Below are 56,990 nucleotides of genomic sequence, written 5' to 3'. Positions count from 1 at the left end.
CACCGCGAAATCACGGCTCAGCCGAGCGAAATCGGCGTTTCGGAAGGCGTGGGACTCATGACCGGAACCCCGGCCGGCTGGCCGGTCGCCGACCTGGACCCGGTGCGCCGGATGCGGGTCCTGGCCTCGGCGCTGCCCGGCGGCGGGTTCGCGCAGGCCCGGATCGCCGCGCCCTTCGACCGGGTCTGGGGCTACCTGGCCGACCTGGACCGCAGCGTCCCCGAGCTGATCGGCTTCATCCGCCGCTTCGAGCTCCGCGCCGACGGCACCGCGCTGGCCACCGGCCTGGTCGGCAACCGCGGCCGCTTCGACGTCGACCTGCGCGACGGCTGGTGCGTCATGCAGGACCGCTTCGTGGTCGGCGGTTTCGCTGCGGTCTCGGACGGCGAGGCGACGCTGCTCGCCGCCTGCGGGGCCGTGCGCACGCGCGGCGTGCGCCGGATCGCGCCGCTGGTGTTCGGGGACCGGACCGTTCGCAGCACACTGGCGAAGGTCCGGCACCGGGTCGAGCTATCGTGATCCGATGGGCCTGACATCGCTGCGCCTGACAGGCGGCCGCTCCATAGACCTCATCTCGATCGAGGCGTCCCGCACCTACGGCGGCTTCCTCGAAGGCTTTCCCACGGCGGAGATCAACGACCACAGCCTGAAGCGCCTGCGCGAGCACCTCGCACACCGCTACTCCCACATGGGCGTCCACATCATCGATCCGCCGCGCAAGATCGTGTCCCCGGCGCGCGGTCCCCGCGACGAGCCCGAGGAGCTGCTCCCGCCGATCAAGTGCATCGGCGTGTTCCACAGCTCCCCGATCGATCCCGCCCGCGACGACGGCTTCGGCATCTCGATGCTGGTCATCGCCTGGTTCCAGTTCGAGCTCGACCTGCCGTTCGCGGCCGCCGCCCGCGCCGACCTCGCCGCCGTCGCGTGGGACGAACTGGCGCGCGACGGCGACCTGTGACTGACGGACACAGGCACGGCGGACGCCGGCTATAGCGCTCGCCACCGATATCAGGCGATATCAGGACACGAACCTCAGCACCTCCTCGGCGACCGCCTCCGGCCGCTCCTGGGGCAGCAGGTGCCCGGCCCCCGGGACCACCACCACGCGCAGGTCGTCCGCGTGCCGCTCGCCGCCCTCCAGCACCGGCGGCGGGATCACCACGTCGCGCTCGCCGCCGATGATCAGCGTCGGCACCGTCAGACGCGCCTTGCGGTAGCGGCCGCGCGGGTGGCCGAAGATCTCCTGCCACACATAGGCCGCGTTCACCTGCTCCCCGGCGCGCGCGTGCCCGGGATCGCGCATCAGGTCCGTGTAGACGCGGAGGTCCTCGCGTTCCCACAGATCGGGATCGCCGGACCAGTGGCGGAGCAGGAACCCCGCGAAGCCGGTGCGGCGCAGCACGAGCCGGCCCAGCGGCGGGTGCTCGACGAAGGCCGTGTGCCACATCCGCCACAGGTTCGGCAGTACGCGGCGGTGCGGTGGCCACATGTGGGTCATGTTCACCGACACCAGGGCACTTACTCGCTCCGGATGCCTGAGCGCGGCGGCGAACCCGACCCAGCCGCCCCAGTCGTGGCCGACGATCGCGGCCCGCCCGATGCCGAGCTCGTCGAGGACCGCGATCACGTCGTCGGCCAGACTCCCGGTGCCGTAGCCGTGCCGGGCGGCCTCGGTCCAGCCGAAGCCGCGCAGATCGACGGCCAGGACCCGGTGCCGGGCGGCCAGCAGCGGCATCACGTGCCGCCAGGCGTACCAGTGCTGCGGGAAACCGTGGACGAGCACGATCGGCGTGGCGTCCTCGATACCAGCGGCGGTGCCGGTCTCGGCGACGTGGAATCGCACGCCCCGCGCGGTCACATAGCGGTGCCGGACGCCCGGGACCTGCGGCATCGGGTACGGCGACGGGGCCGGAGATGGAACAGACACGACAGACAAGGGTGACCCCTCCAGTTTTCGACTGCGGTGGATGCTGTCGAGTCGAAGAGGGGCCACCCTGTCTATTCGTTCCCGGTGAGGATCGGGAACAAGTATGTGAGCTGCGTCACGTACCGTCGTGGATCATCAGCGGACTGTCACTGCGCCAGGCCGAAGGCGTTCACCAGCTGCCCGTCGGCGGTGTCGCCCTCCAACGACCACGTCATGTCGCCGCGCAGACCCAGGGCCTTGATGAACAGGACCTTGTCACGGATGCTCTGCGGGTCGTCGAAGGTCCAGTACGTCTTGGTCGCCGGGTCGTACTTGTAGGCGGCGCGGGAGAAGGGGTCGTGGTGCACCGTCCCGGGCTGCGCCGCGATCTGGTTGTAGTTGACGTCCGCTGCCACGCCGGTCGCGCTCTGGAAGAGGCCGTCGTTGTGCGGGCCGGGCGCGACGCCGGTCCAGCCGTGCGCGTAGAACGGGATGGAGACGGCGATCTTGCGCGGGCTGGCGCCGTGCGCGAGGTAGTTGGCGACCACCTCGGCGACCGAGATCTCGCCGTTGTCCGGGTACGGGTTCGACCGGGTCGGGCGCGGCGCCGGGTCGAACGGCGACGGGAACAGGTTCGACTGCGACTCCGTCGGGCCGGTGGTCTCCCACGGGCCGTTGAAGTCGAAGGTCATCACGTTCATCCAGTCCACGATCTTGGAGATCGGGCCGACCTCGATCTTGGAGACCTTCTCCGCGCCGGACGGGGTGTCGGCGGTGAGCAGGTAGTGCTTGCCGCCGGCCGCCGCGCCCGCCGCGTCGAGCTGCTTGCGCAGCTCGGCGAGCAGCAGCGTGAAGTTGTGGGTGTCCTGCGGGCCGTGCGGGTTGCCGTTGCCGACCTCGTTCGGGTACTCCCAGTCGATCGCGATGCCGTCGAAGATCCCGGCGGCCGCGCCCGGGGCGACGCCCGGCAGGTTGCCGTTGATGTACATGTCGATGCAGGACTGCGCGAACTTGGCGCGGGACTCCGGCGTCGCGGCGGCGGCCGAGAAGTTCGTCGACTCCGACCAGCCGCCGACCGACATCACGATCTTGAGATCGGGGTATGCCTTCTTGAGCTCCTGCAACTGGTGGAAGTTGCCGGCGACCGGCTGCGTCCAGGTGTCGGACGTGCCGTCGACCGAGTTCGCGCCGTCGATCGGCTTCTGCCAGTCCGCCCACGCGTCGGCGCTGGCGCACGTGCCGTCCGGGGCGATGTTGGAGAAGGCGTAGTCGATCTCGGTGAGCTTGTGCACGGCACCGGAGGTGACCAGGTTCTTCGTGTAGTACCCGGAGTAGACGCCCCACTGGGTCATGTACCCCACGGAGACTTTGGAGGTGTCGGGGGCCGCGTGCGCGTTCGCGGGGCCGGCGGCGGCGATCGGGGCGATCGCGAGGCTCAGAACGGCCGCCGCGGCGAGGGCGGTCCGGCGGTGGTGGGAGGGGCGGCTCATGGGGCTCCTCGAAGATGACGAGAGGGGTCTAGACCAGCCTGGCGTGCGCAATGGTCCTCGTTGCGAACCTTGCGGTCAAGGGCTTCCCGCTAGGTTTTACGTTTCTCTGACCTGGGGCTCCATATTCATGGTCTAATCCAGTTGGTTTAGACCTTGGTCTAGACCTCACGCTTGACAGTCCTCGATGACAGCAGTACTTCTTCGCTGAGACACCCGATCCGTTTTTGGCGGCGCCGCCCAGCGGATCAGCTCCATGCGCCAACCCTTCACGTCCGAATCCTCCCGCCACAGGAGAGTGCGAAAGGCATGAGAGCGTCACGAAGATCAGCCCTGACCGCGGTGTTGGCCTCCGCGGTCATCGTCGCGGGTGCGACCGCCGCCATCGGCGTCGGTTCCACCCCGGCCGCCGCCGCCCACACCAACACCACCGGGGTGGCGGCCACTTCCGGAGGACTCAAGGTCGCCTACTTCGACCAGTGGTCCATCTACCAGAACGCGTACTACCTCAAGAACGTCGACACCTCCGGTGCGGCGTCCAACCTGGACTACCTGCTCTACGACTTCGAGAACATCGACCCCACCAACCTGACCTGCTTCGAGACCACCAAGGCGACCACCCCGGACCCCGGCGGGGAGGACGACCCGAACGCCGGTGACGGCGCCGGCGACTCCTTCGCCGACTACCAGAAGTCCTTCGACGGCTCGATCAGCGTCGACGGCACGGCCGACGCCTACGGCATGCCGATCGTCGGCAACTTCCACCAGCTGCAGGAGCTCAAGAAGAAGCACCCGAACCTGAAGGTGCTGCTGTCGCTGGGCGGCTGGACGTACTCCAAGTACTTCTCCGACGTGGCCAAGACCGACGCCTCGCGGAAGAAGTTCGTCTCCAGCTGCATCGACATGTTCATCAAGGGCAACATCCCGTCGCAGGGCGGCTACGGCGGTACGGGCACCGCCAAGGGCATCTTCGACGGGTTCGACATCGACTGGGAGTACCCGGGGTCGGCCGGCGGCCACACCGGGAACCACTACGCCGCCGCGGACAAGCAGAACTACACCGCTCTGCTTCAGGAATTCCGGACCGAGCTGAACGCTCAGGGGTCAGCTGACTCGAAGACCTACGCGCTGTCGGCGGCGCTGCCCTCCGGCCAGGACAAGATCTCGGCGGGCATCGAGACGCAGAACGTCGGCAACATCCTGACGTTCGGCGACGTCATGACCTACGACATGCACGGCGCGTGGGACAAGACCGGGCCGACGAACCACCAGGCGCCGATCTACAGCGCCCCGGGCGACCCCATGTCGAACGTGCCGCCGGGCAACGCCAAGTACAACCTCGACGAGGCGATCAAGGCGTTCACGGTCGGCGACTCGTCGTACGGCATACCAGGCGGGTTCCCAGCGAACAAGATCAACGTCGGGATCCCGTTCTACTATCGGGGCTGGACCGGGGTACCGGCCGGCAGCTCGCACGGCCTGTACCAGAGCGCGACGGGCCCCGCTGCGGGGGCGCCGTTGTCCGGGAACGTGCCGGGTGTGCACATGTACAAGGAACTGTCCGGGATCGTGGACAACCCGGCGGACACCTTCTACGACCCGGTGGCCATGGCCGCGTACTACTACAACGGGACCGACTTCTGGAGCGGCGAGTCCGTCCAGTCGATCCAGGCCAAGGCTGACTACGTGCACTGCAACGGCCTGGCCGGCGCGATGATGTTCTCGATGTACGACGGTGCGGACGTCTTGTTCAACAAGGCGGTCTCGGCGATCAACGGCTCGGCGGCCTCGTGCCCCACCGGCCCGCCGACCACGTCCTCCTCGTCGCCGTCGACGTCGCCCAGCACCTCGCCGAGCACGTCGCCGAGCACGTCGCCGTCGACCTCGCCGAGCACCTCGCCCAGCACGTCGCCGTCGACCTCCCCGTCGACGTCCCCGTCGTCGCCCGGCTGCACCGCGGCCCCATGGAGCTCCTCGACCGCCTACAGCGGTGGCGCGATCGTGTCCTACAACGGGCACACCTGGACCGCCAAGTGGTGGACCCAGGGCGACATCCCGGGCCAGAACTCGCAGAGCGTCTGGCAGGACAACGGCGCGTGCGGTCCCCCGACCACGCCGCCTCCGGGCACCTGCAGCCTGCCGCTGTGGCAGGCCGGCACCGCGTACAGCGGTGGCGCGGTCGTGCAGTACGGCACCCCGGCCCACAAGTGGACCGCCAAGTGGTGGACCCAGGGCGACACCCCCGGCAGCAACACCGCCGGTGTGTGGACCGACGGCGGTGTCTGCACCAGCTAGGCGTCCGCCGGCGCTAGGTGTCTCCACCAGCTAGGGCGCGCCTGCGTTGTGCCGGGGCGCCCTGGCTGACGGCGCGCAGCCCGGAACCGTGTGCCACCGCGGTTCCGGGCTTTTTCCGAACGTGCCGCCGTTCCGCCGGTCCTCCCTGGACGGGACGGCGGCGCCGGTGTTTTTTGGGATCAGCCGCGATCAGCCAGGATCAGCCGCGCAGGGCCTTGTACGCCTCGGGGTCGCTGTCGCCGAGGAACGTGGCGCACCGCTCGGCCTCCTCGGTCTCGCCGATCCGCGCGGCTGCCAGCCCGAGCGCGTTGAGCGCGCGCAGGAAGCCGCGGTTGGACTCGTGCGACCACGGCACCGGACCGTGGCCCTTCCAGCCGTTGCGGCGCAGCAGGTCCAACCCGCGGTGGTAGCCGGTCCGGGCATAGGCGTACGCCGCGACCGAGCCGTCGAGCGAGTCGTCACCGGCCAGCGCGGCCTCGGCCAACGCCGCCCAGCCGACCGGCGTGGCCGGGTTCGCGGCCGCCACCTCGGCCGGCGCGGTGCCGGCGGCGAGGGCCTCGCGGGCGGTGGAGTCGTCGGGCAGCAGGGTCGGCTGCGGGGCTTCGAGGAGGTCCTTGTGCATGGCTAGAGGCTACCGGGGGGTGGGGGCGGAGGGGGTCAGGCGGTGGCCTGGGTGTCCTGGGGGTCTTCGTTCTGGGGGGAGTGGCGGGTCTGGTGGCCGGGGTGGTCCGGTTGATCGTGCTTGCCCTGATGGTCCTGGTGGTCCTGGTGGTCGTCACGCCGGTGCGAATGCCGGTGCTTTCTGTGGTCGCAGGCCGGATCCCACTGCGCGTCGATGAGGAAGCCGAGGTCTTCGTGGTCGGGGTGGTGGGGCCACGTGCAGATCGGGTCGGGCTGCTTCGGGGGGTCGGGTTTGCGGTCCGGTTCCGAGGTCCGCGGGATGGGCGCGGGGGTGGGGACCGGTGGTGGGGGCGTCGGCGTCGGGGTGGGCTTTGGCGGCGTCGGCGTCGGCGTCGGCGTCGGCTTCGGGCGCGGGCGAGGCGGCGTCGGCTTCGCCACGGGCGAGCGGTGGGGTGGTGGCGGGGTCACGACCGGCGGGGGTGGTGTGGGGGTGGGCTTCGGCTTCGGGGGCAGGGCCACTGGTTTCGGCGCCGGCAGGGCCACGGCCGGGGGCGGCGCCGGCGCTACGGCCTCGTCCTGCGGAGCCGGTGTGCTGCCGCCGGACATCGCCCACGCCACGAGGGCGAGCGCGACCGCGGCCACCGTGCCGATGCTGATCGTCTGGGCCTGGCGGCTCTTGCGCAGCTGCATCAGCCAGCGGGCCATCAGGCCGCCGGCTTTCGCCGTGCCGTTGGCCGCCGCTCCTGCTGCGCCTGAGCCAGCCGTGGCGCCGGCAGCCCCGGCAGCCCCCGCCGCTCCGCCGGCAGCTCCGCCAACCGCCCCGCCAACCGCCCCACCGGCAGCGCCACCCGCCGCGCCCCCGACCACCGCCCCGGTCGTCGTCGCCGTCGTCGTGGCGACCACGCCAGTAGCCGCCGCCGCGCCCAGCGCCACCCCGGCGATGATCTTCGCCGCCGCGGCCGAGCCGAACACCAGCGGCGACAGCACCTCGGGCAGCGATTCGTTGAATCTCAGCAGTTCCAGATACAGCGCTGTGCAGTCCGCGCAGGTGTCCAGGTGCCGCTCCACCTTCGCGTGGTCGCGCGTCCCGAGCTTCCCGCGGACGAACGCCGCCAGCCGCTGTGCGTGCGGACGGCACTGCGGGACCACGGTCTCGGCCAGGTGGGCCTGCAGGAACGCCTGCCGCAGCCCCTCCCGGGCCCGGTAGGCCAGCGCCGACACCGCCGACGGCGACAGGTCGAGCAGCGGCGCCACCTGGGCCGGCGACTCGCCCTCCACCTCCAGGTGCCACAGCACGATCTGCCAGCGCTCCGGCAGGGTGTGGAAGGCCTGCGAAGTCAGCTGCCGGTCGAAGGCCTCGTCCAGCGGGTCGCGGTCCTCGCCGGTCACCGGTGCCGCGGTGACTTCGAGCTCTGCGATGTTCTCCACCAGCCGGATCCGCTTCTCCGACTCGGCCCAGTCGAACGCGGTGCGCCGCAGCGTGGTGTAGAGGTAGGCGCGGAAGGCCTCGTCCGGGCCGTTGCCGCGGTCCAGGGCGGCCAGCACCCGGGTGAAGGCCTCGGCCGCGAGGTCGTCGGCCGCCGCCTCGTCGCGCGCCAGGTGCCGCGCCACCCGCAGCGCCGCGCGCCGGTGCCGCTCGTACAGCGGACCGTAAGCCCGGCGGTCGCCGGCGCGGACCATGGCGATCAGGTCGGCGTCGGTGGGCGGACGGTCGCCGGGGACGGGCACGTGCGGGCTCCTTCGGTGGGTGGTGCGCGGTCGGGGGAAAGCCTGGACCGGCCGGCCGCGCACCGCAGCGGAATGCGGGTGGCATGTACACGTCCGGATGAACCCCGGGCCTGGGGAGGGGGAGGACCGCGCGAAATCCCCTGGCCGTTTCACACCCCGGTTCGCCAAGCTGACGCCATGGCACCGAGCACCACCCAGCGATCCGCGGACGGCGAGCAGCCTGCGAAACGGGTGGCCGAATCCCGCCGCGCGCCGCTCCGCCACGGCCAGTCGGCCCTGCTGGCCAGCCTGTTCCTGGTCGACCTCGGTGCCGCGATGGTCGCGATCGCCCTGCCGCTGCTGCTGGTCCGCGACTACGGGGTCTCCTTCGCCGTCGGGCTGACCTTCGCGATCGGGGTCCTGCCCCGCGTCGTCGCCGCGCCGTTCCTGGGCGGCCTGCTGATCCGGTACGACCCGCGCCGCATCGCGATCATCAGTGCTCTGGCCTCGGCGCCGCTGACCGCGCTGATCCCGCTGACCGACCGGATGTGGCAGTTCCAGGTGCTGAACCTGGCGGTCAACCTGTTCGGCGCGATCGCCGAGCCGTCGCGCCTGGCGCTGCGGGCCTCGACGATCGAGGCCGGCGAGGAGTTCCGCGGCAACGGCTTGTTCGTCGCCGCCGAACGCGTGCCGCGCGTGCTCGGGCCGGGGCTGGTGGGCGTGCTGGCCGGGCTCGGCCTGGGGCCGGACTGGTCGTTCCTGTTCCCGACCGCGTTCGCCGTGCTGGCCGCGCTGCTGGTGCTGCGGGTCCCGGCGGTGCCGCGCAAGCTCCCGGCCGAGCACCTCCGCCGGAACTTCCTGGCCCTGGTGGCGGCCAACACGCGGCTGCTCGTCACCACCACGTCCCGCGACCGGTTCGTCGCCGGGCTGACCGTGACCGCGGTGCCCTACGTGGTGGCGTCGAGCATCGCGCGCATCATGCTCCTGGCGATGGCGCAGACGCGCTTCGCCTCGCATCCCGGCCTGTACGGCTGGCTGCTCGGCGCGATCTCGCTCGGCGCCGTCCTCGGCGCGCTGATGAGCGGCCTGGCCGGCCGCGTCGACTACGGCACCCTCTACATAGCCGGGAACCTGATAGAAGCAGCGGTCTGGCTCGGAGTTCCCATGATCCACAATCCCTACGCGGCGTTGGTCGCCGTCTTCTGCACAGGGATCCTGGAGGCGGCGCCGACCGTGGTGTTCTTCGCCGAGGTCCAACGCCGCCTGAGCCCGGAGCTACTCGGCTACTTCTACGCCGCCACGATGCCGTTGATCGACGCCGCGGCCACCGCCGGCTACCTGCTCGGCGGCGTGCTGATCAAGCACGGGGTGACACCGTCGGGCTGGTGCGTGGCGCTGCTGATGGCCGTGCCGGTGCTGGCGACGATGCGCTGGTATCGCGTGCCGCCGCCGGAGACGGTCCTGGTGGCAGCCGCGTAGCGCTGGCTGCGCAAGCTGTTGCTGCGGTTCCGCAGACTGTTGCCCCGCTTTCGCAAGCTGTTGCCTCGGTTTCACAAGCTGCTCGCGCGCGGCGGTTCCGACAGCACCGACAGCAGCGCCCCGGACGGCGTCCACCGCCCCGCCGCCCCGCCCGGCGGGACCAGCCAGTGCAGCCACCCCCGCCACGGCACCAGCGGCGGCAGCGTCGCCGTCGACCCCTGCCCCCCGACCCGCACGCCGAGTTCGCTGCCCGACCGGCTGGCCCATTCGCACAGCGCCACGCTGTCCGGGTCCGCCGTCCGGGGCGTCGGCCCGGGCGTGCTGTGCGGCGACGGCGCCACCAGGAATCCCACCCGCATCACCGACCGGCGGGAGTCGGCGACGACGGGTCCGAGCCGCACTCTCCGGGCCCGCAGCGCCGCGATCGCCGCGTGCCCGACGGCCGCCGGCATACTCACCAGGTCGAAGGCCTGTCCCACCGCCACAGTCAGCGGTTGGGCGGGGTCGGTGTAGAGCCCCCGTAATTCGGCCCGGCCGTTCTCGGATCCCATCGTCGCCTCCCTCGTGCGGGACCGCGGTACGGCGGCCCCATACAGAAAGAGACGCCCCTCCCCGGGATCCATGACGCGAGTTTGTGCGGTGATCTGAAGATCAGGTCTCTGAGGGCGGCTCGGGCGGCTCGGGCGGCGGCGGCTCCGCGTGCTCGTGCTCGGCGATGCGCGCCAGGCAGGCGCCCCGGTAGCTGTTAGCGTCCGAAGCGGCGCAGACGACCGGTGCGAAAGGTGCGAAGGAGCACGTGGCATGGACGAGAACAAGCCCGCCGACCTCAAGGACCTGATCCACCGCCTCACGCTGGAGCAGAAAGCCGCCCTGCTGACCGGCGAGGACTTCTGGTCCCTGCCCGCCGTCCCGGAGATCGGCCTTCGCAAAGTACTGCTCTCCGACGGCCCGGCCGGCGTCCGCGGCACCTCCTGGGACGAGCGCGACCCCTCTCTGCTGTTCCCCAACCCGACCGCCCTGGCCGCCACCTGGGACCCGGGCCGGGCCCGCCAGGCCGGCGCGCTGATGGGCGCCCAGGCCAGGGACAAGGGCGTGGCCTGGCACCTGGCGCCGAACGCGAACCTGCACCGCAGCCCGCTCGGCGGCCGGCACTTCGAGTGCTGCTCCGAGGACCCGCTGCTGACCGCGGAGATCGTCGCCGGATTCGTCGAGGGCGTGCAGAGCGCCGGCGTCGCCGCCACCGTCAAGCACTACATCGGCAACGAGTCCGAGACCGACCGCATGACCTACGACGCCGAGATCGACGAGGCGACGCTGCACAAGGTCTGCCTGCCGCCGTTCGAGGCCGCCGTGCGCGCCGGCGCCTGGTCGGTGATGGCCGCCTACAACGCCGTCGGCGGCGTCACAATGACCGACAACGGACCGCTGCTGACCGGTCTGCTCAAAGACCGCCTCGGGTTCGACGGCGTGGTGGTCTCCGACTGGTTCGCCACCCGGTCCACCGCGGCCTCGGCGCTCGCCGGGCTGGACGTGGTCATGCCGGGGCCGCAAGGGCCGTGGGGTGCGGCGCTGGTCGACGCGGTGCGCGCCGGTGAGGTCCCCGAGGCGGTGCTCGATGACAAGGTACTGCGAATCCTGCGGCTCGCGTCGCGCACAGGATGTCTTGACGGCCTCGACAGCCCGACAGAGAAGACCGCCACCCCCGCCGCCACGCCGGACGATGCCGAAGCCCAGCTCCGCGACCTCGCCGCCCGGGCCATGGTGGTCCTGCGCAACGAGCCCGTCGGCGCGGCGCCGCTGCTGCCGCTGGATCCCGGCACGCTGTCCCGCGTCGCGGTCATCGGGCCCAACGCCTCGCACCTCACCGCTCAGGGCGGCGGCTCCGCGCACGTGAACCCCGCGCACGTCATCAGCCCTCTGACCGGCCTGAGCGCGGCCCTCGGCCCGAGCGTCACGATCGATCACGCCGAAGGCGTCCACACACAGCGGCTCCTCGCGCCGATCACCGCGCAGACCGCGACCGATCCGGAGACCGGCCATCCAGGACTGCGCGTGGACTTCCTGGACGCGGCCGGTGCCATCCTCGGCAGTGAACTGCGAAAGACCTCGCGCTTCGTGTTCATGGGCGGCCTGCCCGTGGGAACCAGCGGAATCCGCGTGCGGGCCGACCTCGCCGTCACCGAGACCGGGAAACATCAGTTCTCTGTCTCCGGCATCGGCAAGTTCCGCCTGACGGTCGGCGCCGAGCCCACCGCCGAACTGACGATGACGCCGAGCGAGGACGGCGACATCGTCGAAGGCCTGGTGAAACCGCCGGAGCACCGGATCGCCGTCGATCTGGAGGCGGGAACCGGCGTCCGCGCCGAGGTGGTCGCGCTGGTCGACCCCGGCCTGCCGATCGCGATGTTCGGACTCCACTCCGAGGCGCCCGGGTCCGGAGCCGACGAGTTGTTCGCGGCCGCCGTGGCGGCGGCGCGCGCGGCGGACCTGGCGATCGTCGTCGTCGGCACCACCGACGAGGTGGAGAGCGAGGGCTTCGACCGCGCCGATCTGAAGCTGCCCGGACGGCAGGACGACCTGGTCGCGGCGGTGGTCGCGGCCAACCCGCGCACCGTGGTCGTGGTGAACGCCGGGGCGCCGGTGGAGATGCCGTGGCGGGAGCGCGTGCCGGCGCTGCTGTGGGCGTGGTTCCCGGGACAGGAAGGCGGCCACGCGATCGCCGACGCGCTGACCGGCGCGGTGGAGCCCGCCGGTCGGCTGCCCACGACGTTCCCGAAGACCGCCGCCGACGCTCCCGTGCTGTCGACGCGGCCGGTCGACGGCACGATCAGCTATCGCGAGGGCTCGCTGGTCGGGTATCGCGGTTATGAGAAGGCTGACACCGTCCCGGCGTTCCCCTTCGGCCACGGGCTCGGCTACACCACCTGGTCCTATGAGGACATCACCGCCGCGGTCACCGATTCGGGGGACATCGAGGTCCTGGTGCGGGTCCGGAACACCGGCGCCCGGATCGGGCGCGAGGTGGTGCAGATCTACCTGACCGGCGAGGGCGTCGACAGGGCCGATCCCCAGCGTCTGGTCGGGTTCGGCGCGACGCTCGCGGCGCCGGGCGAGATCGCGACCGTCCCGATCACCGTCCCGGCCCGCGTACTGGCGCGCTGGGACGCCGACGCGCACGGCTGGCGGGTGCGCGGGGGTCCGCGAGCGCTGATCGCGTCCCGGTCGGCGGCCGATCCGCGGCTTCGCACGCGGGTGGAGGTGGCCGACGGCTGAGGGCGCCGTGATGAGATGCTGGAAGGCGTGATCGTCGACGAAGGGGCTGGCAGGCCCGAGGCCGAGATGGTGAAGGTGGTCTTCAAGCTGCACCAGGACGAGACGGGATGGCCGCCGGCCGGCTCCGAGCGGCTGTGGGCGGTCAGCCTCGGGGACGATCTGGCCCGGCTCGACAATGTCCCGTTCTTCGTGCGCGGATACGCGATGGGCGATGTCGTGCGGTTCGCCACCGACCGCGCCGGGGTGCATTGGGTGCAAGAGGCCGTGCGGTACTCCGACAACTGCACGATCCGCATCATGCCCGGGGAGGGCGGCGGCCGGGACGAGGTGCGGCAGGCGGTGCTGGACGCGTTCGCGCCCTACGGGGTCACCGGCGAGGGGATCGCGCGGTTCGGCATGGTGGCTTTGAACGTGCCCGGCGCGGTCGACGTGGCGTCGGTGAAGAAGCTGCTGGAAGAGGGCGAGGAAGACGGCCGGTGGGAGTTCGAGGAGGGGTGCGTGACCGAGGCGTGGCGGACGGCCGGACGCTGAGTCCGCTGAGTCCCGTGCTGAGGCTCGCGCTGAGTCCGGGTCCTGCTATTTCTTGCTGCGGACGGCCCGCGCCAGCGTCGTCACCAGCGCGAGGGTGACGACGACCGGGAGCAGCCACCACGAAGCCGTGGTGCGCGTACTGAGGACGGCGGTCCCGGCGAGACCGGCGACGACGAGGACGGCGACCAGCGGATCGTCGCCGACGACGAACTCGTACCAGAAGGCACCGAAGGCCTTGAGTTTGTTCATGCGGCGCGCCTCCTGCGCAGGAGCCAGGTCGCGGCGGTGGCGACGGCCAGCACGTAGGCGACGACGACCGGCAGCGCCGCGTCGCCGCCGGGCCAGTCGGCGCCCGCACCCTCGGCTCCCCAGAAGATGCCGAAGCCGGTGAGCATCACGCCGACCGCGAACTTCATGGTGTTCTCCGGGACGCGCGCCAGCGGTGCTTTCAGGACCGCGCCGGCCGCCGCCACCACCAGCACGGCGGCGACGGCCGCCAGCGCCGCGAGCGGGATGTCGTGCTGGTTGGCGCCGAACGTGAGGGCGATGAAGGCCACCTCCAGACCCTCCAGGGTCACGCCCTTGAAGGAGAGGGTGAAGGCGTACCAGTCGTCGACGAGCGGCTTCTTGGTCGCCGTGGCCTGCTCCGCCGCGGCGATCTGGCGGCGGTAGGCGGCGGCTTCGTCGCGCAGGTCCTTGTAGCCGGAGGCCCGCAGGATCGCCTTGCGGATCCACTGGAGGCCGAAGGTCAGCAGCAGGCCGCCGACCACGAGGCGCAGGGCTTTGAGGGGGAGGACGGTCAGCGCCGGGCCCAGGGCCGCCACCACGACGGCGAGCAGGAGCAGGCCCGCCGCGACGCCTTGCAGGGCGGGCCGCCAGCCTCGGGTGATACCGACGGCGAGCACGATGGTGAGGGCCTCCACGGCTTCGACCGCGCAGGCCAGGAAGACCGACAGCAGCAGGAAGGCTGTTCCCACGGGGTCAATGTAGCTTGTCGGGTCCGTTGACAACGTCAATCCGGTCGGGTCGATTCGGTCGGGTCGATCCGGTCACGGCGCGTCACGTCAATCCGGCGACGGCGCGCCGTAGGCAGCGCGGCGTCGCTAAGTTGTGCGCATGCGATCTTCTTCCCGTGCTGTGGGCCTGGCGCTCGGCTTCGCGGCCGACTGGTATTTCGCCGATCCGCGCCGGGGGCACCCGGTGGCGGGGTTCGGCCGGGCCGCGTCGGCGTTGCGAAAGACGATGTATGCCGATTCGCGCGGTGCGGGGGTCGGGTACGCGGGCGCGTTGGTGGCGGGCGCTGCTGCCGTGGGGGGCGTCGCGGAGCGGATGGGGCGCGGGCGGCCGGTGACACAGGCCGCGTTGACCGCGCTGGCGACGTGGACGGTGCTCGGGGGGACGTCGTTGCGGCGGGAGGCGACGGCGATCGGGTCGTTGCTCAGCGCGGGTGACGTGGAGGCGGCGCGCGAGCGGCTGCCTCATTTGTGCGGGCGGGATCCGAGCAAGCTGGACACCGACGAGATCGCGCGGGCGGTCGTCGAGTCCGTGGCGGAGAACACGTCCGACGCCGTGGTGGCGCCGTTGTTGTGGGGTGCGGTGGCGGGGATTCCCGGGCTGCTGGCGTATCGGGCGGCGAACACGCTCGACGCGATGGTCGGGTACCGGAACGAGAAGTATCTGAACTTCGGATGGGCCGCCGCGCGGTTGGATGATGTGCTCAACTACCTTCCGGCCAGGTTCACGGGCGCGGCCACGGTGGTCAGTGCGCCGGCGATCCTCGGGAGCCCTCGGCGGACTCTCAAGGTGCTGCTTCGCGACGGCGGTCGACACCCGAGTCCCAACGCCGGTCGATGCGAGGCGTCCGCCGCCGGCGCGCTGGGGCTGCGGCTCGGCGGGACCAACAAGTACGGGGACGTGGTCGAGGACCGGCCCGTGATGGGGACGGGGCGGGCGCCGCGGGTGGCCGACATTCATCGGGCCACGGCGTTGTCCGGGGTGGTGGGGGTCGTGTCGGCGGGGGTCGCGGTGCGGGTGGCTTGGGCACTGGGGCGGAAGGGGTAGTAGGCAGTAGGCGGGTACTGGCGGATAGAGGCACCCGCCCCGATCTGTCACACTGTCCCCGGACGTCAGAACCAGGAAGCCCGTGCGAATCGGGCACTGTCCCGCAACTGTGACCGCCTCTTCAGGCGGAAGTCAGGAACTGCCTGCCGTCCGTCATCATCGGCCCGAGGCGGAGCGCGGACTCCGCGAGAGGAAGTGCCGCCGCATGCCTGCGCGCGTTCTGCTGCTGTCCACCGCCGACACCGAGCTGCTGGCCGCCCACGCCTCCGGCGCGGCCTATCGCACCGCCAACCCGGCGCGCCTGGACGCCGAGTCGTTGGCGCCGCTGCTCGCCGACGCCGACGTCGTCGTGCTGCGCCTGCTCGGCGGGCATCGGCTGTGGCAATGGCTCGTCGACGCTGTTGCCGCCAGCGGCGTTCCGGCCGTCGTGCTCGGCGGCGAAGCCGTGCCGGACGCGGAGCTGATGGCGCTGTCGACCGTGCCGGGCGGCGTCGCGGCTGAGACGTTGAACTACCTCACTGCCGGAGGCCCGGGGAACCTCGGCCAGCTGGCCGCCTTCCTCGCCGACACCGTGCTCGGTGGCGGGGAGGGATTCGAGGCGCCGGCGGCGATGCCGGAGTTCGGGGTGCACGGCGCTCCCGCCGCGCCCGATGATCGCCGTCCCACGGTGGGCATCATCTTCTACCGAGCCCACGAGCTCTCGGGCAACACCGCCTTCATCGACACCCTTACCGCAGCTCTCGAAACCCGGGGCGCGGCGGCGCTGCCCATCTACTGCAACTCTCTACGCGGTCTCTCGGACCCCACTGCTCAGGGCCTCGTAGACCTGCTCGCCCCCTGTGACGCCCTCATCGTCACCGTCCTCGCGGCGGGCGGCACCACGGCGGCGGACGCCAGCGCCGGGGGCTCGGAAGAGAGTTGGGACGTCGGCGCCCTCGCGAGCCTGGACATCCCCATCATCCAAGGACTCTGTCTCACCACCTCTCGCGAGGCGTGGCAGGACTCTGACGCCGCGCTGACGCCGATGGACGCCGCGATGCAGGTCGCGATCCCCGAGTTCGACGGCCGCTTGATCTCCGTCCCCTTCTCCTTCAAGGAGCAGGGCGAAGCGGGTATCCCCATCTATGTCGCGGACGAAGAACGCGCCCAGCGTCTGGCCGGCATCGCGTATCGCCACGCCGCTCTCCGCGCGATCCCCAACGCCGAGAAGAAGCTCGCGCTGGTCTTGTCGTCCTACCCGACCAAGCATGCGCGGATCGGCAACGCGGTCGGTCTCGACACCCCCGCCTCGGCCGTCCGCCTCCTCGCGGCGCTGCGCGAGGCCGGCTACGCCGTCGGCGACTTCCCGGAGGACGGCGACGAGCTCATCCACCGCCTGATCGCCGCCGGCGGCCACGACGTGGAGTGGCTCACCGAGGACCAGCTCGCGGCGGCTCCGGCCCGGGTCCCGCTGCGCGAGTACGAGTCCTGGTTCGCGGCGCTCCCGGCCGACCTTCGGGAGGGCGTCCGGCGGCACTGGGGCGAGCCGCCCGGCTCGCTCTACGTCGACGGCGAGACCGGCGACGTCGTCCTGGCCTCGCTCCAGTTCGGCAACATCCTGCTGATGATCCAGCCGCCGCGCGGCTTCGGCGAGAACCCGATCGCGATCTACCACGACCCGGACCTGCCGCCGAGCCACCACTACCTCGCCGCCTATCGCTGGCTGGAACAGTCCTTCGGTGCGGACGCCGTCGTGCACCTCGGCAAGCACGGCACGCTGGAGTGGCTCCCCGGCAAGGGCCTGGGCCTGTCGCGCTCCTGCGCTCCGGACGCGGTCCTCGGCGAGCTGCCGCTGATCTACCCGTTCATCGTCAACGACCCCGGCGAGGGCACCCAGGCCAAGCGCCGGGCCCACGCCACGATCATCGACCACCTGATGCCGCCGATGGCCCGCGCCGACACCTACGGCGAGCTGGCGAAGCTGGAGCAGCTGCTCGACGAGTACGCGACCGTCGCCGCGCTGGACCCGGACAAGACCCCGGCGGTGCGGGCGCAGATCTGGACCCTGATCCGCGCCGCGCAGCTGCACCACGACCTGGCCGCGTTCCTGCACGGCGACGTCGACCGCCAGCCCGCCGACGACGACTTCGACGAGTTCGTGCTGCACCTCGACGGCTACCTGTGCGAGATCAAGGACGTCCAGATCCGCGACGGGCTCCACATCCTGGGCCGGGCGCCGGAGGGGGAGGAGCTGGTCGCCGACGTCCTCGCGGTGCTGCGGGCGAAGCAGGTGTTCGGCGGCGTGACCGGGGCGGTGCCGGGGCTGCGGCAGGCGCTGGCGGCGTTCGTGGGGCTGGACGAGCAGGTGCTGCTGGCCGAGCCGGGCGCGATGGTGAAGAGTCCTGAGTTGCTCGGCGAGCTCGCGGCCGCGGCCGGTTCGCAGGACCCGGCGGAGGCCGAGGTCGCGGGCGTGGCCCCGGGCCTGGCGACAGCCCCGCTGCCGGCTCCGGCCCCAGTCCCGGCGACAGTCCCGGCCTCAGCCTCAGCCCCGGCCCGCACGGCCTCGGACGTCGTCGACCTGCTCGAAACCCTCGCCCGCCGCCTCATCGAGCGCCTGGCCGCCGGCGGCTGGCAGCCGGAGCAGGCCGAGCCGGTCTGCACCGCGGTTCTCGGCACCGCCGACGCCGGCGTCGTCAGTGTCCTGACCTTCGCGGCGACCGAGCTGGTTCCCCGCCTGGCTCGCACCACCGACGAGATCACCAACCTCCTGCGCGCCCTCGACGGCCGCTACATCCCGGCCGGCCCCTCCGGCGCCCCGACCCGCGGCCTGGTCGGCGTGCTGCCCACCGGCCGCAACTTCTACTCGGTCGACCCGAAGGCCATCCCCTCCCGGAACGCCTGGGACGTCGGCCAGGCCCTGGCCGAGTCGCTGCTCGCCCGCCACCTGGCCGACACCGGCGAGTACCCGCGCTCCGTCGGCCTGACCGTCTGGGGCACGTCGGCGATGCGGACCCAGGGCGACGACATCGCCGAGGTGCTGCACTTGCTGGGCTGCCGTCCGGTGTGGGACGAGGCCTCACGGCGGGTCACAGGGTTCGAAGTCGTCCCGGTCGCCGAGCTCGGCCGTCCGCGCATCGATGTGACGGTCCGCATCTCAGGGTTCTTCCGCGATGCGTTCCCGCACGTCATCGCGCTCATCGACGACGCCGTCCAGGCGGTGGCCGAACTCGATGAGCCGCCGGCCGACAACTTCGTCCGGGCCCACGCCGAAGCCGACACCGCCGCGCACGGTGACCGCCGCCGGGCCACCACGCGCGTCTTCGGCTCGAAGCCCGGCGCTTACGGCGCCGGGCTGCTGCCGCTGATCGACGCCCGCGACTGGCGCACCGACGCCGACCTCGCCGAGGTCTACGCGGTCTGGGGCGGCTATGCCTACGGACGCGGGCTGGACGGCCGCGAGGCGCGCGGCGACATGGAGAACGCGTTCCGCCGCATCCAGGTCGCCGCGAAGAACCAGGACAACCGCGAGCACGACATCGTCGACTCCGACGACTATTTCCAGTACCACGGCGGCATGGTCGCGATGGTGCGCGCGCTCACGGGCGCGTCTCCGGCGGCGTATGTCGGCGACTCGGCGGTGCCGGAGGCGGTGCGGACCAGGACGCTCGCCGAGGAGACGCACCGGGTGTTCCGGGCCCGGGTGGTGAACCCGCGGTGGGTGGCGGCGATGCAGCGGCACGGCTACAAGGGCGCGTTCGAGCTGGCCGCGACCGTCGACTACCTGTTCGGCTACGACGCCACCGCCGGCGTGGTGGACGACTGGATGTACGAGCAGCTGGCGCAGACGTACGTGTTCGACGAGACGAACCGTGAGTTCATGCAGCGCTCGAATCCGTGGGCGCTGCGCGGGATTTCGGAGCGGCTGCTGGAAGCCGCCGAGCGCGGTCTGTGGGCCGAGCCGGAGGCGGAGACGCTGGACGGGCTGCGTCAGGTGTTCCTGGAGCTGGAAGGGGACCTCGAAGGCGAGTAGGAGCGGCGCCGAAAATAGCGCGAGATCGCCGGCCCGCGATGTTAGTGTCCCTGCTCATGTCTTGCTTCTTCTGCTCGATCATTCGGCCCCGCGCCTGACGGCGGGGTCCTGGTCGATCGCTTGATCCGCGAATCCCGCCGCACTTTCGGGTCCTCACCGGTGCGGCCGCTCTGGGCTGCCCGGCTCGATTGCGAGCTCTCGCGGAGTAAGACATGCACCACAGGCACCACCAAGACCTGCACGACCAGAACACGAACTCCCATTCCCGCTCCCAGTCCCACCCGGTCGGCGGACGCCACGAACTCGGGCAGAACTTCCTCATCGACCGCACGCTCATCGCGGCCGTCCAACGACTGGTCGCCGACGAGACCGCCGGCCCGATCGTCGAACTCGGGGCCGGGGACGGCGCGCTGACCGGGCCGCTGGCCCGCCTGGGGCGCCCGGTCACGGCGCTGGAGATCGATCCGCGGCGGGTGCGGCGCCTGCGGGACCGGTTCGGCGCCGAGGTCGCGGTCGTGCAGGCCGACGTCCTGCGCCACCGTTTCCCGGCCACGCCGCACACCGTCGTCGGGAACGTGCCTTTCCACCTCACCACCGCCATCATCAGGAAACTGATGGCAGAGCGCGGCTGGACCGATGGCGTGCTGATCGTGCAGTGGGAGGTCGCACGGCGCCGGGCCGGGGTCGGCGGGGCCAGCCTGCTGACCGCCTCCTGGTGGCCCTGGTACGGCTTCGGAGTCGACCGCCGGATCCCGGCGGCGGCCTTCCGTCCGATGCCGTCGGTGGACGGCGGGCTGCTGACGATGCGGCGGCGGGAGCGTCCGCTGGTGCCCGATCGGGAGCGCGCCGGGTATCAGGACTTTGTGCGGCGGGTCTTCCAGGCGACGGGGCGCGGGCTGGAGGAGATGATCGGGCGGGCCGCGCGGGTGGGCCGGGCCGAGCTGCGCGACTGGGCCCGGCGGAACGGGATCCCGGCCCGGGCCCTGCCGAGGGATCTGGACGCGGAGGACTGGGCCGGGCTGTGGCGGGTCGTGGGGCGCTGAGCTCAGGCGTCTGCGCAGCTCAGCGCCCGCGGTACTCAGGCGTCCGCGCAGCTCAGGCGTCGGTGAAGCTCAGCCGTCCGCGCAGCTCAGGCGTCCACGGCCTGGATCTGCTCGAACAGCGCCGCCACCCGGCGGCCGTCGCTGTAGTCGCGGGACTCGGCGATCAGGCCGTCCACGACGCGGATCACGTTCACCGACGTCAGCTCGAAGGTCTGGCCGGTCGGCACCAGCCGGCCGGCCAGCGTGAACTCCACGACCACGACCTGCGGGTCGGCGGTCTCGTGGACGGTCACGTTCCGGACCTCGTCGTAGGCCAGGTACTTCTGGAACGTCTTCATCCGCGTGCGTAGTTGGGCGTTGCCGCGGGACTCGTCCGGCACGCCGTCGGGCGAGAACGGATTGCTGATCAGGACGTCCTCGGCGTACAGGTCCGCCAGGTCGTCGCGGGTGCCCTCGGTGATGGTGCGCAGGAGCAGGTCGATCGTCTCGCGGGTGCTGCGAACGGGCTCGGACATGCGGAGCTCTCCCCTCGGAAGCAACAGGGGCGGGCGCCCCGGTTTCTCGCTGGCGACGATACGGGGCGCTCGCCCCGCTTGTCGAGGGGGATACTCTGAGCTCCATGAACGCCGACACCGCCCCGGTCGAACGCCCGCTGCGAGCCGACGCGCGCCGCAACCGCGAGCGGGTGCTGGCCGCGGCCGACGAAGCGTTCGCCCTGGAAGGGCCCGCGGTGCCTCTCGACGAGATCGCGCGGCGCGCGGGCGTCGGCGCGGGCACCGTCCACCGGCACTTCCCGACGAAGGAATCGCTGCTGGAAGCCGTCCTGGTCGGACGGCTGGAGACCATGCTGGCCGAGGTGCGGGCGGCCCTGACCGCCCCGGACTCCGGATACCTGTTCTTCGACTTCTTCCGGACCATGACGACCTACGCGCGGAACAAGATGGACCTCGCCGACGCCTTGGGGCGGCACGGGATCGACGTGATCTCCGCGACCCGGACCGTCTCCACGAGCCTCAAGGCGGCGCTCGCCGAGCTGCTGCGGCGGGCGCAGGAGGTCGGCGAGGTGCGGTCCGACATCACGGTCGACGACCTGCACGCGCTGGTCGTGGCGGCGGTGGCGGCGGTGCAGGCGGTGGCGCCGGAGGAGGCGCCGCGGGTGGGGGCGCTGGTGTCGGACGCGTTGCGGCCGCGGGGCGGTCGCTGAGCGCGTCCCCTTCGTCCCCCTCGGCCGCCCTCGTCCACTCTTGGCCGCCCTTGGCCGCCGCCGGTCCGGCGCTTAGGGTAATGGCCGGAGAAAGGGTGGGGCGATGACCGTCGACCAGACATTCACCACGCGTCCGGAGCTCAAGGGCACTTACGGGATGGTCTCCAGCACGCACTGGCTGGCGTCCGCGAGCGGGATGGCCGTCCTGGAGCGCGGCGGCAACGCCTTCGACGCGGTGGTGGCCGCCGGGTTCGTGCTGCAAGTGGTCGAGCCGCAGCAGAACGGCGCCGGAGGCGATCTGCCGGTGCTGTTCGCACGCGGCGACGACAAACGGCCGCGGGTGCTGTGCGGGCAGGGTGTGGCGCCGGCCGGGGCGACGCTGGGGCACTTCGGGGCGCTGGGGCTGGATCTGGTCCCGGGGTCGGGGTTGCTGGCGGCGGCGGTGCCGGGGGCGGTGCCGGCGTGGCTGACGCTGTTGCGTGACCACGGGACGATGGAGCTCGCCGACGTGCTCGCGTACGCGATCGGCTATGCCCGGGACGGCTACCCGGTGACGCCTGCGCTGGCGGCGGCGATCGCCGACGTGGCGCCGCTGTTCCGCGAGCACTGGACGACGTCGGCGGAGGTCTATCTGCCGAGCGGCGCGGCGCCGGAAGCCGGGTCGGTATTCCGCAATCCGGTGCTGGCGGCGACGTATCAGAGGCTTGTCGAAGCCGGGAGCGCGAGCGCTTCGCGCGATGCGCGGATCGATGCGGCGCTGGCCGCGTGGAGCCAGGGCTTCGTGGCCGAGGCGGTCGACGCCTTCGCCCGGACGGCGTGGCGGGACTCCTCGGGGGAGGAGCACGCCGGGGTGATCACGGGTGCTGACATGGCGGCGTGGCAGCCCTCTTATGAGGAGCCGGTGGGGCTGGAGTTCGCCGGACACACGGTGTTCAAGACGGCGGCTTGGGGGCAGGGGCCGGTCCTGCTTCAGCAGTTGGCGTTGCTGCGGCGGCAGGAGCGGGATCTGGTTCCGGGGACGGCGGAGTTCGCACACCGGGTGGTCGAGGGGGCGAAGCTGGCCTTCGCCGACCGGGAGGCCTGGTACGGGGACGCGGCCGACGTGCCGTTGGCGACGTTGCTGTCGGCGGAGTACAACGATGCGCGGCGGGCGCTGATCGGGGAGACGGCGTCGCTGGAGCTGCGGCCCGGTGCGCCGGACGGGCGGGCGGCGCGGATGGCGGTGCGGCCGGGGTGGGTGCCGGTGCCGAGGGATGCTTCGACGGGGGAGCCGGTGGCGGTGGGGGAGCGCGCCGAGCGTGGCACTGAACGTGGCCTCGCCGGGCGCGGCGACACCGTGCACGTGGACGTCGTCGACCGATGGGGCAACATGGTCGCGGCCATGCCGAGCGGTGGCTGGATGCAGTCCTCGCCGGTGATCCCGTCGCTCGGGTTCTGCCTGGGGACGCGGTTGCAGATGACCTGGCTGCAGGACGGCCTCCCCAGCACCCTGACACCCGGGCGGCGTCCGCGCACCACGCTGTCCCCGACGCTGGTGCTGCGCGGGGACGAGCCGGTGCTGGCGCTCGGGTCGCCGGGCGGGGATCAGCAGGACCAGTGGCAGTTGCTGTTCCTGCTGAACCACTTGCTGGGCGGCATGGATCTGCAGGCGTCGATCGACGCGCCGACGTTCCACAGCTCCCACTTCCCGGAGTCGTTCTACCCCCGGCCGGCGTATCCGGGACGGCTGGTCGCCGAGGCGCGGCTCGGCGAGGCCGTGCTGGCGGGGCTCCGCGGCCGGGGGCACGAGGTGGTGGTGTCGGGAGACTGGTCGCTGGGACGGATGTGCGTGGTCGGGCGCGACCCGGAGCGCGGGCTGCTGCGCGGCGCGGCCAATCCGCGGGGGATGATGGGCTACGCGGTGGGGCGGTAGGCCGCTGCTCGGCTGGATCTCTACCGCGCGGGTCTCTACTTACCTTGATCCCTACTCGCCGCTGGGCGGGCGCCAATCCGGCGTGCGGCCGAGGTACAGCAGCACCCGGTCGAGCGGCGACGCGTCCTCCGCACTGTCGAGCGCGGGAACGAAGGAGGACCCGGCGGCGAGTCGGTTGTCCTCGTTCGGCACGGCCAACGCCACGCGCACCGCGGCGTCCGCCAACTCGGGCCGCAGCGTGAAGGGAACGCCGAGCGTCGCGGCGACGTCCCACGCGTGGACCACGTAATCGATGAAGTGGAACCCGATCGCGATCCGGGCCGGGAACCGCGGCGGGTCCACCTTGAACTCGGGCAGCTCGAAGACGGAGTCGAGACTGTCATCGACCTCTGCGAAAGCACCCAACACGAACTCGGAAGCCTCCCGATACCGCTCCACGGCATCCTCACCGGCCGGCGCGAACTCCCAGATCCGCAGATCCGCCCCCTCCCCCCGAGCCGCCGCCCCGAAGCCACGATGCTGCACCGTCATATGACCGAGCAGGTCAGCGAGCGTCCACGCCGCGCACGGCGTCGGCCGACCGAGGTCCGCGACCCGCACCTTGTTGACAATGTCGATGCTGTCGCGCACGGCGACGGCGTTCAAGTCCCGGATATCCGTCATGGGTCGATCATCCGTCGGCACGGGGGCGGCGGTCCACTTGTATTGGAGAGGGCGGCTGAGCTGGTCATTAGAATGTACGGACGAACGATGATGAGTGGGGCGGAGGTCCGCGACGAGTGATGGTCACGGGCGGTCGGTGCCGTGGTGGGCGGTGCGCCCGACGAGATGCGGGGCGGTGGCGGCTGGGACCCCGGCGAGGCGACGGACGATACGCAAATGGCTGTCCTGGTCGCTGATTCGCTGCTGGGGCCATGTATTTCGCCGCGCAAGGCCGGGAGGCGTCGATGGATGCCGCGCGCCAAATCGCGAAGCTGACCCATGGAGATCCGGCGGCGTGGGAGGGGACTGCGATCCTCCACGAGCTGGTCCGACTCGCGCTGGACGGTGAGGACCCGATCGGCGCGTTGCCCGAGGTGATCGGTCTCATCGATCCTGATTTCCGCGTCCCGGCGCGGTGGGTGCGGGACCTTCATGTGCCGATGCCCGGGTGGGGTGATCGAGTCCTGCGATATGAGGACCTTGTGGAGATGGCGGAGCGGCTGCCGCGCTAAGCCCGCAACCAAGCCGCGATCCCCACCATCGCCTCCCGCACCACCCCCGCCGGCGCCCCGCTGGTCATCACCGACGTCCCCGCCACCGCCGCCAGTTGTGCGTCGCTCAGGCCCAGGCCCGTGCGTGCCGTCTCGTATTCGTCCAGGAGGCTCGCGCCGAACATCAGGGGGTCGTCGGTGCCGAGGGTGCAGGGGACGCCGGCGGCGAGTAGTTGGGGCAGTGGGTGGGCGTCCGGGGAGGGGACGATGCCCAGGGCGATGTTGGAGGTGGGGCAGATGTCGAGGCTCACGCCGCGTTCGACGAGTTCGGTCAGGAGGTCGGGGTCGGTCGCGGCGCGGACGCCGTGGGCTATGCGGGTGGCTCCGAGGGCTTCTATCGCGGTGCGGACGCTTTCCGGGCCCGCCAGTTCGCCCGCGTGGGGGGCGGCGGTCAGGCCGCCTTCGCGGGCGATGGCGAAGGCGCGGGCGTAGGGGGTGGCGGGGTGGGCCGATTCGTCGCCGGCCAGGCCCAGGGAGCGGTAGTGGGCGCTGTGGCGGACCGCGAAGGCGGCGAGGTGTTCGGAGTGGGCGGTGTCGTGGCCGCGGCGCAGGGTCATGGTGAGGCCGAAGCCCACGCCCAGGGGGCCGCCGGTGGTGTGGGCGGTCTCCAGGACCGCGTCGAGGATCCGCTCCGGGGCGCCCAGGGCGTGGTAGACATGCGGGTCGAAGTGCGGCTGGACCCAGACGGCGCCGGACGCGGCGGCGTCCTCGACGAGCTCGCGGACCAGGCGGAGCAGGTTCGGCAGCGCGGTCTGCGTGGTGTGGAACGCGGCGCTGTACACGGCCTGGAAACCGGCGAAGTCGGTGAAGGCGCGCGGGTCGAGCAGCGGATGGCCGGCGGCCGCGGCCAGGTCGCGCAGGGTGTCCGGACGCATCGCGCCGACCGTGTGGAGGTGCAGGTCGGCCTTCGGCAGGGCTCTGAGATCGCGGCGGCGCGCGGGGTCGTCCATCCGGATATCACACCACTGATGGGGCTTGCGGGTTGAGGCCCGCGGCGGTGCGTGGCCGAAAGCGGCGCCGGTGGCGGAGCGGGTCCGGCACCGGCGCCGGATCGGGCGGCGGATCGGGCGCCGGATCGGGCGGCGCTACGGCATCGGGGCCGTGGTGCTCCGGAAGACGCGCAGGGCGCCCGGCCGCGTCGAAGTGCCGAGCGTCGCGCCGGGGCCGCCGGCGACAGAGCCCCCGACGTCCGTGCCCGCCATCGGCGCCAGCGCCCGCCCGGCGAGCACGGTGACCACCTGCCGCTCGACGAGCGCCGAGACCGCGTTCGTCCCGCCGAAGATCTCGACCAGGCCGACGGTCCGCTGCTCGCCGAGCAGGATGTCCCGCGCCGGCCCGGACAGCACCGCCGGGTCGGTCAGCAGCAGCGGGTCGCCGAACACGCCCATCAGCGCCCCGCCGGTGAGCGCGTCGGCGTAGTTGGTGCCGGTGGCCACGCCGGTGAAGGTGCTCGGCGCGATCGCGGCGCTCGCGCGGATCCAGGCGATGCACCGCGCCACGGCGGCGCTGGTCGAGTAGCGGTCGCTGCCGGCCAGGTCCTCGCAGGCGGTGCCGGGGTGCGGCGTCAGCCCCAGGGCGGCGAAGGCGGGCCCGCCGACCGGGAGCACCGCCTTGCCGCCGAGGAAGGCGCGGGTGTCCGGGTCCAGGACGGCGCCGTTGGAGAGCACGATCGGGACCCCGGCCAGGGCGGCGAGCGGGCCGGCGGACAGGGCGTCGGCGAAGCCGGTGCCGGTGGCGACCACCGCGGCGGACGGCTCCCCGGGCTGCGCCGGCACCAGGCGCTCCACCTGGGCGGCGATCATGCGCGAGGTCGAGAACCGGTCCTGCCCGCCGAGGCGGACCACGTTGAAGCCGCGCCCGGTCAGCGTGTCGACGACGTGCTGGCTGATCGCCGACGTGCCGCCGAGCACGTAGACCGTGCCGCCCTTGACCAGCACCCTGCTGATCTCGTCGGAGGTCTCCGGCGTCAGCGTCGCGGAGTCGGTCAGCAGCAGCGGCCCCACGGCGGCCGCCGCCAGCGGGCCGCCGGCCAGCGCGTCCGGGAACGACGCCCCGGTGGCCAGCACCACGGCCTGGGCGTGGATCTGCGAGTTCTCCGAGGTGCCGGGCCACAGCAGCCGCGAGGTCTTCACCCCGGTGTCGAACCGGTCCGCCCCGGCCACCCGCTGGACCAGCGGCACGTGCGGCGGCGGGGTGCCCGGCGGGCTGGTCGGCGGCGTCGTCGGCGGCGTGGTGGGGGGCGTGGAGGGCGGCGTGCTCGGCGGCGTCGTGGGCGGGCTGGTCGGCGGGGTCGGCGGCTTCGGTGCCTGCGCGTTGACCGGCTGCCAGGCCGGCTGGGTCCCGCTGTCCGGCACCGGGGTCTCGGCGCCGGTCGCGACGTCGAACAGCAGGGTGCCGGCGCCGTCGGAGAAGGCGATCTTCGTGCCGTCCGGCGACCACACCGGCGTCTGGTGGCCCACCGTCGCCCCGGTGGTGGTGATCTGCTTCTCGCCGGTGCCGTCGATGTTCGCCGTGAACAGGTCCTGCGAACCGGGCCGGGTGTAGACGAGGGTCTTGCCGTCGGGCGAGATGTCCGCGTTCGCCGCGTTGGCCACGGCCTCCGTCGTCGTGCCGGTCTTGACGTTGTGGACCCACACCTGCGGGACGAGGTCGTCGGGGTTCGTGCTGCGCGGCGTCCGCGTGAAGGAGATCAGATCGCCCGACACGCGCGGGTAGGTGTCGTTGGCCCCGCTGTCGTCGGCGCCCAGCAGGTAGGTGTGGCTGTTCGCGGCGTCGGAGCCGTCGGCGGCGGTGGTGTAGAGCTGGCTGACCGAGAAGTCCACGCCCAGGCCGCTGGTGGGCCCCGGGCCCTGATACACCAGCCGCTGATTCCCCGCGTAGAACGCCGGGTGGCGGCCGTAGCAGCCGACTCCGGCGCCGTGCGGCACGTTCCAGGCGCCGGTCAGATCCGGCGCGCTGACGTAGACGCCGCACAGGCCGTCCACGCGCGACCACACCACGGCCGAGCCGTCGGAGGACCAGCTGACGTCCTGCGCCACCGGCGTGCCGGTGGAGCGCCACAGCGCCGTCCCGTCGGCGTGCTCCTCGACGGTCTTCGGGGACGCGTTGGACGAGAGCAGCCCGTTCTGGCCGGACTCGGTGGCCCGCGCCGAACCGGCGGTCAGGGACACCAGGCCGGCCGTGCCGACGGCCATGGCCGCCAGCGTCGACACGGCCGAGATGGTCACGCGACGAGAGCGCATGTGCTGATTCCCCCCAAGGGACCCGCGACGGGCACGCCGCAAGAAACTGATGAGCGAGCAGGTTCTATAGCTCCCGGGAGAGCGGAGTCAATCGGGTCGGCGACCCAATAGGCTTTGGTCATGACCGATTTCGCCGCAGGTCCCGCGCAGTTCACCGACGTGGCCGTCACCGTCGTCGGAGCGCGGGTCGTCGGCCTGTCGGCGTCGGCCGCGCTGCTGGCCCGCGGGGCCAAGGTGACGCTGATCGACCGCTACGCCGACGAGGCCACCACGGCCCGCGCCGCGCAGGCCGAGGCCCAGGGCGCGGTGCTGCGCCTCGGCGACGACGAGACGCTGCCGCCGGGCACCGAACTGCTGGTCGTCACCCCCGGCCTGCCGCCGAGCGCGCCGATCGTGGCCGCCGCCCACGCCGCCGGGATCCCGATCTGGGGCGACGCCGAGCTGGCCTGGCGGCTGCGCGCCCCGCTGCCCGACGGCGGCTACGCGCCGTGGCTGGTCGTCACCGGCACCAACGGCAAGAGCACCACGGTGCGGATGGCCGAGGCGATGCTGAGGGAGGCCGGCAAGAACGTCGCCGCCTGCGGCAACATCGGCTACCCGGTGCTGGACGCCGTGCTGAAGGGGCAGCCCGGGGCCGGCGGCGAGGCCGGCGAGCCGTTCGAGGTGCTCGTCATCGAACTGTCCAGCTACCAGCTGCACTGGAGCTCGACGATCTCGGCGCTGGCCGCCGTGGTGCTGAACCTGGCGCCGGACCACCTGGACTGGCACGGCTCCTACGCCGCCTACACCACCGCCAAGGGCCGCGCCTACGAGAACTGCCAGGTCGCGGCTGTCTACAACGCCGCCGACCTGGAGACGGTCCGGCTGGTGGAGGAGGCCGAGGTGGTCGAGGGCTGCCGCGCCATCGGCTTCACGCTCGGCGCCCCGGGGCTGTCCATGCTGGGCGTCGTCGACGGCATTCTGGCCGACCGAGCCTTCGTCGCCGACCGGCGTACCAGCGCCGCCGAGCTGGGCACCGTCTACGACGTCGAACCGCAGGCCCCGCACAACGTCGCCAACGCCCTGGCCGCCGCCGCCCTGGTCCGCGCCTACGGCGTGGAGCCCGGCGCGGTCCGCGACGGCCTGCGCGCCTTCCGGCCCGAGCCGCACCGCATCGCCTGGGTCGCCACCCTCGACGGCGTCGACTACATCGACGACTCCAAGGCCACCAACCCGCACGCCGCCTCCGCCTCGATCGGCGCCTACGACCACGTGGTGTGGCTGGCCGGCGGCCTGGCCAAGGGCGCGGACTTCGACGACCTGGTGGAGCGGCACGCCAAACGGCTGCGCGGCGCGGTGCTGTTCGGCGCCGAGCGGCACCTGGTCGCCGAGGCGCTGCGGCGGCGCGCGCCGGAGGTGCCGGTGGTCGACCTCGGCGGCCCCGGCCCGGAGCGCGCGGCGGAGGTCGTGGCCGAGGCGGTCGCGGCGGCTCGCGGCATGGCGGTGTCCGGGGACACGGTGCTGCTGGCGCCGGCCTGCGCGTCCATGGACATGTTCACGTCCTACGGCGAGCGCGGGGACGTGTTCGCGGCGGCGGTGCGGGAGTTGAAGGCGAAGCTGGCGGTGGCGGGGGCGGTGGCGGAGGAGGACGGAGCAGGCGCCGGGTCTGGCACCGACGCGGAAGCGGAAGCCGAAGCCAGAAGCGAAGCCGAAGCCAGAAGCGAAGCCGAGGCCGAAGCCAGAAGCGAAGCCGAAGCCGACGCCGAAGTCGACGCCGAGGGCGAAAGCGGTCCGGCAGAGGACTGAGGCGGGAGCGAACCGCTCACCCGCGACGCTGGTTCTGGAGGAACGCGCGGGCGAACGCCTCGCCGGTCGGCGTCACCTCGGGGTCGTCGATGAGCATCCGGTAGACGCGCGTCGCGGAGGCGAGGTCGCCGTTCGCGGCGTGCAGCCCGGCCTTGTTGAGCAGCAGCGTGGTCTTGGTGTCCGGATCCGGCCCGCCTTCCAGGCCGCGGTCCAGCGCGTGCATCCGCTCGTCCGGGCTCGCGGCCAGGTTCGCCAGCTCCATCCACGCCGGAGGGAAGTCCGGGAACTGGCGGGTTATACCGACCAGGATCCGCTTCTTCTCCGCCGGATCGGCCATCCACTCCAGGGACATGAACGCGCGCGAGAACCCGGGGGACAGCCATCCGGCGTGCTCGCGGCGCAGCATGTCCAGAGTGGTGCGGCAGGTGAAGAAGCCGCGCGGGGAGAGCGCCTCAACGCGTTCGTACATGGCCTGCGCGCCGCGGGTGTCGCCGGCCAGCAGCAGCGTGAACGCCGCGTCGTAGGGCGGATAAGGCCAGTCCGGCGCCAGGTCGGCGGCCTGGGCCAGCAGGGCCAGCGCGTGTTCGTAGTCGCCGCGGGCGCCTGCGGCGCGGCCCTCGGCATGGAGTCGCTCGGCTTCGGGCGGGATCTCGTAGGTCATGGTCGGAGAATTTATACGAACTCTGCGATGAGATGACAGGGTGCGTTGATCGTTTGGGCTGCTCACGGCCGCCCCGGTGGTCCGGTCCGCACCGATTCCGGGCGTGCGGGCCCTCGTCCGGCGGGTGCCCGGGCCCGGCGCCGCGCCGGGCGGCGGCGGCCTCCGCATTCGAACACCCCGCCGCCGTCCGGGGAGCTGACGGCCCGTCCGGCGGCCGCTGGCTACCCTAAGGACCATGAGTGAACAGGCCGCGGGTCCGCAGGCGTCGCCGTGGAGGACCGCGATGCGCGCCCTGCGGGCCCGGCGCGCCACCCTGAAGTCCCTGTTCGACCTCGAACTCACCTCCTACTACCTGCTGGTCGGCTCGGTGCTGCTGCTGCTGGGCATCGGGCTGCTGGAGGTGTTCTCCGCCTCCAGCGTCAACAACCTGGTCAACGGCCGGCCGATGCTGTCCTCGATCCGGAACCAGGCGGTGTCGGCGACGCTGGGCCTGGGCCTGATGTGGACCGCCTCCCGGCTCCCGGCCCGGGCCTACCGCGCGCTGGCCTACCCGGCGCTGGTCGGCACCGTGCTGCTGCTGCTGCTGGTGCTGGCCGTCGGGTCCTCGCACAACGGCAACAAGAACTGGCTGATCATCGGGCCGCTGACCGTGCAGCCCAGCGAGTTCGCCAAGCTGGCGCTGGTGCTGTGGGGCGCGGACCTGCTGGTGCGCAAGGAGAAGCTGCTCACCACCTGGGACCACCTGCTGGTGCCGCTGGTGCCGGGGGCGGTGCTGATCATCGCGCTGGTGATGATCGGCGGGGACATGGGCACCTCGATAATCATCGTCGCCATCGTGTTCTGCCTGCTGTGGACGGCCGGGGCCCCGGGGCGGCTGTTCTCGATCCTGCTGGCCTCGGCCGTGGGACTGGCGGCGCTGGCGATCGTGATGCGGCCCTCGCGGGTGCGGCGCTTCACCAACTTCCTGACCCCGGACGCCGACCCCGGTGGCACCGGCTACCAGGCCATCCACTCCTTCCAGGCGCTGGCCAGCGGCGGCTGGTTCGGCGTCGGGCTGGGCGCCAGTAAACAGCGCTGGGGGCAGCTGCCGGAGGTGCAGACCGACATGATCTTCGCCATCGTCGGCGAGGAGCTCGGCCTGATCGGCACGCTGACCGTGCTGGCGCTGTTCCTCACCCTGGCCTACGCGGGCATCCGGATGGCGCTGCGCACCCCGGACCCGTTCATCCGGCTGGTCTCGGCCTCGGTCACGGTCTGGCTGGCCGCCCAGATGATGATCAACCTGGGGGCGGTGACCGGCGTGCTGCCGATCGCCGGCGTGCCGCTGCCGTTCGTCTCCTACGGCGGATCGTCGCTGCTGCCGTCGCTGACCGCGGTCGGGATGCTGATGTCGTTCGCCCGAAGACGCCCCGAGCCGCTGGACCCGGCCGGGATCGCGGCGGCGGCCGGGTCGCGGGCCGAGCGCGGTGCCGGCCCCGGCCCGGCGGGGCGCGGGCGGACGACCGCCGAGCCGCGTCCGGGCGGGACCCCCGCCGACCGATAGGATCGGCCGCGTGCATGTGGTCATCGCCGGCGGCGGCAGCGCCGGGCATATCGAACCCGCCCTGAACACCGCGGACGCGCTGCGGCGGGCCGATCCGTCGATCGGCGTCACGATGCTGGGCACCGAGAAGGGCCTGGACACCAAGCTGATCCCGGCGCGCGGCTACGACCTGCGCCTGATCCCGGCCGTCCCGCTGCCCCGCAAGCCCTCCGGCGCCCTGCTCAGCCTGCCCACCCGGCTGCTCGGCACGGTCAAGGCCGCCCAGCAGGTGATCACCGACGTCGGCGCCGACGTCGTCATCGGCTTCGGCGGCTACGTGGCGCTGCCGGCCTACCTCGGCGCCCGCCGCGCCAGGACGCCGATCGTGGTGCACGAGGCCAACATCCGCCCGGGCCTGGCCAACCGGGTCGGCGCGCGGTTCACCACGCACGTGCTGACCGGCAACCCGGCGGTCCCGATGCGCGGCGCCACCTGCGTCGGCATGCCGCTGCGCCCGGCCATCTCCACCCTGGACCGCGCCGCGCTGCGCGCGCAGGCCCGCGCCGAGTTCGGCCTGGACCCGGACCTGCCGACGCTGCTGGTGTTCGGCGGCTCGCAGGGCGCGCGCCGCCTCAACGAGACGATGGAGGCCTCGGTCCGCGCGCTGCGCGAGGCGGGCGTCCAGGTGCTGCACTCCTACGGCGACAAGAACAAGGTGGCCATAGCGGAGGACCCGGCGGCGCCGCCGTACGTCGCGCGCCCCTACATCGACCGCATGGACCTCGCCTACGCCGCCGCCGACCTCGCGCTGTCCCGCAGCGGAATGATGACGTGCAGCGAACTGGCGGCGGTCGGGCTGCCCTCGGTCTACGTGCCGCTGCCGGTCGGCAACGGCGAGCAGCGGCTGAACGCCGCGCCGGTGGTCGAGGCCGGCGGCGGCCTGCTGATCGACGACGCCGCGCTGACCCCGGACTGGTTCGCCGCCAACGTCGTGCCGCTGCTGCTGGACAGCCGGCGCCTGACCGCGATGAGCGAGGCCGCGGGCCGGTTCGGGATCCGCGACGCCGACGACAAGATCGTCGACCTGGTCTACGCGGCGGCGGGGAAGACCCGGCCGGGCTCGGTCGGGACTTCCGTTTCGAGCAAGGCGGCTGAGCCGAGCAAGGAAGCCGAGCCCTCCGCTCCGACCGCTGCCGAGGAAGGCTGAGCCGATGACCCGCCGCACCCCCCGCTTCCCGGCCCCCGAGCAGGTCGTCCCGGCCGCCGAGCTGGGCCGCATCCACTTCGTCGGCATCGGCGGCGTCGGCATGGCCCCGCTGGCCCGGGCCATGCTCGGGCGCGGCCTGCCGATCAGCGGCAGCGACATCAAGGACACCGCCACCGTGCAGGCGCTGCGCGCGCTCGGCGCGGCCATCGCCATCGGGCAGGCGCCGGAGAACCTGGACGGCGTCGACACCGTCGTGGTCTCCACCGACATTCCCGAGACCAACGTCGAGGTCGTCGAGGCCCGCGCTCGCGGCCTGCGGCTCCTGCACCGCGCCTCGGCGCTGGCCGCGCTGATGCCCGGCTCGCGCTCGGTCGCGGTCGCCGGCACCCATGGCAAGACCACCACCACCTCGATGATCGCCGTCGCGCTGCGGCACGTCGGGCTGGACCCGACCTTCGTCATCGGCGGCGAGCTCGGCACCACCGGCGAGTCCGGCCACGCCGGCGCCGGGGACGTGCTGATCGCCGAGGCCGACGAGTCCGACGGCACCTTCACGCACTACCGCCCGGACGTCTCGGTCATCACCAACATCGAGCTCGACCACCCCGACCACTTCGCCGACGTGGAGCAGGTCCGCGCGGAGTTCCAGGACTTCGCCGACCGCCTGGAGCCCGGCGGCACCCTGGTCATCCACGTCGACGACCCCGCCGCCCGCGCCATCGCCGAGCGCACCGCCGCGCGCGGCGTCCGGGTGCTGAGCTACGGCGTCGGCGAGGACGCGGTGATCCGGGTCAGCGACGTCAGCAGCACCGGCGGCTTCCCGACGTTCACGCTGATAGTGGCCGCCGACGCCCTCGGTACGACTGCCCTCGGAGCTACTACCCCCGGAGCCACCGCCCACGGCCCGATCACCCTCGGCGTCCCGGCCCGCCACAACGCCCTCAACGCCGCCGCCGCCCTCGGCGTCGCGCTCGCGCTCGGCGTCGACGCCAAGCCGTTCCTGGAAGGCGTCGCGGCCTTCACCGGCGCGCGCCGCCGCATGCAGTTCCTCGGCGAGGCCTCGGGCGTCCGCGTCTACGACGACTACGGCCACCACCCCACCGAGATCGCGTCGATCCTGTCCGCGGCCCGCGAACTCGCCGGCGAGGGCCGCGTCGTCGCGGCCTTCCAGCCGCACCGCTACTTCCGCACGAACACGTTCCTGCACGAGTTCGGCCCCGCGCTCGGCGCCGCTGACGTGGTGCTGGTGCTCGACGTGTACGCGCACGGCGAGCAGCCGATCCCCGGCGTCGGCGGCGACGTCATCGCCGCCGAGACCGGCCTGCCTCCGCAGAACAGCGTCTTCGAACCCGACTTCGACCGGGTCCCCGAGCGCCTGGCCGCGCTGGCCCGCCCCGGCGACCTGGTGGTGACCGTCGGGGCCGGCGACGTGACCGAGATCGGCCCGCGGCTGCTGAAGCTGCTCGGATAAGGTTGGCTTTTTCGAGACACTCTGTCCAGTAAAAGTACTAGAACGCCGAGAGTCCGTTCGGCGTCCCGTTGCCGGTCGGGCCGTCGTACCCGGCGACCGCGTTGCACTGGTAGTCGCCGCCGCAGTCCTGTATGACGCCGTTGTTCCCGGCCACGACGTCGAACAGCCCCGTCTTGCCCGCCGCTCCGTAGAACGGCGAGGCGTCGGCGAACTTCGCCGGGTGCCCGCCCAGCGCGATCACGCCCGCGACGAACGGCGAGGACGCGCTCGTGCCGCCGACGACGATCCAGCCCGGCGCGCCCTGCGCCACCGTGTAGACGGCCGGCCCGGTCTCCGGGTCCGCGACCGCCGAGACGTCCGAGACCATCCGGCCCGGGCAGTTCTCGTCGGTCTGCCAGGCCGGCTTGTCGATCCACGCCGAGCAGCCGCTGCCCGCGCGGTACCACGCCGACTCGCTCCAGCCGCGCGCGTTCGCCGCCTTGGCCAGCGACGTGCCGCCGACCGAGACCACGCTGCCGTAGACCGCCGGCTCGCTCGGCAGTCCGTAGCCGTCGTCGCCGGACGAGGCCACGATCGCCGTGCCCGGATGCGCGTAGTGGACCGCGTTGCCGAGGGTCTGGCTCGACTCGAAGAGGCCGTAGCTGTTCGAGACCTCGGTCGCGCCGAGGGCGACCGCCTCGTCGACCGCCGCGCCGAGGTTCGTGCCCATCGAGTCGTCCGCCTCGACGAGCAGGATCTTGCACTGCGGGCAGGCCGCCGAGACCATGTCCAGGTCCAGGGCTATCTCCACGCCCCAGCCCGCGTCCTGCGGCAGCGGAGCTGAGGCACCGCGCTGATTCACCTTCTTGAAGCAGCCGTTCGCGGTGGTGCACGGCGGCAGGCCGTAGGTGCTGCGATAGACGGCGAGGTCGGCTTCGGCGGTGGGGTCGTCGCCGGCGTCGACGATCGCCACGGTCTGGTTCGCGCCGCCGGTGGTCGGCAGCTTGTAGGCGGCGTGCAGGTCGGCGGGGCTGAGACCGGCCGGGAGGGCCGCCGCGCCCGCGTTCTTGGCCGCCGGGTTCTTGGCCGCCGCGCGCTTCACGGCGGGCACGTCGGTGCGGATCTCTGCGAAGCAGCGGGCATGCCCGGGCGCGGGCTTGCCGCAGACGTCCCGCACGTTGCTCTGCGCGGCGACGGTGCCTGTGCCAGTAGCCGTGACGGCGGCCGGAGTGCCAGTGCCAGTGCCAGTGCCCGGGTTCGCAGGCCCGCCACCGGCACTGGCCGGGCTCGCCACCGCGGCCAACGAAGCGACGGCCAGAGCGGCCGCACCGAGAACACCGAGCACGCGGTGACCGGATATCCGAATCATGGTCCTGATCCCCCTCAGCCGATGGTGTAGGCGTTGGCGACGGTCTGCGTGATCGAGCCGCCGAGCGCGTCGGTGGCCGTCACCTTCAGCCACGGCGTGCTGCCCGCGGCAGCCGCGTTCGGCCACACCGCCAGGAAGTGATTGCCGATCGTCGGCACCACGGCCGCGGCGGTCCACGTCGCACCCTTGTCGTAGGACACGGAGACGGTCGCCCCGGTGGCGCGCGCGGTCGAGCCCACGCCGCCGTAGCTCTGGTGGCCGACCGCCAGGTCGAGGGTCTGGATCCGGCTGTGCGAGGTGTTGGTCGCGTCTGTCGCCAGGTGGTAGCCCAGGTTCAGCACCGGAAGCACGGTGCAGGGCGTGGTCCCGGTGCCCTGGGCCATGCACGAGTTGCCGGCCGGGAGGGTGGCCTTCGAGTTCGGCTTGCCGTCGCGGCTCGGGGCGTAGGGCACGGTCACGTCGGTGTGGGTGGCCGTGGACTGCGTCAGCGGGAAGCTGCTCGCGTCCAGGTCGAACACGAGGCGGTAGACGCCCGGCTTCTGTGGCTGGTCGGTGAGCTCGGCCCCGAAGGCGTAGTCCTGGGAGAAGACCTCGGCGCCGTCGCGGTAGACGGTGGTGTGGACGTTCGCCGGGCCCATCAGCTGCGGAGTGCTGTCCGGGTTGTCGTCGGTCAGCGGGGTCAGGCCCAGGTCCACGGTGCCGCCGGCGGCGCAGGCGCGGCACCAGGTGGGGTCCGGGAACTGCCCGACCTGCGCGGTCAGCGGACCGTGGCCCCAGGTGCGCCACTGCTCGCCCGGGCCGGTGTAGACGTCCCGGTCGGCCGCCAGCCCCAGGAAGTACGGGTTGGGGTCGGACTCGGCGGGCAGCGTCGGGAAGACGGCGCGGGTCCAGGAGATGTCGCCGACCGGGGCGCCGATGTACGTGGTGAGCCGCGCCGGGACCGGGAAGTCGTGGCCGACCTGGAAGCTGCCGAATCCCGCGATGGCCGGGCCCATCATGTACTCGCCCAGGCGCCGCGGGTTGCCGCCGTCGGTGTCGATCGTGTTGTGGACGGTTTCGAGCGCGGCGGCGTCGACGGTGTGCCGCTGGTCGGCGTCGATGTGGTCCGACGGCGGGAATATCACGTCGTACCGGTAGGGCTGCGCGGCGTCGGCCGGGCCCCCGCCGCCCCAGGCGACAAGCTGGAACTCGAAGTGGCCGACCTGCGAGGGGCCGGTCGGGGAGACGAACACCGGGGAGCTGCCCATGAGGCTGAACGAGCCGCTCTGGCTGTTCTGGTCGACGCCGCTGAAGCGCAGGAACTCCAGGTCTGTGGTGGTCGGCTTCGGCGCGCTCGCGGTCACCAGCGAGGAGGCGGTGCGCTCGTCGGCGGTGAGCGTCGTGACGCCGGTCTCGGCGACCGTGAGGTTCGACTCGGTGACGACGCGCGAGGAGTCCGTGCCGGTGGCCGGGTCGTAGTCGTAGTACACGGTGTTCGCTATGTAGTGGCCGGACGGGACGGCCACGCGGTCGACGCCGTTGATCACCGGGATCGGCACCGACCAGCGGGTGACGTCGTCGGCGTTGGTGAGGAACGTCACAGCGTTCGCGGCCGAGCCGTCGAGGCCGAGTGTGTTGATCTGCAGGATGTGCAGCGGGTAGTGCGGGATTACGGCGGCCGGCTGAACGGCGTCGGCCTTGGCGGCGCCCGCGGCGCTCGCCTTGGCACTCGCCGTGTGCAGCGCGGGCACGTCGTACTGCGACGGATCGAACTGGCCCGAGCGCAGCACCGAGAGCGGAATGACGTAGGTGTGTGCGGGATTCGGCGCGAAGACGGCCGCCGGGACGGTGCGCCCGTCGGGCGCGAGGACCGCGGTGGTGGGGCCGGTGCCGGTGCCAGTGCTGTTGCCGGCGCCGGTGACGGCCACGCGGTCGCCGTTGGGAAGCACGCTGACCTGTGACGTCAGCTGCGGAATCGAGAGCGGGACGGCCTGCGGGGACTTCGGCGCGGCAGCGGCCTGAGCGGTCGCGGCGCCGACGGTCCCTCCCAGCCCGAGTGCCGCGGCGGCGGCCAGAGCGGCCGGGACGCGGCGGGTGCGGTTGCGCACGTGCGGTTTCCTCCGTGTAGTGGGACTGGCGCGCGGCGTGCGGCGGGATGCCGCGACCGCGCTGCCTTTCGCATCATCGACGGGTCGGAAAGCCGATTGCGTTCGCACGCCGAGTGAATCCGGGTACGTATTCTCGGATATTGAGACAAGAATCGGTAAAACCCCAGGGCAGGGCCGGGCATCGGCGGATACGGTACCTGCGATGACTCCCGAGAACCCTTCCCACGCCGCCGCGGGCGGCGACGAATCCGCTGATGACGAGCCCGCCGACGACCCCTTGGCGGTGGCCGAGGCCCTGGTGGCCGAGGACGATATCAGTGGCCTGATCCGACACCTGCGCGGCGCCGGGGACCGGCTGCCGCTGGCCGACCTGGCCCGGGTGCTGCACGCCGCCGCGCGCAGCTCCGGGTTCGACGACCTGGCCGAGGCCGCGGCCGATCTGGTGGGCGCCGAGGCCGGCGGGGACGCCGAGGACCGGGCCCGGGCCCTGTTCGACTTCGGCTACACCTGCATCGAGCGCGGCATCGCCTTCCTGGCGATCCGGCCGCTGAGCGCGGCGGTGGAGCTGGAGCCGGCCGTGGTGTCGATCCGCACCGAGCTGGCGGCGGCCTACGAGCGCGAGTTCCGCCACCGCGAGGCCGTCGCGGTGCTGCGGGCCCACGAGGGCGACCTGCCGTGGCTGGCGCGGTTCCAGCTGACCTACAACACGATCCTGGCCGGCGACCTCGTGCAGGCGGAGGAGGCGTTCGCCGCGCTGCCGCTGCCGGAGGAGCCGGACTGGGTGCCGGCGCGGGAGAAGGTGCGCGCGATGCTCGTGCGGGCCGCGACGGCCCGGGTCCAGGACGGGGCGCTGGGCCCGCGCGATCTGCGCGGCTGGCACTTCGCCCTGACCGGCGGGGTCCTGATCAACATCTCGCCGTGGGGCTACGACGCCGGCATGACCGGGCGCTGGGCCATGGTCGGGGACTCCTACGGCAGCATCGTGGAGGTGCTGCGACGCGTCGCACTGGTGCTGCGCTCCCGAGGGCTGCGGCCGCGGAGCGTGTCGGTGCTGCCGGACCGGGACAGCCGGATCCTCGGCCTGGCGGCGGCGCTCTGGTTCGGGCTGCCGGCCGTGCCGTTCGAGCCGGACCGCGGCGACACGCTGGTCGTCGCCTACGACCTCAACGAGGCCGATCCGGAGACGCTCGCCGCGCTGCGGGCGCGCCGGCCCGGGCAGGTCCTGTTCGAGCGGGCCACGAACTGGACCGACGCGCCGCTGGCCGCCGCCGACGTCTGCGGGTTCCTGCGGCAGTCGGTGATGACGCCGTGGGGCTCCAAGCTCCGCATGGTCGACGGCCAGGCGGTGCGCACCGATCCGGACCCGCGCCCGGCCGACGAGATCGCGGCGGAGCTGGCGGCCGCGGCGGCGGACGTCGACGCCGGGGACGGCGCCACCCCGCTGGACACCGACGAGGTGCTCCTGGAGTTCGTCGGCGGCGTCGGCGAGAGTTGGCTGGGAGCGCCGCGCGAATACGTGGGATCGCCCGGGCCGGTGCCGAGTTCCCGATTCGGGTAGCGGCGCGACGGCGCTCACCGCTCACCGCTCACCAGTGCCGAGATAGCCGAGATACGCGAGAGCCCGGCCACTCCTCGCCAGGATGGCCGGGCTGTTCTCGTGGCCGTCTTCTGGCCGTCTTCAAGGGCGGCCCTCTCGAAAGCGGTCCTCGAAGGCGATCAGCCCTGCTTAGAGCCCGCCATCGACTCGTGAACGAGTTCGACCAGCACCCGCACGCCCTCGTCCACCACCCGGTCGTCGAGATTCGCGTAGCCGACCAGCAACTGCTCCCGGTTGGGCTCCCCGGTCAACCGCAACAGATTCATGTCGCAGATCGAGACCCCCCGGCGCGTCCCGGCCGCGATGATCCGCTCGGCGTCGGCTCCCGGCGGCAGATCCACCAGCAGGTGCAACCCCGACCTCAGGCCCCTGATCCGGATCCCCGGCAGCTGCTCGTCCAACGCCGCCAGCAGGGCGTCCCGGCGGGCCCGGAACCGCTGCCGCGAGGTGCGCAGATGACGGTCGTAGGCTCCGGACTCGATGAACTGCGCGAGCGCCAGCTGGTTCAGCGCCGGCGCCGCCGTGGTCATCTGCAACTCGGTCCGGACCGCTGCGGCCCAGCGCGCGGGGACCGCCGCCCACCCGACGTTCACCGTCGGCGTCATGGTGCGGCTCATGGAGCCCAGCAGCGCCACCCGGCGCGGATCCAGACCCTGCATCGCCGGCGGCGAGACGCCTTCGTAGACGAACTCGGAATCGTAGTCGTCCTCGATGACCAGGCCGTCGACCCGGGCCGCCCACTCGACCAGCCACCGGCGGCGCGCCTCGGACAGCACCGAGCCGTTGACCGCCTGATGGGCCGGCGTCACCGAGACGACGCGGACGTCCGGAAACCCGGCCAGCGCCTCGGGGATCACGCCGTCGTCGTCAATCGGCAGCGGGACCGGCTCCAGCCCGGCGGCGCGCGCCGGGTCCAGGATGCCGCTGGAGCCGGGGTCCTCGACGGCGATGCGGCGGTGGCCCTGCGCCGCCAGGCTCCGGCACAGCGCGGCCATCCCCTGGCGGGCGCCGGTGCAGATGGTCAGCAGCGTCGGGTCCACGGCGGTGGCGCGGCGGCGGTTCAGATGCTCGGCGAGCACCGTGCGCAGGCGCGGCTCGCCGCCGGCGGGCGCGTAGCCGAGCTGGTCGAACGGGACGGTCTCGGTGACGACGCGGATGGCCTGGACCCATTTGCGGCGCGGGAAGGCGCGGAAGTCCGGGGTGCACTGCGCGAAGTCGTAGCGGGCCGCCTGCGCGTGCGCCCGCGGCGCGCCGGGGAAGTGGCCCGAGCCGGTCGGGCGGCGCTCGTCCGGTTCCGGGGACCAGCTCACCCGGGTCGCCGAGCCGGTGCGGCCGGCCAGAAAGCCCTCTGAGATCAGCTGGCTGTAGGCCTGGGTGACGGTCCAGCGGGAGACCCGCAGCTCGGCGGACAGCACCCGGCTGGGCGGCAGCGCCGATCCCAGGGGCAGGCGGCCGGCCCGGATGGCGACGCGGACCGCCTCGGCCAGGCGGTTGGGCAACGGACCGGGGCGGGTGCCGGACAAGTCCAGCAGGGCCTCCCAGGCCAGATTGGTCTGTGATTCCGCCACGGCATTGGATCGTAGCCGTGTTCGATCTCTTCCTACAGTTGTTTTGGAAGCAGAGGAAACACATTAAACGGGGTCCAATCAGTTGAAAGCGAAGCTCATGAACAACCTCAAAACGGTTCTGCGCCGGCGGCCCTCCCGCAAGGCCGGAATCCGGTACGACCCGTACTTCGCCGATCCGGAGAAGGTGGAGGACGACTACCGCAGGCTCAGGCGCGGCGACGGCTGACCGGCTCCGGAGGCCCCATCTGCGAAACTGGGCCCATGAACGCCACCGGCACCGACCAGAACCGGGTCAGCAGGGTCCTGGTCGAGCGGTATCTGGACCGGTTGCGCAAGCGGCGCCGCTGGCGGCGGCTGACGGTGACGGTCACCGTCGCGCTGGCGCTGCTGATCCTGTCCGGATACGGCCTGCTCTGGCACACCAAAGTCTTCGACGTGCGCTCCACCAGTGTCTCCGGTGTCAAGGTCCTCACCAAGCAGCAGGTGCTGGCCGCCGCCGCGATCCCGCCGCACGAACCGGTCGCGGGGGTGGACACCAAAGCCGCCAAGGCCCGGCTGATGACCCTGCCCCGGATCAAGAACGCCTGGGTCGAGCGGGTCCTGCCGCACACCGTCGCGATCACGGTCCTGGAGCGGGTGCCGGCCGCCGCGCTGCCCGCCGCGGACGGGTCGTTCGTGATCGTCGACGCCGACGGCGTGGCCTTCGACACAGCGCCGGTGCAGACCGCGATCCCGGCGGTGCCGGTCATCCACTTGGAGCAGTTCGCCGATCCGCGCCCGAAGGACCGCGCGGCCACCGTCGCCGGGGCGCTGGCCGCGCTGACCGCGCTGCCGGAGCCGCTGCGGTCGCGGGTGACGACGGTGTCCGCGACCGGGCCGTATGCCATCACCCTTACGCTCAAGCCCTCCACCGCGAAACAGCAGGCGGTGACCGTGGCGTGGGGCGGTCCGGAGCAGCCCGATCTCAAGGCACGGATACTGGCCGCGCTGATCGGTCGCGACGCCGGGCACTATGACGTCAGCGCGCCGGACGCCCCCGCCTTCTCGTGACGGTTCGAGTCCGGCACCGGCAATCCGCTAAGATCGGAGTGCGCTATCGGACAACATACGTATTCCCCTCATCGGAAGACGGGCTCACGCGAAGGGTCGTCGGACTACGCTGAGAAGTAAAACCTGCTGACAGTTTCGGCGTGTTCGTTGAACCTCACAGGTCGCGGGACCTAATGTCCTGTAAAGACTTCACAGTCGCACGACCCCGCCGTGTCACCGGCCGGTGTGGGCGGGACTAAGGTGATCACGGGGTTTTCGGCCCGGATACAGATCACCGCACACCACGGAGAGGCCGTCGGACGTGGCAGCACCGCAGAACTACCTGGCCGTCATCAAGGTCGCCGGCATCGGCGGCGGCGGCGTCAACGCCATCAACCGGATGATCGAGGTCGGTCTGAAGGGCGTCGAGTTCATCGCCGTCAACACCGACGCCCAGGCTCTGCTGATGAGCGACGCCGACGTCAAGCTGGACGTCGGCCGCGAGCTCACCCGCGGCCTCGGGGCCGGCGCCAATCCGGAGGTGGGGCGCAAGGCGGCCGAGGACCACGCCGAGGAGATCGAGGAAGTCCTCAAGGGCGCGGACATGGTGTTCGTCACCGCCGGCGAGGGCGGCGGCACCGGTACCGGCGGGGCCCCGGTGGTGGCCCGGATCGCCCGCGAGCTCGGCGCGCTGACCATCGGTGTGGTGACCCGGCCGTTCACCTTCGAGGGCCGGCGCCGGGCGAACCAGGCCGAGGACGGCATCGCGGCGCTGCGCGAGGAAGTCGACACCCTGATCGTCATCCCCAACGACCGGCTGCTGTCGATCTCGGACAAGAACGTCTCGGTGCTGGACGCCTTCAAGGCCGCCGACCAGGTGCTGCTCTCCGGTGTGCAGGGCATCACCGACCTGATCACCACCCCGGGCCTGATCAACCTGGACTTCGCGGACGTGAAGTCGGTGATGAGCGAGGCCGGCTCGGCGCTGATGGGCATCGGCTCGGCCCGCGGCGACGACCGCGCGGTGGCCGCCGCCGAGATGGCCATCTCCTCCCCGCTGCTGGAGGCCTCCATCGACGGCGCCCGCGGCGTGCTGCTGAGCATCTCCGGCGGCTCCGACCTCGGCCTGTTCGAGATCAACGAGGCCGCGCAGCTGGTCAGCGAGGCCGCGCACCCGGAGGCCAACATCATCTTCGGCGCGGTGATCGACGACGGCCTGGGCGACGAGGTCCGGGTCACCGTGATCGCGGCCGGCTTCGACGGCGGCGAGCCGGCCAAGCGCCGCGCGCCGCACGCCACGTCCTCGGCGGCGGCCGCCGCGAACCGCTACGACGAGACCAGCGTCCGGGACGGCATGCGCGAGCAGGTGCTGGGCACCCTGCCCAAGCCGGCCGAGGCCGGAGCGCCGGCCCACGACCCGATGGCCGACACCCAGACGGTCACGGTGATCCCGCCGCAGCCGGCCCCGCTGCCGGCCGACGAGCTCGACATCCCCGACTTCCTGAAGTAGGTCCGGCACCCGTGGCGATATGGCAGCACACCGGTCCGGTGGGCGACGGCGGCACCGCCCGCTTCGCCTTCTCCGACCGCTGGGGCGGCGTCTCCAAGGCCCCCTACACCGCGACCAACCTGGGCGGGCACGTCGGCGACGACCCCGAGGCGGTCGCGGCCAACCGCTCCCTGGTGGCCTTCGAGCTGGGGTTCGCCGACCCCGGCAACGTGGTCTACATGAACCAGATCCACGGCGCCGACGTGGCCTACGCCGCCGCGCAGTGGCAGGGCCGGGCGCCCGACGTGGACGCGCTGGTCACCGACCGCCGGCACCTGGCGCTGGCGGTGCTGGTCGCCGACTGCGTGCCGGTGCTGCTGGCCGACGCCGAGGCCGGCGTGGTCGGCGGCGCGCATGCCGGGCGGCCGGGGATGAAGGCCGGCGTGGTGGCGGCCACCGTGGAGAAGATGGTGGGCCTGGGCGCGGTGCCGGAGCGGATCGTCGCCGTCACCGGCCCGTCGGTGTGCGGGCTGTGCTACGAGGTGCCCGAGCGGATGCGCGCGGACGTGGCCGAGAAGGTCCCGGCCAGCCACGCGGTGACCCGGCAGGGCACGCCGGGGCTGGACGTCGCCGAGGGCGTGTGGGCGCAGCTGGAGGCGGCCGGGATCGACCTGAAGGAGTCGGTGCGGCTGCGGATCTGCACCCAGGAGTCCGCGGACTACTACTCCTTCCGCGGCGAGGGCACCACCGGGCGCTTCGCCGGCTTCGTCTGGCTGGACTGAGCGACCATGGGCGAGCAGAGCCGGCTGGAGCAGATCCGCTCGAATCTGGCCGTGGTCCGCGAGGACATCGCGGCGGCCGCGCGCAAGGCCGATCGCGACCCGTCCGAGGTGACCCTGATCGCGGTGACCAAGACCTATCCGGCCTCCGACGTCCGGATCCTGGCCGAGCTGGGCGTGCTGGACGTGGGCGAGAACCGCGACCAGGAGGCCGCCCCGAAGGCCGAGGCGACGGCGGGCCTGGGCCTGCGCTGGCATTTCATCGGACAGTTGCAGACCAACAAGGCCGGATCCGTCGCCGCGTACGCGGATTTCGTGCATTCCGTGGACCGCGCGCGACTGGTCTCCGCACTTTCCAAAAGCGCTTTGCGATATGACAAAGAGTTGACTTGTTTGGTGCAGGTCGACCTGGGTAACGCAGAGCCCGTGGAAGCGAATACCGCGCGCGGCGGCGCCCTCCCGCACGAGGTCCTCCCGCTGGCCGAGGCGATCGCCGGGGCCCCCGGGCTCACGCTGGGCGGACTCATGGCGGTCGCGCCGCTGGGCGAGGATCCGGGACGGGCTTTCGCGCGGCTGGGCGAGCTCGCAACGAGCTTGCGATCAGCACACCCATCAGCCACCATGATCTCGGCGGGGATGAGTGGGGATCTGGCGGAAGCGGTGGCGGCGGGCGCGACACACGTGCGCATCGGCAGCGCGATACTCGGTATCAGACCGTGATTCCGGTAACGTCGCATCTATCGAACATCGGATACGACGAAGACCGCACGCCTCGCACACTCATCGACCGCGATCGGGAAACCTCCGCGGCACCTATTTACGTTGACAGATGCAAGACAGCCGTAACAGGCCCAGTCCGGAGGCGAACACCATGGCCGGCATGATGCGCAGAGCAGCGGTCTACCTCGGGCTCACTGACGAACAGCGGTTCGAGGACGAGCGGTACTACGACGACTACGAGGACGAGTACGAGCCGGAGCAGACCGAGCACGCCGCGGCGGCGCCGGTCGAGCCCCGCCGCGAGCCGGAGGACACGTCCGCCGGTGCGCTCGTCGTCGCGCAGAACGACCGCCGCGCGTTCGCGGCGCCTTCCAACGTGACGGTGATGCCGGACCGCTCCGAGCGGTCCCCGCGAGCCGACCGAGCCGAGAGAGGTGGACCGGTGATGTACAGCGTCCCGATGGACCGGTCGGCGGACCGCGAAGCGTCCTACCGCATCACCACGCTGCACCCGCGGACCTACAACGAGGCCCGCACGATCGGCGAGCACTTCCGCGAGGGGGTGCCGGTGATCATGAACCTCACCGAGATGGAGGACGCCGACGCCAAGCGCCTGGTGGACTTCGCGGCCGGCCTGATCTTCGGCCTGCGCGGCAACATGGAGCGGGTGACTCAGAAGGTGTTCCTGCTGTCGCCTGCTAATGTCGACGTGACGGCCGAGGACAAGGCCCGGATCGCCGAGGGCGGGTTCTTCAACCAGAGCTGACGCCGCGAGGCGAGTACTTCGGGTCCTCCGGCGTCCCGCGGATGGTGACGACACCGCACGCGGCGGGGCGCCGGATGAAGGTGGGAAGGGGAGAGCGCTATGAGCGTTGTGGGGGCGTTGCTCCTGTGGGTGCTCTACCTTTTCGCGCTGTGCATGATCGTCCGCCTGATCATCGGCTGGGTTTTGGTATTCGCCCGGTCATGGGAGCCGCGGGGTGTCATGCTGGTCGTCGTGGAGACGGCGTACACGGTCACGGATCCTCCCCTGAAGCTGCTGCGGCGTTACATCCCGCCGCTCCGGCTCGGCGGGATGGGGTTTGACGTGGCGTTCATGATCCTGGGGATCATCGTCTTACTGCTGATCCGGGTCGCGGCTACGCTGTGACCGGGTAATGTCTGTGCGAATGCCGACGACCACGCCACGCCTGAGGTGAATGAAAGATGCCGTTGACTCCCGAGGACGTCCACAACAAGCAGTTCACGACCGTACGCCTGCGTGAGGGCTACGACGAGGAAGAGGTGGACGCCTTCCTCGACGAGGTCGAGGCCGAGCTGACCCGCTTGATCCGCGAGAACGAGGAGCTGCGCGCCAAGCTGGCCGCCGCGACCCGGGCCGCGGCCTCGGCGGCGGCCGCGCCCGTGCCGATGCGGCGGGAGCCGACCCCGATACCCGCGCCCGCCCCGGTTCCGGCTCCGCTCCCGGCGCCGTTGCCGGCTCCGCTGCCGGTGCCCCAGGCGCCGCAGTTCCAGGCCCCCGGCGGGGACTCCGCGGCGCGCGTCCTGGCGCTGGCGCAGCAGACCGCCGACCAGGCGATCGCCGAGGCCCGCAACGAGGCCAACAAGATCGTCGGCGAGGCCCGCAGCCGGGCCGACGGCCTGGAGCGCGAGGCCCGCGGCAAGGCCGACGCCCTGGAGCGCGACGCGCAGGAGAAGCACCGCGTGGCGATGGGCTCGCTGGAGACCGCCCGCGCCGCCCTGGAGCGCAAGGTCGACGACCTGCGCGCCTTCGAGCGCGAGTACCGCCAGCGGCTCAAGAGCTACCTCGACGGCCAGATGCGCCAGCTGGAGGCCTCCGGCGGCGACGACCTGGCCGGCTCCGCGCCGCGTCCGCAGCTCGGCGCCTCCGGCCTGACCCCGCCGCCCCCGCCGCCGCCGGCCCCGCAGATGCCGATGCAGGCCTCGCTGCCGGCCGGCATGTCGCAGATGGCGCCGCCGGCCCCGGCCGGGATGAACGGCCAGGGCCTGGGCTCCACCGGCTCCTACCAGTCGCAGGGCGCCGGCTCCAACGCCGCCGCGCTGACCCAGACCATGGCCCCGATCCGGCCGCAGATGCCGCCGCCGCCCCCGATGGGCGGCCAGCAGCCGCCGTTCATGGGCGCGGGCAACGGCCTGGGCCAGCCCTCGGTGCCGTCCCAGCCGTCCCCGATGCGCGGCTTCCTGATCGACGAGGACCCCGACGCCTGAGTCCAGGCCGAGAAGGTCACCAACTGCACAGACACAATGACGTGGCGTCATAAGCCCCGCTTCCGGATTCCGGAAGCGGGGCTCGGCGTGTGTGGGGGCCCGGGTGTGGGGCGGGGCCCGGCGCAGGCCCGGCCGGTTCAGTCCAGGCCCAGCGAGAAGGCCGCCTCCAGGTCCAGGGCGCTGTATGTGCGGAACGACACATGGGTCACCGTGTGGCTCACCCCGGCCACCTTGTTCACGCCGCCCGGGATCACGTCGGCCAGCTGCTCGTGCTCGCGCACCCGCACCATGGCGATCAGGTCGTACTCGCCGGTCACCGAGTAGACCTCACTCACCCCGGCCAGCTGCGAGATCTTCTCGGCGACCTCGGGGATGGCGTCGACATCCGTCTTGATCAGAACGATGGCTGTGATCACAGGAACTCCTTCTCGCGCGACGATTTAGCGATGGTATTGGCCGTAGGGATCGTCCGGATCGGCGGACCGGTAGTCCGGGGCCAGCGGGGGCGTCCCGGAACCCTCCGACTCCGCCTTTTGCCGCAGCCGCAGCGGATCGTCGGGACCGCGGCCCCGGCCGATCACCAGCGCCGCGTACACCAACCCCAGGACGAACCCGGAGACGTGCGCGTAGTAGGCCACGTCGCTGGAGCTGGAGACGCCGATCGTCTGCTGGAACTCGGGCAGCTGCATGACGAACCAGAACCCGAGCACCAGCCAGGCCGGCACCCGCAGCGGCAGGAACCACAGAAACGGCAGGAGCAGCGTCACACGGGCCTGCGGGAACAGGAAGGCGTAAGCGCCCAGCACGGCCGCGATCGCCCCGGAGGCGCCCACCAGGGGCGCGTTGGCGGTCGGATTGGCCCACGCGAAGGCGTAGGTGCTCAGCGCGCCGCCCACGATGTAGAAAAGCAGATAGTGCACCCGGCCGAACTGGTCCTCGACGTTGTTGCCGAAGATGTACAGGAACAGCATGTTGCCCAGCAGGTGGATCCACCCCGCGTGGACGAATATCGCCGTGAAGGCCGGCCACACCGGCGCGCCGTGGCCGCCGTGCGCGCCGCCGAGCAGCTGCGACGGGATCGCGCCGTAGTGGTAGAGGTACGCGTTCTCCCTGGCCTTGCGGCCGGCGTCGGGGTCCGGGCCGGCGAAGGCGATGGGCCCCAGGAGGAACACCACGACGTTCGCGATGATCAGACCGTAGGTGACGACGGGGGCCCGGGAGACCGGGTTCTTGTCGTGAATCGGGATCACCACTGTTGCATCATGGCCCATGGCGCGCCGCGATGGCTCACAGCGGCGCGCGAGGGAGATCCGAATCCGGAGATCCGAAACGCGGCTCCGAGGGCCTACCTTTGAGTTAGGAAGCGGGTCCTTGGCGCGCCGGGCTGAGCTCGGGCCGATAGGGTCGGCGGATCGAGATCGGAATCGGTGCCGAATCGGTGCCGAACCGGGACCCGGATCGGTGTCGGCGTGTGCGCGGGTCCGGGTATCGGTATCGGTACCGCGTCGGCGGGCGTTGTCGGTGGTGCTGGTCGGTGCTGGTCGGTGCTGGTCGGTGCCGGTTGGTGCCGGTCGGTGCCGGTCGGTGGCGGTCGGTGGCGCCGGCGGGTGCCGGCGGATGCCGCGGGCGGATGGTGTCGGCCGGTGCCGTCGACAGATGTGCAAGGTGAACGTCGGACAAAGGGAGTGGGGCAGGTGAGTGCAGCGGAAGGCGAACGCCTGACCGTGACCCTGCCCGACTCCGTCCGCCAGCGCGTGGTCGAGATCGCCTCCGATGCCCTCGGCAAGCTGCCGGCGGCCGAGATCCCGGCGCCCCTGAAGCCGTTCGCCAAGTTCGCCCCGGCGAAGCGCGCCAAGGCCGCCGCGATCCCGATGGCCGCCGCCCTGGAGAGCGACGGGGCCTTCCGTGCCCGGGTCGCCGAGCGGGTCCGCGACACCGCCCCGGACCTGTCCGAATCGCTGTTCGCCGGCGTGGTGCCGGCCGCCGCCGACCCGCACGAGATCGCCGCCGTCGCCTACCTGCTGCGCCCGCAGGGCTGGACCGGGATCGTCAAGGACGCGCTGGACGCGGTCGCCCAGGGCGCGCGGACCGCCGCCGGGGAGGCCGCCGAGAGCGAGGTGGCGCGGCTCAACGCCGAGGTGGCCGAGCTGCGCGAGGTGGCGCGGCAGGCCTCCGACGCCCTGCGCGTGGTCCAGGACGAGGCCCGTCGCGAGGGCGACCAGCTGCGGCGCAAGGTCCGGCAGCTGGAGGCCGACATGCGGCGCGCGCTGGCCGCGGCCCGCTCCGCCGAGGCGGCGCTGGAGGCGGAGCGCTCGGCGTCCGGCTCCGCGGCCTCGGCCGGGGAGGCCGAGGTACGGCGGCTGCGGACCCGCCTGGCGGCCGCCGAGTCGGCGCTGGACGCCGCCCGCCGCTCGGCCCGCTCCGGGCGCTCCGAGGGCGACATGCGGCTGCGGCTGCTGCTGGACACGCTGGCCGGGTCCGTGAAGGGTCTGGAGCGCGAGCTGGCGCTGCCCCCGACCCAGGACCGGCCGGCCGACACCGTCGCCGCCTCCGCGCCGGACACGCTGGCCCCCTCCGACATGTCGATGCAGGGCCGGGCCAAGGACGACCCGGCGCTGCTGGACCAGCTGCTGACGCTGCCGATGGTGCACCTGGTGGTGGACGGCTACAACGTCACCAAGAGCGGCTACCCGACGCTGTCGCTGGCCGAGCAGCGGGTCCGGCTGGTGGGCGGCCTGGCGGCGCTGGCGGCGCGCACCGGGGCCGAGGTCACGTGCGTGTTCGACGGCGCGGCGCTGGACGGCCCGGTGCGGCTGACGCAGCCGCGGGGCGTGCGCGTGCTGTTCTCGGCGCCGGGGGAGATCGCCGACGAGCTGATCCGCCGGCTGGTGGCCGCGGAGCCGGCCGGGCGGCCGGTGGTGGTGGTGTCCTCGGACCGGGAGGTCGCGGAGGGGGTGCGGCGGTCGGGGGCGCGGCCGGTGCCGGCTTCGATGTTGTTGAATCGGATGGCGCGGTTCTAGGGGGTTTTTAGGGCGTTTCCAGGGCGTTGGGCTGGGTGCCGGGCTGGGCCGCGCGTAGCGCCGGCGACTCTGCTGTCCGGAGCGCTGGCCGGGGTGCTGTTCGGCGTTGTGTCGGGTTGCTGTGCGCGGCCGAGTGAGGCCGTGTGAGGCCGAGTGAGGCCGAGTGCGGTCGTTTGCAGTGGTTTGCGACCGTTTGCGGTCGTGCGTCGCGTCGCCGCAGGTGGGGATCAGTACCCGGACGTCCGGTCGTTCGCCTAATCGTCTATTCGAGTGTCGGAGTCTTGCCGGGGACGGTCCGGCCGGACTAGGTTCGTGCGCTGTTCTGCCGATATCGCCGGGTGTGCCCGGATGCGGAGGTCACCACAGAATGGCGCATCACAGTACGAAGCGGAGCCGATCCTCCTGTGCCCGTCCGGCGCTGTCGGCGCGCGGGCGCACGGTCGCGGTGGCCGCGCTGACCGCCGTCGCGGCGGCCGCGGGCGTCGTCGCCACGGCGGCGGCCGTCCCGGCGCCCCGGAAGCCGGGCCCGGCCCCCGACGGCCGCGAGACCGCGACCGTGAAGGCCCAGATCGCCGCGCTCTACCGCCAGGCCTCCGAGCTGACGCAGGCCTACGACGCGGCACAGGAGCAGGCGGCGCACCTGACGATCGCCGTCCAACACTCCGAATCGGAGCTCCAACAGGTCGGCGCCGACTACGTCCACCAGCGCTCCGCCCTGGGAGCCATCGCCGCCGACCAGTACCGCGCCGGCGGCGTCGACCAGCGCCTGGCCCTGATGCTCGCCGACCACCCGGACACCTTCCTCGGCAACGCCGCCATGGCGGCCCGCCTCAGCGACGAGCAGCGCGGCCGGATCGCCGAGGCGGTGGAGAGCCAGCGCCGCCTGATCGAACTCCAAAGCGCCGCCGCCGACCAACTCGCCGACCTGAGCCGCACCCGCGACACCGCGTCCCGGAGCCGCCAAGCGGTCAACGACCAGCTCCGCCGGGCGCAGGCCCTCCTCGGCACCCTGTCGGCCTCGCAGCGCCGTGCCGTCGCGGCCGCGGACTTGGGACCGGACAGCAGCGGGTTCACCGGCGAGAGCGTCGATCCGGCGACGCTGGCGCACCCGGCCCTGCCGGCGTCGTCCCGGGCACGCACTGCGATCGCGGCGGCTTACGCGGACCTTGGGAAGCCGTACGTGTTCGGCGCCGAGGGCCCCGACGCGTTCGATTGCAGCGGTCTGATTCAACGGGTGTGGCGTCAGGCCGGCGTCGAGCTGCCGCGGACGTCGTCGGAGCAGGCGGAGGCGGGCCAGCGGGTGCCACTGTCCGACATCCAGCCAGGTGACCTGGTGATCTACTACTCGGGGCGGAATCATATTGGGATGTATGTGGGGGACGGGAAGATCATCCACGCGCCGCATCCGGGGACGCAGGTGCGGATCAGTCCGCTGATGTCGATGCCGGTGAATATGGTGGTGAGGGTGTGAGGTAGGGCTGTCGTCCCGGCTTGTCGCCGCCGATGTCTATGGTGGGCGCCGTGAGCATGATCGGGGAGTACTTGAGGGTGACGCCGTCCGAGCTGGACAGGGCGGTGAGGGATCCGGAGTGGGCGCTGGAGTTGGCGGAGTTGGTGATGGACGCCCAGGAGGATGATGCGCCGACCGCGGCGGATGCCAGGCACTTCAGCACTTATAAGACCTGGAACTTGCTGGGGTTTCTGCTGCGCCGGTTCGGGTTTCCGGTCGACGTGGTGCATGGCGAGGAGCAGTTCGCCGAGGACGAGGACTGGGGTTACGGGCCGCCACGGTTCCTGTCGGTGGAGCGCGTGCGGGCGGCGGCGTTGGAGTTGGAGCGCGTGTCCTATGACGATCTGCTTCGCGGGGTCGAGGTTGGCGAGTTGGCCGAGGCGAAGGTCTACCCGATGGGCTGGGAGCAGCGCGGCGAGTTGGAGTGGGCCAGGGATTACTACGGTCGGCTCGCGGTCTTCTTTCGTGCTGCGGCTGCCGGTGGCGATGCGGTCATTGTCTGGCTTGACTGACGGATTTCGGGCGGCGGCGGAGCTGGTGCTGGTGAGGGCTGGGTCAAGCTTGGGATCCAGTGCTGGCCGGGTTAGTGAGGTCGCGTTCGGTGTGAGCGGTGCGGCAGTCTTGATGAATGACTGACGTCTCGATCAGAAGGTCTCGCCCAGGTGATGGCGAGGCTTGTGCCCACCTTTGGCGAGAACTCGGCGCTCTGTATTCGGAGATGAATCCGCATACGTTCCAGGTGCCGACCGCAGAGGGCTTGGCGGAGTGGCTTGATGAGCGGATGGCTTTTTATCAGGACAGTCAGGAGCTGTTGTCGTTGGTCGCGGAGGTCGACGGTGTTGTGATCGGGACGCTGACTGCTGTGCTTCATGAGCCGAGTGAGACCGCTGTGCGGCAGGTCCAGACTGATTTGGGTCGGCGACGGCTGCATATCGACAACCTGGGCGTTGCGGGGTCGCATCGACGGGCTGGTGTTGGCTCGGCGTTGATGCGGGCTGCTGAGGAGTGGGGGCGTGAGCGGGGGGCGGAGGTTGTGTTGTTGGAGACTGAGGCGAACAATCCGATGTCTGTGCCGTTTTATGAGGAGCGGATGGGGTTCAGTGCTGAGGTTGTGGTTTTTCGTAAGGAGATTGGGGTTTTGGGGGAGTGATGCTTGGCTCGGCGTGGTGGGAAGGGGCGTTGTCTTAGGCCGTCAGCTGCGCCAGACGCGTCAGCTGTGTCAGCTGATTACTGGGATGCGGCTAGGGCCTGTCTGTGGTTGTGGTCATGTGGCGGGGCGGAGGCTGCGGATCCAGATCAGCGATCCGCGTAGCTGGAGCCCCGCCATGTAGCTGTCGGGTGTCTTGTCGTATCGGGTGGCCAGGCCGCACCATGCTTTGATCTTGTTGATGCAGCGCTCCACGGTGTTGCGGTCCCGGTACTGTTCGGCGGCGACGGCACCGGGGCGGGTGCGGGGGCGTCCGATCGGGCCGCGCACCTTGACCTGCTCCAGTACGGCGACGAACCGCGGGCTGTCGGCGGCCTGCCCGAGCGTGAGCAGAAACGCCAACGGACGACAGCGCTGGTCGGCGGCCAGGCGAACCTTGCAGGTCAGGCCGCCGCGTGAGTGCCCCGGAGCCGCCGCCGTCAGCCGGGCTCGGCGCCGCCGTCGCACGCGCCGACGCTCGTCCTGTTCAGCCTGCAGCGCCTGCTCATCGCCGGTCAGCGCGGTTGTCCGGTACCGCCCGCCCCTTTTCGGCTGCCGCGGCCTGCTCCAGCGCCGTCAGCACCGCCGGATCCACCACCATCCCGGCCGCGTCCTGATGTGCGCGGGCCACCATGGAATCCACGCTGACCAGCGACAAGTCCACCTGCCCCCGCGCCGCGGCCTCGGCGATCATCCCGTCCATCAGCGCCGCGAACACCCCCGCCTGGCGCCACCGGGCGAACGCGTCGTACACCGTCTGCCACCGGCCAAACTCGGCCGGCATCTCCCACCACTGGCCTCCGGTACGGAACCGCCAGATCACGCCCTCGAACTGCTCACGCAACCGCTGCGGATACGGACCGAACCGCCCGATCGGCAAAAACGGCCCGATCAAGCCCCACTCATCATCGTCCAGCTCACGCCGCGTCACATCAGCGTTCTACTAGCCCCAGCATGATCAGCGACCCGATCGGCCCATCAGATCACAACATCAGACGGGCCCTAGTAGTTGGCCACTAGACAGTTAGACGGTGTCGGATTCTGCGCTAGGGTCGGGTCGCGGACGCGGAGGGAGTCTGGGGTGGCTGGCGGGTTCGAAGAGTTCTTCTATGCAGCGACCGGCCGGGCTCCTGATGCCGTGCAGGCTGCCATGGCGGCGCAGGGTCTTCCCACAGAGTTGAGGATGGCTGCTGGGGCGGACACGACTGCTGCCGGTGTGTTGCCCTGGCTTTTTCGGCGGGTGGTTGGTACGCCGGAGTCGACGCCGCGGAGGTTGGTGTATGTGCTGCCGGCGCATAGCCTTCCGGAGCGGGCGGTTGGGCGGATTGAGGGGTGGTTGCGGCGGTTGGGGGAGTGGGGGGCGGAGTGGGAGGGTGGTGAGGGGTTTGGGGCTGGGGCTGGGTTTGGGCTTGGCGTTGGCGACGAGGTTGGAGTGTATTTGCTGGCCGGAGCCGTCCGGAGTGGTGGCTGGATGCGGCATCCGGAGCGGACCGCGATCTTGGTGGGTACGCACGATCTGTTGTTGAGCAGGGCTCTGATGCGTGGCTTTGCTGGCTCGCGGCGGATAGCGCCGGTGGAGTATGGCCTGCTGAACAATGATGCGCAGTGGGTTTTTGATGGTGTGGAGCGGCTTGGTCCTGGGTTGGCGACGAGTGTTCGGTTGCAGCGGATGCGGGATGCGATGGGTACGGTCGCGCCTACCGCGAGTCTGTGGATGTCGTCGGGTGAGGCTGTGGCTGGTGGGGGCGTTGTGGATGTCGGGGATGTTGTTGGCGATGTCAGGGATGTTAGGGATGTCGGGGGTGTTGGGGAGGTTGGGGATCTGGCTCGGGACGTTGTGGCTGCGCATGTCGCGGGGACTCAGACTGCTGTTGTTGTCGGGTCGGTGGCTCGGGCCCGTGCGCTTTATCGTGCGCTGCGGGTGGGTGCGCCGGAGCGGGACGTTGTGCTCGTTCATCCCTATTTTCGTGCTGCTGATCGACGTGATCGGGTGGCTGAGTTGGGGGAGCGGGAGGTCGATCGGATTGTTGTGGGGACGCGTGCGTTGGAGGCAGCGATTGATTTTGTGCCGCGTACTTTGCTGAGGGAGGAGGGCGAGCGCGAGGTGGCGGTGGCGGTGGAGGTGGAGGTCGGAGGGGTTGAGGCGGTTGAGGTGGTTGGGGAGTGGGATGAGTCTGATCTGCTGGCGCTGTTCGACACTGCTGTTGATTCTTCGGATCTGGATGTGGCTGGTTGGGTCTGCGAACCCGCGGATCGTATGGCGTTGGTTGCGTGGCGGGAGTGGGAGGCTGGCGGGCCTTCGGAGGAGGAGCCTGAGGCGGGGCGTGAGGAGTTGTGTCCCGTTCCGTTGGATGAGCTGGGTTCGGTGCTGGATGGTCGGGCTTGGGTGCGGGCTGCGGGTGATGGGGGTGGCGACTATGTGTGGCGTCGTGCGAGGGCCGAGGATCTGAAGCCTGGTGTGGTGATGTTGTTGGATGCGCGGTGCGGCGGCTATCTGGCTGATGAGGGTTGGTCACCGGAGAGTGCTGAGCCGGTTCAGCCGGTGGTGGTGGGTCCGGAGCCGCCGAGGTATGTCTGTGTTGTGTGGGTCACTCTTGATCAGCATCTTGCTGAGACGGAGGAAGAGGCGCGGTTGCTGGTTGAGGCGCTGGTGGGTGGTGTGGGTGAGATGGGTGGGGTGGGCGGGATGGGCGGGATGAGTGGTGCGGGTGAGGTGGGCGGTGTCGGTGGCGTGGATGTGCCCGAGAGGTATCAGGAAGCTGTTTTTCTGGCGGCGCGCTATCACGATCTCGGCAAGTGCCACGAGGTGTTCCAGGAGTTGTTGCGCGCCGGTGGGGGCGACGCGCCGGATGGGCTGCTCGCCAAGTCGAAGTCGCCGTTCAGCACTGGTCGGTCCCGGCGGCCGCACTTTCGACATGAGTTGGTCAGCGCTTTGATGCTGGCTCATGGTGGTCATTGGCATGGCGAGTCGGTTGATCATCAACTTGTGACGTACCTGGCCGCCGCGCACCACGGCATGGTGCGGATCTCAGCGACAGCGTATGAGGATGAGGCGCTGGCGATCCTGGGTGTCGTCGACGGCGACCGGACGCCGGCAGTCACGTTGTCGAGCGGCGAGACCTTTCCGGCGCAGGAACTGAGGACAGCGGACTTCCGGCCCGAGAGCGGTGGATTGTGGTCGGCGCAGGCTCGGGCGCTGCGAGATCGTGCTGATGTTGGACCGTTTCGGCTTGCTTTTCTTGAGGCTTTGGTGCGGGTTGCCGATTGGCGGAGCAGTGCGCGGCACGATGGGCCGGAGGCGGGGTGAAAGGCTTTTTTGACGACCTTCGGCCATGGTGCTGACTGGTCGGTGGCGGTCGTTGGGTGGGGGTGGGGTCAGGCTCCGAGAGCTGTTGCGGGGGTGGGGAAACCCAAGGTCAAAGGCCAGTTCAAGAGCCAGTCAAGGTCAACTGCGCCTCCGGCGGCCCCTCCGGGGAGGGCCTCGCTCTGGAAAGAGTGGGGCCGGGCGGGTTGGCGCGGCCTTGGTCGGTGGTTCCGGTTTCGGTTCCGGTCTTTCCGTCGCATCGTCGCCTGAAGGAATCACACCGCCCAGGCGGTATCAAGGCGACCCTTCAGGTGCCGTGCCCTGGCTGATGCGAGCCTTGACACCGCCTGGGCGGCGCGATTGGCTACGCCCGCCGACGCGACAGTCAGTCATGATGGTCTGGGCACTGCGGCCTCGGGTCTGACCCGCGACGCGATCGACACCCCGGCCCTTCT

47 protein-coding genes, 2 pseudogenes and 1 riboswitch (1 of these 50 running past the window's edge) are annotated in these 56,990 nt (G+C 71.6%); of the genes and pseudogenes, 31 read left to right on the top strand and 18 right to left on the bottom strand.

Annotated elements, in window-relative coordinates; genetic code table 11:
* The 3 genes in view from ABD481_RS08135 to ABD481_RS08125 are tightly spaced (at most 4 nt apart) and all read left to right on the top strand, a layout consistent with a single transcriptional unit that may run on beyond the window.
* Positions 1-61 carry the 3' end of an RNA polymerase sigma factor gene (locus ABD481_RS08135; RefSeq protein WP_344665097.1) on the top strand. It extends 380 nt beyond the left edge of the window, so 61 of the gene's 441 nt are visible here — the last part of the coding sequence; the start codon falls outside the window, past its left edge; the stop codon is at positions 59-61.
* Complete coding sequence (locus ABD481_RS08130; protein ID WP_344664932.1) at positions 58-519, top strand: hypothetical protein; 462 nt, start codon at positions 58-60, stop codon at positions 517-519. Before ABD481_RS08135 ends, ABD481_RS08130 begins: the two co-directional genes overlap by 4 nt.
* A 4-nt stretch (positions 520-523) precedes the next feature.
* On the top strand, positions 524-958 hold the full coding sequence (locus ABD481_RS08125; RefSeq protein ID WP_344664931.1) for a hypothetical protein: 435 nt from the start codon (positions 524-526) through the stop codon (positions 956-958).
* Positions 959-1,018: 60 nt separating this feature from the next.
* Here ABD481_RS08125 and ABD481_RS08120 read toward each other — a convergent pair whose 3' ends face one another.
* Both ABD481_RS08120 and ABD481_RS08115 read right to left on the bottom strand, forming a co-directional pair.
* Complete coding sequence (locus ABD481_RS08120) at positions 1,019-1,927, bottom strand: alpha/beta fold hydrolase (RefSeq protein WP_344664930.1); 909 nt, start codon at positions 1,925-1,927, stop codon at positions 1,019-1,021.
* Between the two features lie 146 nt (positions 1,928-2,073).
* Positions 2,074-3,396 (bottom strand): glycoside hydrolase family 18 protein, encoded by a 1,323-nt coding sequence (locus tag ABD481_RS08115; protein ID WP_344664929.1) that lies wholly within the window; start codon positions 3,394-3,396, stop codon positions 2,074-2,076.
* A gap of 306 nt (positions 3,397-3,702) precedes the next feature.
* On the opposite strand from ABD481_RS08115, the gene ABD481_RS08110 reads away from it, so the two are divergent.
* Positions 3,703-5,688, top strand: a complete 1,986-nt coding sequence (locus ABD481_RS08110; RefSeq protein WP_344664928.1) for a glycosyl hydrolase family 18 protein — start codon at positions 3,703-3,705, stop codon at positions 5,686-5,688.
* Positions 5,689-5,887: 199 nt separating this feature from the next.
* Here the strand turns inward: ABD481_RS08110 and ABD481_RS08105 are convergent, their stop codons facing one another.
* Both ABD481_RS08105 and ABD481_RS08100 read right to left on the bottom strand, forming a co-directional pair.
* The gene (locus ABD481_RS08105) at positions 5,888-6,310 is read right to left on the bottom strand and encodes a DUF3151 domain-containing protein (RefSeq protein ID WP_344664927.1); all 423 of its coding nucleotides are present in this window, start codon (positions 6,308-6,310) and stop codon (positions 5,888-5,890) included.
* 35 nt (positions 6,311-6,345) lie between these two features.
* Positions 6,346-8,037, bottom strand: a complete 1,692-nt coding sequence (locus tag ABD481_RS08100) for a sigma-70 family RNA polymerase sigma factor (RefSeq protein ID WP_344664926.1) — start codon at positions 8,035-8,037, stop codon at positions 6,346-6,348.
* Between the two features lie 177 nt (positions 8,038-8,214).
* Between ABD481_RS08100 and ABD481_RS08095 the strand changes: the two genes are divergently transcribed.
* Positions 8,215-9,495: an MFS transporter gene (locus ABD481_RS08095; RefSeq protein WP_344664925.1), complete on the top strand. Its 1,281-nt coding sequence runs from the start codon at positions 8,215-8,217 to the stop codon at positions 9,493-9,495.
* Between the two features lie 71 nt (positions 9,496-9,566).
* Here ABD481_RS08095 and ABD481_RS08090 read toward each other — a convergent pair whose 3' ends face one another.
* Positions 9,567-10,046: a hypothetical protein gene (locus tag ABD481_RS08090; RefSeq protein WP_344664924.1), complete on the bottom strand. Its 480-nt coding sequence runs from the start codon at positions 10,044-10,046 to the stop codon at positions 9,567-9,569.
* 250 nt (positions 10,047-10,296) lie between these two features.
* Here ABD481_RS08090 and ABD481_RS08085 point away from each other — a divergent pair, with 250 nt between their 5' ends.
* Positions 10,297-12,768, top strand: coding sequence for a beta-glucosidase family protein (locus tag ABD481_RS08085; RefSeq protein WP_344664923.1), 2,472 nt, complete (start codon positions 10,297-10,299; stop codon positions 12,766-12,768).
* A 27-nt stretch (positions 12,769-12,795) separates the two neighbouring features.
* Positions 12,796-13,299 (top strand): DUF4265 domain-containing protein, encoded by a 504-nt coding sequence (locus ABD481_RS08080; protein WP_344664922.1) that lies wholly within the window; start codon positions 12,796-12,798, stop codon positions 13,297-13,299.
* A 45-nt stretch (positions 13,300-13,344) separates the two neighbouring features.
* On the opposite strand, the gene ABD481_RS08075 is transcribed toward ABD481_RS08080, so the two are convergent.
* Both ABD481_RS08075 and ABD481_RS08070 read right to left on the bottom strand, forming a co-directional pair.
* Positions 13,345-13,548 (bottom strand): hypothetical protein, encoded by a 204-nt coding sequence (locus ABD481_RS08075; protein ID WP_344664921.1) that lies wholly within the window; start codon positions 13,546-13,548, stop codon positions 13,345-13,347.
* On the bottom strand, positions 13,545-14,276 hold the full coding sequence (locus ABD481_RS08070) for a COG4280 domain-containing protein (RefSeq protein WP_344664920.1): 732 nt from the start codon (positions 14,274-14,276) through the stop codon (positions 13,545-13,547). Before ABD481_RS08070 ends, ABD481_RS08075 begins: the two co-directional genes overlap by 4 nt.
* 139 nt (positions 14,277-14,415) lie before the next feature.
* Between ABD481_RS08070 and ABD481_RS08065 the strand changes: the two genes are divergently transcribed.
* The 3 genes from ABD481_RS08065 (at position 14,416) to erm (ending at position 20,412) form a co-directional block, all read left to right on the top strand.
* Positions 14,416-15,360: a cobalamin biosynthesis protein gene (locus ABD481_RS08065; protein ID WP_344664919.1), complete on the top strand. Its 945-nt coding sequence runs from the start codon at positions 14,416-14,418 to the stop codon at positions 15,358-15,360.
* A gap of 46 nt (positions 15,361-15,406) precedes the next feature.
* Positions 15,407-15,544: riboswitch (adenosylcobalamin (AdoCbl) riboswitch) on the top strand.
* 21 nt (positions 15,545-15,565) lie between these two features.
* Positions 15,566-19,369, top strand: a complete 3,804-nt coding sequence (gene cobN / locus ABD481_RS08060; RefSeq protein ID WP_344664918.1) for a cobaltochelatase subunit CobN — start codon at positions 15,566-15,568, stop codon at positions 19,367-19,369.
* Between the two features lie 212 nt (positions 19,370-19,581).
* Positions 19,582-20,412, top strand: coding sequence for a 23S ribosomal RNA methyltransferase Erm (erm, locus tag ABD481_RS08055; protein WP_344664917.1), 831 nt, complete (start codon positions 19,582-19,584; stop codon positions 20,410-20,412).
* 86 nt (positions 20,413-20,498) lie between these two features.
* On the opposite strand, the gene ABD481_RS08050 is transcribed toward erm, so the two are convergent.
* Positions 20,499-20,927 carry a nuclear transport factor 2 family protein gene (locus tag ABD481_RS08050; RefSeq protein ID WP_344664916.1) on the bottom strand — a complete coding sequence of 143 codons (429 nt, stop codon included), beginning with the start codon at positions 20,925-20,927 and terminating at the stop codon, positions 20,499-20,501.
* 104 nt (positions 20,928-21,031) lie between these two features.
* On the opposite strand from ABD481_RS08050, the gene ABD481_RS08045 reads away from it, so the two are divergent.
* Complete coding sequence (locus ABD481_RS08045) at positions 21,032-21,616, top strand: TetR/AcrR family transcriptional regulator (protein WP_344664915.1); 585 nt, start codon at positions 21,032-21,034, stop codon at positions 21,614-21,616.
* A gap of 103 nt (positions 21,617-21,719) precedes the next feature.
* On the top strand, positions 21,720-23,528 hold the full coding sequence (locus ABD481_RS08040; RefSeq protein WP_344664914.1) for a gamma-glutamyltransferase family protein: 1,809 nt from the start codon (positions 21,720-21,722) through the stop codon (positions 23,526-23,528).
* A gap of 51 nt (positions 23,529-23,579) precedes the next feature.
* Here the strand turns inward: ABD481_RS08040 and ABD481_RS08035 are convergent, their stop codons facing one another.
* A complete protein-coding gene (locus tag ABD481_RS08035; protein WP_344664913.1) occupies positions 23,580-24,191 on the bottom strand; it encodes a TIGR03086 family metal-binding protein in 612 nt (203 codons plus the stop codon).
* Positions 24,192-24,356: 165 nt separating this feature from the next.
* On the opposite strand from ABD481_RS08035, the pseudogene ABD481_RS08030 reads away from it, so the two are divergent.
* Positions 24,357-24,742, top strand: a pseudogene (locus ABD481_RS08030) (ADP-ribosylglycohydrolase family protein).
* Here ABD481_RS08030 and add read toward each other — a convergent pair.
* A complete protein-coding gene (gene add / locus ABD481_RS08025; protein ID WP_344664912.1) occupies positions 24,739-25,731 on the bottom strand; it encodes an adenosine deaminase in 993 nt (330 codons plus the stop codon). The pseudogene ABD481_RS08030 and the gene add overlap by 4 nt on opposite strands.
* A 135-nt stretch (positions 25,732-25,866) precedes the next feature.
* Positions 25,867-28,023, bottom strand: a complete 2,157-nt coding sequence (locus ABD481_RS08020) for a cell wall-binding repeat-containing protein (protein WP_344664911.1) — start codon at positions 28,021-28,023, stop codon at positions 25,867-25,869.
* Positions 28,024-28,143: 120 nt separating this feature from the next.
* On the opposite strand from ABD481_RS08020, the gene murD reads away from it, so the two are divergent.
* Positions 28,144-29,808: a UDP-N-acetylmuramoyl-L-alanine--D-glutamate ligase gene (gene murD / locus ABD481_RS08015; protein WP_344664910.1), complete on the top strand. Its 1,665-nt coding sequence runs from the start codon at positions 28,144-28,146 to the stop codon at positions 29,806-29,808.
* Between the two features lie 16 nt (positions 29,809-29,824).
* On the opposite strand, the gene ABD481_RS08010 is transcribed toward murD, so the two are convergent.
* A complete protein-coding gene (locus ABD481_RS08010) occupies positions 29,825-30,469 on the bottom strand; it encodes a hypothetical protein (protein WP_344664909.1) in 645 nt (214 codons plus the stop codon).
* Between the two features lie 235 nt (positions 30,470-30,704).
* Between ABD481_RS08010 and ftsW the strand changes: the two genes are divergently transcribed.
* The 3 genes from ftsW to murC are packed head-to-tail and all read left to right on the top strand — an operon-like array spanning position 30,705 to position 34,669.
* On the top strand, positions 30,705-32,012 hold the full coding sequence (gene ftsW / locus ABD481_RS08005; protein WP_344664908.1) for a putative lipid II flippase FtsW: 1,308 nt from the start codon (positions 30,705-30,707) through the stop codon (positions 32,010-32,012).
* A gap of 10 nt (positions 32,013-32,022) precedes the next feature.
* Positions 32,023-33,198: an undecaprenyldiphospho-muramoylpentapeptide beta-N-acetylglucosaminyltransferase gene (gene murG, locus ABD481_RS08000; RefSeq protein WP_344664907.1), complete on the top strand. Its 1,176-nt coding sequence runs from the start codon at positions 32,023-32,025 to the stop codon at positions 33,196-33,198.
* 4 nt (positions 33,199-33,202) lie between these two features.
* The gene (gene murC / locus ABD481_RS07995; RefSeq protein ID WP_344664906.1) at positions 33,203-34,669 is read left to right on the top strand and encodes a UDP-N-acetylmuramate--L-alanine ligase; all 1,467 of its coding nucleotides are present in this window, start codon (positions 33,203-33,205) and stop codon (positions 34,667-34,669) included.
* A gap of 37 nt (positions 34,670-34,706) precedes the next feature.
* On the opposite strand, the gene ABD481_RS07990 is transcribed toward murC, so the two are convergent.
* Positions 34,707-36,017, bottom strand: a complete 1,311-nt coding sequence (locus ABD481_RS07990; protein ID WP_344664905.1) for a S53 family peptidase — start codon at positions 36,015-36,017, stop codon at positions 34,707-34,709.
* Positions 36,018-36,031: 14 nt separating this feature from the next.
* Complete coding sequence (locus ABD481_RS07985) at positions 36,032-38,104, bottom strand: hypothetical protein (RefSeq protein ID WP_344664904.1); 2,073 nt, start codon at positions 38,102-38,104, stop codon at positions 36,032-36,034.
* Positions 38,105-38,306: 202 nt separating this feature from the next.
* On the opposite strand from ABD481_RS07985, the gene ABD481_RS07980 reads away from it, so the two are divergent.
* Entirely contained in the window at positions 38,307-39,662 is a 1,356-nt protein-coding gene (locus ABD481_RS07980) for a tetratricopeptide repeat protein (RefSeq protein WP_344664903.1), read from the top strand.
* A 158-nt stretch (positions 39,663-39,820) separates the two neighbouring features.
* Here ABD481_RS07980 and pdxR read toward each other — a convergent pair whose 3' ends face one another.
* Positions 39,821-41,269, bottom strand: coding sequence for a MocR-like pyridoxine biosynthesis transcription factor PdxR (gene pdxR, locus ABD481_RS07975; protein WP_344664902.1), 1,449 nt, complete (start codon positions 41,267-41,269; stop codon positions 39,821-39,823).
* A 97-nt stretch (positions 41,270-41,366) separates the two neighbouring features.
* Here pdxR and ABD481_RS07970 point away from each other — a divergent pair, with 97 nt between their 5' ends.
* The 8 genes from ABD481_RS07970 (at position 41,367) to ABD481_RS07935 (ending at position 47,515) form a co-directional block, all read left to right on the top strand.
* Complete coding sequence (locus tag ABD481_RS07970) at positions 41,367-41,495, top strand: hypothetical protein (protein WP_344664901.1); 129 nt, start codon at positions 41,367-41,369, stop codon at positions 41,493-41,495.
* A 35-nt stretch (positions 41,496-41,530) separates the two neighbouring features.
* Entirely contained in the window at positions 41,531-42,319 is a 789-nt protein-coding gene (locus tag ABD481_RS07965; RefSeq protein WP_344664900.1) for a cell division protein FtsQ/DivIB, read from the top strand.
* 301 nt (positions 42,320-42,620) lie between these two features.
* Positions 42,621-43,808, top strand: coding sequence for a cell division protein FtsZ (ftsZ, locus tag ABD481_RS07960; protein WP_344664899.1), 1,188 nt, complete (start codon positions 42,621-42,623; stop codon positions 43,806-43,808).
* An 11-nt stretch (positions 43,809-43,819) separates the two neighbouring features.
* On the top strand, positions 43,820-44,569 hold the full coding sequence (gene pgeF, locus ABD481_RS07955) for a peptidoglycan editing factor PgeF (protein ID WP_344664898.1): 750 nt from the start codon (positions 43,820-43,822) through the stop codon (positions 44,567-44,569).
* Between the two features lie 6 nt (positions 44,570-44,575).
* Complete coding sequence (locus ABD481_RS07950) at positions 44,576-45,286, top strand: YggS family pyridoxal phosphate-dependent enzyme (protein WP_344664897.1); 711 nt, start codon at positions 44,576-44,578, stop codon at positions 45,284-45,286.
* Between the two features lie 151 nt (positions 45,287-45,437).
* Positions 45,438-46,052, top strand: coding sequence for a cell division protein SepF (locus ABD481_RS07945; RefSeq protein WP_344664896.1), 615 nt, complete (start codon positions 45,438-45,440; stop codon positions 46,050-46,052).
* A 99-nt stretch (positions 46,053-46,151) separates the two neighbouring features.
* Positions 46,152-46,436, top strand: a complete 285-nt coding sequence (locus tag ABD481_RS07940) for a YggT family protein (RefSeq protein ID WP_344664895.1) — start codon at positions 46,152-46,154, stop codon at positions 46,434-46,436.
* Between the two features lie 56 nt (positions 46,437-46,492).
* Positions 46,493-47,515 (top strand): DivIVA domain-containing protein, encoded by a 1,023-nt coding sequence (locus ABD481_RS07935; protein WP_344664894.1) that lies wholly within the window; start codon positions 46,493-46,495, stop codon positions 47,513-47,515.
* Between the two features lie 137 nt (positions 47,516-47,652).
* Here the strand turns inward: ABD481_RS07935 and ABD481_RS07930 are convergent, their stop codons facing one another.
* Both ABD481_RS07930 and ABD481_RS07925 read right to left on the bottom strand, forming a co-directional pair.
* Complete coding sequence (locus ABD481_RS07930; protein WP_344664893.1) at positions 47,653-47,931, bottom strand: Lrp/AsnC family transcriptional regulator; 279 nt, start codon at positions 47,929-47,931, stop codon at positions 47,653-47,655.
* Positions 47,932-47,955: 24 nt separating this feature from the next.
* On the bottom strand, positions 47,956-48,768 hold the full coding sequence (locus tag ABD481_RS07925; protein WP_344664892.1) for a rhomboid family intramembrane serine protease: 813 nt from the start codon (positions 48,766-48,768) through the stop codon (positions 47,956-47,958).
* A 441-nt stretch (positions 48,769-49,209) separates the two neighbouring features.
* On the opposite strand from ABD481_RS07925, the gene ABD481_RS07920 reads away from it, so the two are divergent.
* From ABD481_RS07920 to ABD481_RS07905, 4 genes are all read left to right on the top strand, one after another.
* Positions 49,210-50,535 carry an NYN domain-containing protein gene (locus ABD481_RS07920; RefSeq protein ID WP_344664891.1) on the top strand — a complete coding sequence of 442 codons (1,326 nt, stop codon included), beginning with the start codon at positions 49,210-49,212 and terminating at the stop codon, positions 50,533-50,535.
* A 367-nt stretch (positions 50,536-50,902) separates the two neighbouring features.
* Positions 50,903-52,006 carry a C40 family peptidase gene (locus ABD481_RS07915; protein WP_344664890.1) on the top strand — a complete coding sequence of 368 codons (1,104 nt, stop codon included), beginning with the start codon at positions 50,903-50,905 and terminating at the stop codon, positions 52,004-52,006.
* 56 nt (positions 52,007-52,062) lie between these two features.
* Positions 52,063-52,557: a YfbM family protein gene (locus ABD481_RS07910; protein ID WP_344665096.1), complete on the top strand. Its 495-nt coding sequence runs from the start codon at positions 52,063-52,065 to the stop codon at positions 52,555-52,557.
* Between the two features lie 116 nt (positions 52,558-52,673).
* Positions 52,674-53,195 carry a GNAT family N-acetyltransferase gene (locus ABD481_RS07905; RefSeq protein ID WP_344664889.1) on the top strand — a complete coding sequence of 174 codons (522 nt, stop codon included), beginning with the start codon at positions 52,674-52,676 and terminating at the stop codon, positions 53,193-53,195.
* A gap of 114 nt (positions 53,196-53,309) precedes the next feature.
* Here ABD481_RS07905 and ABD481_RS07900 read toward each other — a convergent pair.
* Positions 53,310-54,162: pseudogene (locus ABD481_RS07900) on the bottom strand (transposase).
* Positions 54,163-54,702: 540 nt separating this feature from the next.
* Here ABD481_RS07900 and ABD481_RS07895 point away from each other — a divergent pair.
* Entirely contained in the window at positions 54,703-56,538 is a 1,836-nt protein-coding gene (locus ABD481_RS07895) for a CRISPR-associated endonuclease Cas3'' (protein ID WP_344664888.1), read from the top strand.
* Positions 56,539-56,990: the final 452 nt, after the last annotated feature.

The organism is Catenulispora yoronensis, assembly GCF_039531695.1.
GTDB classification, from domain to species: Bacteria; Actinomycetota; Actinomycetes; order Streptomycetales; family Catenulisporaceae; genus Catenulispora; species Catenulispora yoronensis.
The sequence above is the reverse complement of the archived record's forward strand: the minus strand, read 5'-3'. Positions and strand labels throughout refer to the sequence as shown.

Excerpts from the sequence above, each read along its gene's own strand:
- ABD481_RS08130 (WP_344664932.1), top strand. The coding sequence starts at position 58 with ATGACCGGAACCCCGGCCGGCTGGCCGGTCGCCGACCTGGACCCGGTG.
- ABD481_RS08125 (WP_344664931.1), top strand. The coding sequence starts at position 524 with ATGGGCCTGACATCGCTGCGCCTGACAGGCGGCCGCTCCATAGACCTC.
- ABD481_RS08115 (WP_344664929.1), bottom strand. The coding sequence starts at position 3,396 with ATGAGCCGCCCCTCCCACCACCGCCGGACCGCCCTCGCCGCGGCGGCC.
- ABD481_RS08110 (WP_344664928.1), top strand. The coding sequence starts at position 3,703 with ATGAGAGCGTCACGAAGATCAGCCCTGACCGCGGTGTTGGCCTCCGCG.
- ABD481_RS08105 (WP_344664927.1), bottom strand. The coding sequence starts at position 6,310 with ATGCACAAGGACCTCCTCGAAGCCCCGCAGCCGACCCTGCTGCCCGAC.
- ABD481_RS08095 (WP_344664925.1), top strand. The coding sequence starts at position 8,215 with ATGGCACCGAGCACCACCCAGCGATCCGCGGACGGCGAGCAGCCTGCG.
- ABD481_RS08090 (WP_344664924.1), bottom strand. The coding sequence starts at position 10,046 with ATGGGATCCGAGAACGGCCGGGCCGAATTACGGGGGCTCTACACCGAC.
- ABD481_RS08085 (WP_344664923.1), top strand. The coding sequence starts at position 10,297 with ATGGACGAGAACAAGCCCGCCGACCTCAAGGACCTGATCCACCGCCTC.
- ABD481_RS08075 (WP_344664921.1), bottom strand. The coding sequence starts at position 13,548 with ATGAACAAACTCAAGGCCTTCGGTGCCTTCTGGTACGAGTTCGTCGTC.
- ABD481_RS08065 (WP_344664919.1), top strand. The coding sequence starts at position 14,416 with ATGCGATCTTCTTCCCGTGCTGTGGGCCTGGCGCTCGGCTTCGCGGCC.
- cobN (WP_344664918.1), top strand. The coding sequence starts at position 15,566 with ATGCCTGCGCGCGTTCTGCTGCTGTCCACCGCCGACACCGAGCTGCTG.
- erm (WP_344664917.1), top strand. The coding sequence starts at position 19,582 with ATGCACCACAGGCACCACCAAGACCTGCACGACCAGAACACGAACTCC.
- ABD481_RS08050 (WP_344664916.1), bottom strand. The coding sequence starts at position 20,927 with ATGTCCGAGCCCGTTCGCAGCACCCGCGAGACGATCGACCTGCTCCTG.
- ABD481_RS08045 (WP_344664915.1), top strand. The coding sequence starts at position 21,032 with ATGAACGCCGACACCGCCCCGGTCGAACGCCCGCTGCGAGCCGACGCG.
- ABD481_RS08040 (WP_344664914.1), top strand. The coding sequence starts at position 21,720 with ATGACCGTCGACCAGACATTCACCACGCGTCCGGAGCTCAAGGGCACT.
- ABD481_RS08035 (WP_344664913.1), bottom strand. The coding sequence starts at position 24,191 with ATGACGGATATCCGGGACTTGAACGCCGTCGCCGTGCGCGACAGCATC.
- add (WP_344664912.1), bottom strand. The coding sequence starts at position 25,731 with ATGGACGACCCCGCGCGCCGCCGCGATCTCAGAGCCCTGCCGAAGGCC.
- ABD481_RS08020 (WP_344664911.1), bottom strand. The coding sequence starts at position 28,023 with ATGCGCTCTCGTCGCGTGACCATCTCGGCCGTGTCGACGCTGGCGGCC.
- murD (WP_344664910.1), top strand. The coding sequence starts at position 28,144 with ATGACCGATTTCGCCGCAGGTCCCGCGCAGTTCACCGACGTGGCCGTC.
- ABD481_RS08010 (WP_344664909.1), bottom strand. The coding sequence starts at position 30,469 with ATGACCTACGAGATCCCGCCCGAAGCCGAGCGACTCCATGCCGAGGGC.
- ftsW (WP_344664908.1), top strand. The coding sequence starts at position 30,705 with ATGAGTGAACAGGCCGCGGGTCCGCAGGCGTCGCCGTGGAGGACCGCG.
- murC (WP_344664906.1), top strand. The coding sequence starts at position 33,203 with ATGACCCGCCGCACCCCCCGCTTCCCGGCCCCCGAGCAGGTCGTCCCG.
- ABD481_RS07990 (WP_344664905.1), bottom strand. The coding sequence starts at position 36,017 with ATGATTCGGATATCCGGTCACCGCGTGCTCGGTGTTCTCGGTGCGGCC.
- ABD481_RS07980 (WP_344664903.1), top strand. The coding sequence starts at position 38,307 with ATGACTCCCGAGAACCCTTCCCACGCCGCCGCGGGCGGCGACGAATCC.
- ABD481_RS07970 (WP_344664901.1), top strand. The coding sequence starts at position 41,367 with ATGAACAACCTCAAAACGGTTCTGCGCCGGCGGCCCTCCCGCAAGGCC.
- ABD481_RS07965 (WP_344664900.1), top strand. The coding sequence starts at position 41,531 with ATGAACGCCACCGGCACCGACCAGAACCGGGTCAGCAGGGTCCTGGTC.
- ABD481_RS07950 (WP_344664897.1), top strand. The coding sequence starts at position 44,576 with ATGGGCGAGCAGAGCCGGCTGGAGCAGATCCGCTCGAATCTGGCCGTG.
- ABD481_RS07945 (WP_344664896.1), top strand. The coding sequence starts at position 45,438 with ATGGCCGGCATGATGCGCAGAGCAGCGGTCTACCTCGGGCTCACTGAC.
- ABD481_RS07940 (WP_344664895.1), top strand. The coding sequence starts at position 46,152 with ATGAGCGTTGTGGGGGCGTTGCTCCTGTGGGTGCTCTACCTTTTCGCG.
- ABD481_RS07935 (WP_344664894.1), top strand. The coding sequence starts at position 46,493 with ATGCCGTTGACTCCCGAGGACGTCCACAACAAGCAGTTCACGACCGTA.
- ABD481_RS07915 (WP_344664890.1), top strand. The coding sequence starts at position 50,903 with ATGGCGCATCACAGTACGAAGCGGAGCCGATCCTCCTGTGCCCGTCCG.
- ABD481_RS07910 (WP_344665096.1), top strand. The coding sequence starts at position 52,063 with ATGATCGGGGAGTACTTGAGGGTGACGCCGTCCGAGCTGGACAGGGCG.
- ABD481_RS07905 (WP_344664889.1), top strand. The coding sequence starts at position 52,674 with ATGACTGACGTCTCGATCAGAAGGTCTCGCCCAGGTGATGGCGAGGCT.
- ABD481_RS07895 (WP_344664888.1), top strand. The coding sequence starts at position 54,703 with ATGCGGCATCCGGAGCGGACCGCGATCTTGGTGGGTACGCACGATCTG.